Genomic DNA, 57671 nt, shown 5'->3' with positions numbered 1-57671 from the left:
AAATATAAAAAGCAATTAAAGCCGCACTATAAGGCAGCTTTAGTGTGTCTGCTTTTTATGATCTCAACCAAGTTAAAAACAAGTTCCAACCACAACAAGAGTAAGGAAATACAATAATGAAAAAAGTAATCACAACAACCGCACTGGCTGCGGCATTATGTGCAGCAAGTGTTGCGCAAGCAGAAACAATCGATATCGGTATTTTATATACCGACCAATCAGCTGCTGCAACTAGTAATATTGACACTAAAATAAATCAACTAATTGCTTTTAGTAATCAGGTATATAGCCAAAATGGCGTTGATATAACACTACGCTTAGTTGGCAAACAAAACTTAGGTGACTACGCAGTAACGCCGTCTGAGGATTGGTTAGATTCGGTTACAAATAGCAGCTACGTAGATGGCTTACGCAGCGATTGGAAGGCCGACATGATTGCCGTATTAGGTACTGGCCAAAGTGCTGGCAATGGGCTTATTTCATGTGGTTTAGCGTGGGTTGGCCAAGGCACTAATGGCAATCTATATAGCTCAATGAGCAGCCGTATGTACTCAATCACTGCAATTGATTGTGGTGCAACTACATTTGTACACGAACTTGGCCATAACCAAGGTTTAGCGCATTCACGCAAACAAGGTGACACGTCTGGCGGTGTATATGTAGATGGCATGGGTCATGGCGTACAAAATGAGTTTGCAAGTATTATGGCTTACCCGCACGTTTACGGTAGCGCAACTCAGTACGATTACTTCTCTAACCCTAACTGGAGCGTAAACGGTATTGCATTTGGTATTACAAACCAAGCGTATGCAATTCGTACGGTTACTGCTACAAAAACAAGTATTGCTAACTTTAAATAAGCTGCCCAATAAAAAAGTGGGCTAAATAGCCCACTTTAAAGTTTTAACATGTTCTTCCCTGCAGAGCGCTTACGCGCTCTTATAAATTAAGCTAATGCACAACCACTTTTTGCTTAATTGCTGGCATTAATGTTTTACCATTGCCATCTACTTTATTTAACAATTTAAGCCCCATCACTTTTGCAAGTACTGGGTAAATATCAAGGTTACTCACTTCTTTAAGGCTTACACCTTGTTTAAATGCAGGGCCTACAGCAATAAATGATGCTGCCATATCCTCGGTATATGCATAACCGTGAGTCCCTAAATAGGTTGGTTTTTTACCATTGGTAAATACCGCTGGCGCTGTAGTTTGCACCACAATATCGCCTACGCGAGTGCCTTTATTGTAATGATACGCTGCTAATTGTTCGTCAGTTAATACTGTATAACGACCGTTTGCTGCTTTTTGTAAACGAGCTTTATAGCCGGCTATATCTGCATTTATTGCATCGGGTTGAGTGTATATGAGTAAACGTGGACCGGTGTTTTTAACTAAAAAGTTTTCATCTTGAGGCAGTGTGGTTACATCAATGCTTTTATCTGGATCTATACTCGTCATACCATGATCCGAGACAATAACTAAGTTTACCTCCTGCTCTAATTTACTTAAGCGGGTTTGTAATTGTCCCATTAATTCATCAAGTTGTTTAACTGCATCTCGCGTTTGTGGTGCGTCTGGTCCAAACTCATGGCCCATGCTATCAACTAGCGAAAAGTAACTCGCAATAAAACGTGGGCGCTGTGCTTTTGGTAAACTTAACCACTGAATAATTTGATCAACACGGCTTTGGTAATCGCTGTATTTAGAATAGTGATAAAAGTAATCTGGTGTCATGCCGTTAAATAACGCATCTGACTCAGGCCAAAAATAAGTAGCCGATTTAAGTCCCTGCATTTTTGCTAAATTCCAAAGCGGAATCCCCTTCACCCAAGTGCTATCGCCCAATGCTTTGCCCATGCTGTAACAGTCGTTTTTACGCGCTTTATCACAAAAGCTATTATCAACAATGCCATGGTTTACCGGCAGTAAGCCCGTAATAATAGAAATATGGTTAGGAAACGTTTTAGTTGGATAAACAGGTATTAGTTTTTGTGCGCGAACACCGCGCTCGGCCATTGCTTTTAAATTTGGCGCACCGTGCTTTTCAATATAATCCCAACGCAGGCCATCAATTGATACAAGCACCACAGTCTGCTCTTTTGCAGCAAATGCGCTGTTCATTCCTAACATTAGGCAAATTGATACTGCCTTTAAAATCCACCGTTTCATTATAAACACCTATAAATGCACAACAATTACTCAAAAAATTATTTTAAAGCAAGTTGTTACTTTATGATACAAACTGATAGATTAAACCCTATATATTAAAGACAAATGACTATGTGCTAAAAACTATGCCAGTCATCAATTGTAAAAAAGGACAAGTATAAAGATGACCATAGATTTTAGTAAAAAAATAACGCCAGCACGAATGTATCGCACAACCTCTAACTTACAAATGGCGCTAGAAAGCGACCGTGGCCGGATTATTAACAGTGCCGCTATTCGCAGGCTTCAGCAAAAAACCCAAGTGTTTCCGCTTGAACGCAACGCAGCTGTTCGTTCGCGCTTAACTCACTCGCTTGAGGTACAACAGGTTGGTCGTTTTATAGTGCAACGTATTTTTGCAAATTTAAGCTACCAACAACAAAAAGATTACGGCTTAACCGATTTAGAGCGCCCCCTAGAAAGCTTAGTAGAAATGGCCTGCCTAATGCACGATATAGGCAACCCACCGTTTGGACATTTTGGTGAAGCGGCAATAAACCACTGGTTTAATAACAACCTAGCAAGCGTAACACCCGAGCGCTGCAAAGAGCCCAATACAGGTATAGGTGTTGTTTTTAAACACCTTGCGCTTGATATTTGTAACTTTGAAGGCAACGCTCAAGGCATACGTATAATTCATTCGTTGCAAACGCTTAATTTAACTTACAGCCAAAGTGCTGGTATTTTAAAATACACTCGACCTGCAGGTCTTGATACAAAAGATATACCGCAAAATAAAAACTACTTAATGAAGAAAGTGGGTTACTACTACAGCGAAAAAAACTTTGTTGAAGCGCTACAAAAAGAGCTCACTATTGAGCAATATTGCCGCCATCCAGCAAGTTATATAATGGAAGCCGCCGACGACATTTCGTATTGCCTAGCCGATATAGAGGATGCTGTTGAAAAAGGGATCATAAGCACCGAATTCTTATGTACACAGCTTAAAAGTCATTATAAAAAAGCACTCATAAACCTAACAATAGACGACACAGAGCACCAAACTTTTGTAGATAAAGCAGTTGACTACGCACATGAGCGCGCCAAAGCACAACCGTATAACTTTAACAGCGAATTTTTTATATACCTGCGCGTAGCACTTTTACATCCGCTAGTTGGACATGCTGCAAAACGCTTTATTGAGAACATAGAACCTATTTATCATGGCGATTTTAACCAAGCACTTTTAGAAGATAGGAGCCATCTACACGCTGTAACCAAAATGCTAAAGCAAGTTGCACTTGAGCATGTTTTTTCAAATAAAGAAGTCGAAAAATTAGAGCTGCAAGGTTATAGAATAATTAATGGCTTACTCGATTGCTACAAACCACTACTTCAATTGAACAGCGATGACTTTAGGCGCGCTCTAAATGGTGATTCGCGTTTATTAATTGAGTCGCGACTTGTTAAAAAGCTCTCTAAAAAGCACTTAAATAGTTACCAACACGCAATAGATGCAATGCAAGAAGAGCCCGATCACTTTGCAGCGTATGAATTTTATTATCGCTGTAGATTAATTCAAGATTATATAAGCGGTATGACCGACCAATTTGCTTACGATGAATATCGCAGCCTTATGGTTATTGATTAGTCGTATTACTCTGGATAATTTTCAATTTTGCGCTTAAAATCAAACTATTAATATTTAAGCGCGCATAACTTTATGATATCAAAACTAATTAGATTTAACCTTTGCTTTGCCCTATTTTATAGTGCGCAAAGTGCTGCATACAACGAAGCTATGTGCATTTTAATTAAACAAGAAATGCAGCAAAATAGTAATAATAAAGCGAGTCAAAAATATCGTAAGGCAGCGCGTGATTACAAAAACAACTGTAATAAGCCAAAAGAAATTCAAGAACAACCAAAGCCACAGATAATAGAGCCAGAGCCAGCCATTATTACTCAGCCACAACCTAAAATTGTTGAACCTGCCCCTGTAATTGAACCCACTGAAGAAGCTATTAAAAATAGCATCAACGAGCAAACACTTAATTTAACTGATGATCAAAAACAACAAATTAACGATCAGCTAAATACCAACAGTAACGAAATAGTAATTGATGCAGAGTCAACAACAGCAGTACCTGAGCAAGTAGTTACAGAACAAAAAAGCGAAGCCGCAATAGAGCAAGTACAACCGGCGACGCCAAAGCAAAGCGTGCAACCTACGCTTGAAAAGCCTGTACCTGTAAAACCTGCACCTGTGTTAAGTAAACCAGCGCCAGTTATTGCACCGCAAAGTGCAGCACAAAGCACAAGCTCATTACTTTTACCCACTTTAATACTTGTTATAGTGATACTTATTGGTGCTATGGTCGTCGTGCGCCTGCGCCGTGCAAAACAAAGTAAAGCGATGGCAGAACCTACTATGGCGGCTCCACCTGAAGTTAAATCAGAAAAAATTGCTACGCCAGTGAAACCTGAAACTAAAACAACAAAAGAGCCAGAGATTGAGCCTGTCGTCATCAACGAAGTAACACAAAATAATAAACCAGTTGAGAGCAGCGTAGAGGCAAATGAAGACCCTTTAGAGCCTACGAACACTACACAAAATGCTGATATTGAACATACACCACCGCAAATTTCAGATGAGCAAAACAACGTAGCTACACAAGTGCAAACAAGCGAAATTGAGCCTGCACAAATAGAGCCAACAAATACTTTAGAGCAAACAAGTACCGCTACGTTTAACGAAGTAAAACAAAAACCTGAGCCTAATACAGCCGAGTTTGAAGCTGCAGCAAAAACAACCTTAGAGCGTATTAAAAATGCCAGCAGCTTTAATGAGCCAGAAGTACGCGACTTTGACCCAGATGCAAAGCCTGAAAAAAAACAACGTAAGCACAATACAGCGCAAGTAACGGAGCCTGCGCCAATAGAAGCCGAACACAACACTGTAGAGCCGGTTATTAGTACTCCTGAGCCAGTAACAGCGAGTGAGCCGGTTGTAGATTTACACGCACCAGAGCAAATAGCTGACGCTCAATCGACTACATATACAACAGAGCAAGACTTTAAAGAACCAGAGGTACGTACATTTAACCCAGATGCACCATTACCTGGTGAAAAGCCGATGCCTAAAAAACAAAGCGCAACACCTGAGCAAACACAAACAACACCGCAAGTTGATGAGCCAGTAAGTGAGCCTAAAAAAGCAGACAGTAACAATCCATTTGCTAACTTGTCGTTAGACTCAAGCTGGGATCCTGACTCAACTGAAAAGCCCAAAATAGAAGAGAAAAAACGCGCGCCTAAATCACAAGCATTAATAGATGCAGAAGAACGCGCTAAAAACATGCAAACCAAATAGTAAGTTTTAAAGTAGCGCCTCATATTTGAGGCGCAGTTTTAGTAACCACATAATTAACTGTTTTTCACCGTATTACTTACACTCTTACCTTCCTCTAAAATGCGCCTTAGTAATTAGGAGCTTCGCTCCTTGCGCGAGCAAGCTCAGCGCCTGGTGCAATATTCAAGCTTGAGAGTGTTTTGTAAGCCTACAACTTGTTGGCGCGACGAGTGCAGTGCATACATTTAACAGGTGGTATTTTTAGACTGGAATTTAAGGCTACGTTATCTGCAGCCATAAATTAAAGTAACTTGGTCAACATGCCCTAATTAAAAGTCCTAGTTAACAGCCCTAGCGGTGCGTTTATTTTTAAGCTTTAACCCGCCAATTAATAGCAGTGGCCCTATAAACATGGCAAGGCCATACACGCCACCGGTAACTGCGTATTCTGGTTTATTTAAAAAGCTAATAGCAATTAAAATAGCTAACGATGCATTTTGAATTCCAACCTCAATTGAAAGCGTCAGCGAATCAGTTAAATTTAATTTTGAACACTTAGCAATTAACCAACCAACAACCATTGAACCAATATTAAGCGCTATGCACGCCCAAAATACGTCGTTAAATGAGTTAACTAATAAATCGCGCTCTTTTATTACTAGTGCGGCAATCATCATAAGCATAAAAAACAACGAGAAGCGTCTAAAAAACGGCTCTGCTTTAATGGCAAAATCACTATTAAAGTGACGCAACCAAATGCCTATAGCAACTGGCACTAAGGTAATAAAAAATAGCCCTAATGAAGTAGTTAAAATAGAAAAAGTAGCATCGTCTGCTGGGGCAAACTGACTCATAGCAAAGCTAATAATAAACGGTGTGGTTATTATACTAATTGCGGTAGAGGCAGCGGTTAAACTTACCGAAAGCGCTAAATTAGCTTTAGCAAGCTGACTTACTACATTTGACATAGTACCGCCGGGGCAAGCAGCTAATATCATTAATCCAATAGCGATAGGCGTTGATAGGTTAAGTAAATAACACAATCCTAATGCTAATAAAGGCATTGCTACAAGTTGGCCTATTAAACCCATGACAATGCCAAGCGGGTTTTTAAATAGACGAGTAAAATCGGTTGTTGTGAGCCCAAGACCCATACCAAACATAATAAGTGCAAGAGCGAGCGGCAGTATTACTTCGGTTAATATAGATGCATTCAAATTAGACAGCCTCGTTTGTTATTGTATTTAATTAGAGTGTTAATTTTTAAGTTAACTGTAACGCCCCTTTACAATAAATCCTAATGCTAGAAGCATTACTTATTTAAAATAGTAGCAATGCGTTTACCCAGTTCTGGAAGTACATCTTGTTCAAACCATGGGTTCTTTTTAAGCCATATATTATTACGCGGACTCGGATGTGGAAGCACTAAATAATTTGGCCAATACTCACGCCACGATTTTACTAACTCCGTAAGTGGCATTTTTTTAGTCTCTGGTAAATGATATGCCTGCGCGTATTTACCAAGCACTATTGTCAGCTCAATATTTGGTAGTGCAGCCAATAATTGCTCGCGCCATGCAGGGGCACATTCTTTTCTCGGTGGTAAATCACCCGACTTACCCCTACCCGGGTAGCAAAAGCCCATAGGTAAAATGGCTATATTATTAGCATCGTAAAATTCATCCCTTGTTAGCCCGAGCCATTCTCGTAGGCGGTTTCCGCTTGCATCATTAAACGGCACACCTGTTTCGTGAACTTTGATTCCAGGTGCTTGGCCTGCAATTAAAATGCGTGCGTTTGGGTTAAATTGTATAACAGGACGAGCCCCTAAAGGTAAATGAGGTTCACAGATCACGCATTTACTAACTTGGTCTATTAATTGGTGACTATTCATGTTTATTTGGCCTTAAATGCTTAATATTTATCCTAAATGGCCTTTTAGGATAAATGAGTTGGTAAAAAATCGGTTTATTTTATCTAAAATGGCGATTAGTTAGTAAAATCGTGATCTTTAAGCTCATTCGCGCTACAAGCCTTGTAAAACCTAGTGTTGCTCTGCCCATACAGCAAACTCATTGCCGCTCGGCTCTGCAAAATGAAACCGGCAACCACCCGGAAATTCAAAAATAGGTTTTAATATTGTGCCACCATGGAGTTGTACTTTTTTATACGTAGCGTGAATGTCGTTACTATAAAAAACCAATAACGCAGCACCATTTTGAGTTAGCGATTTAAGCGGCGCATTAAAAAAGCCACCATCAAGCCCTTGGCCACTAAACGCCGTGTATTCTGGGCCGTAGTCAGTAAACTGCCAATTAAATACACGACTAAAAAAGGCCTTAGTTGCGGGTAAGTCGCATGCAGGAAACTCAACGTAATTTAGTTTTTCGTGATCGCTCATCGTTATTCACTCTTTATTTTTACCCAGTTTATTAACCTTAAGCTTTACATAGAGCCTGTGCAATATCATTAAATAATATCAGATCAGTATTTTACTAAGTACGCATAACTTACTTGAAAATTAAATGTCACAAATGAGAATAACTATCTTTTGTATTTGTAACATATATAATAGCGCCTTTGTTTTATTCTCAGCTTTAAATAAAGGGATTAATTAACTATGCAGGCACCTTTGCACAGTGCGCCATTCGATAAGGTTAACGTGATTGCGCTTATAGTAAAAAGCGTAAGCAGTTATCGAGTTTTGGTATTTTTACGTTTTTTTATTGCCATAATTGGTGGCTATGCTTTTACCTCTGCAAGCACTGCGTTATTAAGCCTTGTGTTGCCAATAGCTAAACAAGACGCTGTGCTGTTTAGTGTTTCAATCAGCATTTTAATTTATGCCGTAGTATTTATTTATGCCTTTAGCGTTAAATCATTAAAAACAGTGTGGATCAGTATTTTACTAAGTACGGGAGCGTTCATTGGATTGCTTGCATTACTGAAGGGTTGGGTATGAAAGACAGCTTTTTCAGATCGATGACTTGGTTGCACACTTGGGTAGGGTTACTCGTTTGTTGGTTATTATATTTAATATTTTTTGCAGGGACTCTTAGCTTTTTTAGAGACGAAATAACCTTATGGAATCAACCAGCTATTCATAATGTGCAAGCCCAAACACAGCGTATAGAAGCGCAAAAACAACAAATAATTACCGGATTTGATTACTTAGCTAACCATGGAGCTCACTCATCAAGCTGGCGTATTACATTACCCGAGCCACGCATTCCTTATTTAATTTATGGTTATGCAAAACCAAAAGAGCCAGGTCAGCGCCGCAGCCGGTTTGAAAACACACAGCTAAACCCTAATACCATGCAAGAGCTTGAGCCCTTTGTAGATACTAAAGGCGGTAACTTTTTTTATCGGCTGCACTATGATTTACATTACATGGATGCAATAACCGCACGCTGGATTGTGTGCTTTGCTAGCTTTTTTATGCTGATTGCCATTATATCGGGGGTGGTTATTCATAAGCGTATTTTTAAAGATATGTTTAGCTTTAGGCGTAACAAAGGTAGCCGTACATGGTTAGATGCCCATAACTTAAGCTCAGTGCTTGCCCTTCCTTTTCATTTAATGATTACTTATTCGGGTATAATTACACTTATATTTATGTTGTTTCCCTACCCTGCGCAAACCTCTTATGATGACGGCATGCGTGGTTTTTTTAACGATGTAACCCCTCGCAACACCATGACCGATAAAGCTCAAGGCGAATCATCAATGGTGCCGATTCAACGTATTTTGGATCAGGTTTATACTAAGTGGCCTCATGCAGATATTACTCGCGTACAAGTTAATCAACCAAATATGGCAGCTTCAACAATTACCGTATTGGTAAGCGCAGGTAAAACACTACGTGACCAAGCACCACGCTTAATATTTAGTGGTGCTACAGGGCAAATGGTCGCTAAAACTGATGACGAGCTAACTAGCAGCAAAGCGCTTTACGAATCACTTAATTCAATGCATACAGGGCGTTTAGCTACGTGGTTGTTGCGCTGGTTATACGTATTAGGCGGTATTGCAGGCTGTGTAATGATTGGCTCTGGCTGTATTATGTGGGCTAAGCGAATTCGCGAGCGAACTAAAAATAACGTTAAACCTTCGTTTGGTTTAAAACTAGTTGAAGGGCTAAACCTAGCCACTATTATGGGACTTCCACTGGCAACGTGTGCATTTTTTATTGCTAACAGACTACTTAGCCCAACTACCGCAGAGCGCGCCGATAAAGAAATACTCGCGTTCTTTTTAACATGGCTAGCGGTTGCTCTTTTAGCACTTATAAAGCGCGACACACTGCAATGGCGAGTTATGGCAGCTATAAATGCTGTTGCATGTTTAAGCGTACCGGTTATTAATGCACTTACAACTAACGGTAATATAGTTAGCTATTTGATGCACAAACAGTGGGCTTTATTTACTTTTGATGCACTGTTTTTGTTATTTAGTATATTGTTTTTTATACAAACCGAAAAATTACGTACTGCTAAAAACAACTCAAAAATAATCAGCCCTAGTCAATCTAATAACCTTAAAAGGCAAAAACCATGATTGATTTACTTGAGTTTAGCCTATGCCTGCTCAGTTTTAACTGTTTTGCGCTGGCTAAGTATAATCATTTTAAAGATGTATTTAAAAAACGCCCTACAGAATCCCAACGTAAAAAGCTGCTATTAGCTTCTTGGATCAGTATTTTACTAAGCTTGGTGCTTTGTATAGTTACTCAAGGTGGATATGGAGCATTACTATTTTGTGGATTTATGAGCCTAAGTGTCTTAATTATAATGATTTTTTATAATTTTTTAGTAGACTACGTAAAGTGGTTTAGTGTTTTAAATAGCGTGTTAGTTGTACTAAGTGGGTTGTTTTTAGCATTAAACTAGCCTTAGTTAGTAAAAACATGATCCGTTACTTTCCCATATATTAGGCAAAAAAAATGGCAAGCTATATAGCTTGCCAACAATAGGGGATATTCAGTGTTTCTAATACTTGCTGTCTCACGGCAAGTACACACAATATAACCATAATATATTTAAGTTACTTTACAGTTAGATGACTCTTTTATTACTACTGTAAAGGGGCTTTACATTGTTTATTGCTCAACCCAAATTATTTCATCGGTAGCAAAGCCCAACTCTTTAGCTTTAGTTAAAAAGTGTTCTTTAAGCTCTTTGCTAACCGTTGGTGTACGCGACAAAAACCACAAGTAATCTTTGTTGTAACTGGTTATAAATGCATATTGATAATCAGGTTGGTCAAGTTCAAAAATCACATAAGCGCCATAAAATGGACCAAAAAACGAGACTTTAAAATGTCCGGTGTCAGTGCCTTCAACAAACTTGGCTAAGCCTTCGGCGTTATCCCATTTTTTATCATCCGTTAAATACCCTTTGTTAAGGACCTTTACTGTGCCGTCGTCGTTAATTGAATAAGTCGCGGTAACTTGCTCCATACCTTCTTCGAATGAGTGATTAAGACGCGCTATTTCAAACCACTTGCCTTTATATTTTTGTATATCAAAGTTTTTAACGGGTGTTATTCCCTCTGGAGGGCTGGTGCAGGCACTAAGAAAAAACAACCCCGTAATAAGTAAACCGTATTTAATAGCCTTCATGTAAGCTCCTTTTTAAATTACATAAATAGTACGTATTATCTAAATATAGATGAGTATAAAGTTTGCTAGCCGATTAAAAAAATTTGCTATAGGATCATATTAATTCTAAAGCAATAAAAATGACCATAGCATGAAAATTTGGGTAGATGCAGACGCGTGTCCTGTTGTTATAAAAGAAATACTTTTTAGAGCTGCAGAGCGTATGAAAATCGAGACTATTTTAGTGGCTAATCACGCAATGCGTATCCCGCCGTCAAAATACATAAGTCGCGTTCAAGTATCGTCAGGGTTTGATGTAGCCGACGACGAAATAGTAAAACGCGTTGAAAAAGGCGATTTAGTTATTACGGGCGATATTCCGCTAGCAAGTGAAGTAATTGATAACGGCGGGCAAGCACTAAACCCACGTGGCGAGCTTTATACCACCGAAAACATTCGCTCAATACTTAACGTGCGCGACTTTATGGATACCATGCGCTCAAGCGGCGTAGAAATGAGTGGTGGGCCGCCGCCACTTAGTCAAACCGATCGCCAAAACTTTGCAAATAACCTCGACCGCATTTTAGCGCAAAATAAGGCAAAGTAAGTGACAGAGCAAGTTGTTGGTTTAGGTGAGTATAATTTTAATGTAGCCGTGTATGTCGCAAAAGCACCGCCTATGCCCTACTTTGAAACCCTACAAAGTATAGAGCCGGTAATTAACGAGCAAATAAATACCATAAACCAGCACTGTGGTAATGGTTGGCGCAAAGTGTTTAACGTGTACGCAAAAGTGCTATTTGCCCTGCCAAGTGAGCATTATTCATTTGCCAAACAAGCCCCTACTTGGCAACAATATCGCGATGAGTTTTTACTGCAAAAAAACAGTAAAACCGCCCTGCTATTTAGCGCGCCTGACACTACTATTACTTGCCCAGATAAAGCTACTAGCAATAAAAACCAGCTACATATAATTGCTGGGCGTACGCACGCTAAAAACTTATTACAACAAGGTAAGTTACATGCACAATTTGATTGGCTCGACGACGAGTTTGCAATAGACACAACTAACAACATTATTGTTTGCCCGTATTTTGATTACAGACAGTTAAGTAATATAAAAATTGCGAGATTAAGCGAGCTAGTCGCGCAGCTAAAAGCCACTAAATAACACATTGTAAGGAACAACCATGGCCGGAATTTTAGAGTTAAACGAATTATTAAAATCAATGCAGCCTGTGCTTAAACAAGGCGAGTATATTTTTTGTTGCTTAGCAGGTAAATTGGCTGATTATGTTCATTTAGAGCCACTTGCCACTTATGTTGAAGAAGAAGGGCTAACCCTTATTTTAAAAGCTGAAACTGCCGATAAAGCAGGTATTACTTACGAGGGCAAATATAATTTAATTACCCTTAACGTACATTCAAGCTTAGAGGCCGTTGGGCTAACAGCTGCGGTATCTGCAAAGCTAACTGAGCATGGCATTAGCGCTAATGTGGTAGCTGCGTTTTATCACGACCATATTTTTGTACAAACGGATAAAGCACAAGCCGCGATGAAAGCACTTGGAGAGATTGGTTAGGATTTTTGCTAGTATGGTAGCAAGCTAAACATTTTAGTATTAATGTAATAAGCAGATACTAAAAACATATAACTTTATTCTTATTGCTAAAAGAAAACTCAATTAAGTAAGGAGACAATAAGTTGAGAAAACCAAGACTATTTATAGCTTCTTCAGTTGAAAGCTTACCCGTAGCTGAAGCTGTAAATGTTAATTTAGACCATGAATTTGAAGTAACGCTATGGAAAAATGGTACTTTTAAACTCTCATCAACAGTGATCGATGATCTTGTTGAAAAGTCGTCATTTGTAGATTTTGCACTATTTATATTTGCTCCAGAAGATATCGCTACGATCCGAAATAGACAAGAACATGTCGTAAGAGATAATGTAATTTTTGAAATGGGATTATTCGTTGGAGCTATAGGTAAATCTAGATCATTTATCCTGAAGCCTCGCGATATTGAAATGCATCTACCAACCGATTTATTAGGAGTAACTCCTGCTGATTATGATTCTGGACGTTCTGATTATGATTTGGTTTCAGCGACTAACCGTGCTTGTACATTAATTAAAGCTGAAGCAGAAAGGCTAGGAGTGATCAATAATCAAAATAGCTCTGGGATAAAAAGAAATATTGCGAATCCATCAGTTTATAACCTTAAGGCACAAGATTATAAATTTTTAGCAGCTTGTCTACAAAGTTATACGTCTGACCCTGATGGTCTCCCATTTTATAGAATTTCTAATAACTTTAGTTCTACAGATGACTCTATTTTGCAAATATCGTTGATCAAGTTAGAAAGAATGGGATATTTAAGTAAAGCTATTGAGACAGATCAACATAGTGAATGCGATTTTTATACTTATTCAATAACCGAGATGGGGATTGATATATTGCTGCAGAATGAAGACTTACTTCAACCTCAAGGCTATAAACCTGATATACAATTTTAAGTTTACATTACACTATGTGAGCTACCATTTAACTTCCCCGTCGAGTGGCGCTTCGCTTAACCGACCTACGTATAAAAACACCGAGTTTGTTCACTCGGTGTTTTTATTGGTGCTGAATAGCGGGTGCTTGTTCAGCTTGTAAAACTTAAACTACATATCCGCTAAAACCTAGGGCTTTAAAATACAGCTTCGGAATGCCAAATTTGCACTCATTTAGCAATTCGCTAAAGCGCATTCTATCAAGCGGGTAAAACTCATTTTCTAAGTCATGCCCTGTTTGTGTTTTACCGGTTTCGGTTAAACCCAATTGCGCGCACGTTGTAAGCTGGGCTTGGCGCTCAAATGAAGTTTCGGGGCGCATTAAATCTGCAATATAAAGGTTGGCGTCTTTTTTAAGGCTTCCTTTAATCGCTTTTAATAACTCTTTTTTATCGCCGTTATCTTCTAAAAAATGCATTACTAATAAACATAAAACGGCATCGGCTTTAACCGATAACTTATCAACTGGGCCATTATGTACATCTACGCGGCTTGTTATGCCTTGTTCATCAAATTGCTGCTGTGCGATAGCAAGCATATCGGCTGATGTATCTTGCGCAGTAAATTGCCATGTAGGGTTTAGTGCAGCCAGTGCAAGTACTTCTTTGCCTGTGCCTGCCCCTACTACCAAAATATGTGCATTATCGCTTAGCGTTGCTTGTAGTTGCGCATTAGTTAGCTGATGTAATAATTCATAACCAGGCACTAAACGGGTTATGCGGCTATCGTATTGTGTTGCTTGCTCGCCTGTAAACGTTGGCATTGTATCTCCTTGTTTTCAGTAATGTTGCTTATAAAACTTCAACTGTGGAATATCCACCTGGCTTTTTGGCTACATGCACTTGAGTGGCTACACGCTCGCTCATTTGTGTTACGTGCGATATAACGCCTACTTTTCTGCCTTGTGCTTGCAAAGAATCCAAAGCGTCCATTGCAATGCTTAGGGTTTCGCTGTCTAACGTACCAAACCCTTCGTCAATAAACAAAGAATTGATTTGTACTTTGTTAGACGAAAGCGATGCTAAACCAAGTGCAAGCGCTAGCGATACTAAAAATGATTCACCACCCGAGAGCGTATTAACAGAGCGTTGCTCGTCGGCCATGTCGCGGTCGATAATTGCAATGTCGAGCGTTTGCGCTATGGCGGTTAATTCGTAGCGTTTGTTGAGTGTTTTTAAATGACTGTTGGCATAGTGCAGTAATATTTTTAACGTTTGTGTTTGTGCTAAGTTACGCATGGTTTTACCCGTTGCATCGCCCAATACTTTATTAAGCAAATGCCACTGCTCTACCTGTGTTTTAAGCGTAGTTAACTCAGCTTGTTTGCCTTCAAGCGCCTTTGCGTTTTGATTGTGTTGCTCAATAGCGGTATTAGTTGCTAGTAATGAATTTTGCAGCTGCGTTTGTTGCTCATTTAAGCTGCTTAATTGCGTACTTAAAGCCTCTGCACTTTGTGTTGGCTTATCGCTACTGTTGTGTTTTTCAAGCGTAAGTTGCTGCTGTTTTAATGCGGCATTTGCATCTGTTAACGCTTGAGTTAACTGCTCGTGTTGATTTAAATGCGCCTTAATAGTCTCGCTACTTAGCGTTAGTAAAATTTTGACCTGTTCGTGCGTTACATCGCTGTATTGCGCTTTAAAGTCAGCAAACCACTGGTTATAACGTGCTTCAAGGGTTGCTAGTTCTTGGCTGTTTTCAAGTAAGCGTTGCTCTACATTTTTAAGCGTTATAGCGTGCTCATCTCGTTGTTTTATCGCGTCGTCATAGGCTTTTTGACTCGCTTGAACCTGCGATTGTTTTTGCTCTTGCTCACTTGTGAGTTTTGCTTGGTAGTCGTCTGCGCTTATTTGCTCGTTATTAAATAAAGCTAAGCGCTCACTTTGTACAGCGTCTAATAGCTCTTTTGCTTTTACAAACTCTTCATTAAGTACTTTTAGCGATTGCTCGCTTTTACTAACAAGCGGTGTGAGCTGCTTTATTTGCTCATTAGCTGTGTCTTGGCGCTTTTGGCTTTGCTCAAGTTGCGTTTGAGTTTGCTGATACTGCGTAACCTGCTCGTTCAGCTCGCTAAGTTCAAGCGTATTGGCTTGTAGTTGCTGCCAAAAATCACTGTTTTCAAATTGATTATTGAGCGTTGTACCCAGCTCGTTAATTTGCGCACTTAGCTCGCTATGCTTACTCGTTAACTGGTTTTGCTGATGTGTAAGCTCAAGGTGTTTATTACTCAGTTGCTGCTGTACTTGCTGCTCTGCTTTAAGTGCTGCTTGTAGCTCGTTTACTTTGGTTTGCAGTGTACGTTGGCGTTTTTGTTGCTCAAAGTATTGCGCTTTTTGCTGCGTTAATTGCTTATAAGTTACTTCAAGCTGATCAGGCGTTAAGTCGTTAAGCTCTGTGCGTGCGCCTTGCATGGTATTTTTAATGTCGAGCTGTTTAGCTTTTGCTGTTTGTATTATTTGCTCAAGTTGTCCGTGTTCAGCAGTTAATACAGCATGTTGAGTTTGGTGCTTATGCAGCTCGCTTTGTACATGGTCAAATTGCTTTTTAGCGGCATTAAAAGCATTTTCAAAATCAGTAATTAAGTTATTTAATTGCTGATTTTGATTTACCGCATACGGGTGCTCAGTTGCGCCGCACACTAAACAAGGCTCATTAGGGCGTAGCTCAGTCCGCAAATGCTCTACGTTTTCGCTGGCTCTTAAGCGCGCTTGGTTAAGTGCGTACTCGCTACCTTTAAGCGCTTGCTCGCTGGTTATTAAATTTTGGATAAGTAAAACATGAGCTTGCTGACTTTCATTTAACTGCTGATTGAGTACTTGCTGGCGTTGAGTGCTTTGTTTTAGTTCTGCGTTAAATTGCTTATAGCGCTCTCGCTGCTCTTTTAAGTAATCAATACTTTTTAACTGCGCGTCGCAGTGCTCTGCATTAAATTCATTAAGCTGAGTATTTAATGCCTGTAAAGTTGATTGCTCACTACTAAGTGCCGCCTCGCACTGCTGCACTTTATTATTTTGTGTATTTAAAAGCTCACTCTGACCCGCAAGCTCGGTATTAAGAGTTTGGCTTTGCGCAGCGTTTGCGTTTAATTGCTGCTGTGCATTTAAGTAGGTATTAAAGCTTTGCTGATAGTAGCTCCAGTCTTTTGCTAAAACATGCAGCTGTGCATGCTCATTAAGCCATTGCTGGCTTTTAGTTGAGTCGGCTTTAACAATTTCCAGCTCGTTATTACTTTGTTTAAGCTGCAAATTAAGCTCATCAAACTGAGATTGCTCTTTGGTTATTTGCGACTCAGTACCTTTTACAGCTTGAGTTTGCAAGGCAATGTTACTATCGAGCTCTCTCGCTTTAGCTATAATAGGCGCTGCATTTTGTTTTTGCTCATTGGCGTTATTAAGTAGCTCAGTATGCTTAGCTAGCGCGGTATTACGCTCGTTAATTACCGCTAAATGATCAACACTTTTAAGTGATGTTATTTGCTGATCCAACGCCGTATTTTGATCGGTTAATTGAGCAAAACGGCTGCGGTTATCTTTTATTTCAAGCGCTTGTTTAGCTTGTTTTGCCTGCTCGCTTTGCTCAACGATACTTTCAAGCGCTGAGCTTGCTTGTTGCTGGGTTTGCTGTGCTTGCAGTAAATTTTGCTCAAGCACTGTAGCTTGCTGATACCAGTTAAGTGCTTTTTCGGTTTTGGATAACTCTTTTTTAGTGTGTTCGGTTTGCGCTTTTAAATCGGTTAACTTGGTTTGTTGTAGCTCAAGTTCATCGCTCGTTAGCAAAGTATAGCTTTCAAGGCCAGCTTTAAGCGCTTCAAGCTTTGCTACTTGCTCTTTATGGCGCTCAAAAATACGCACGCCAATACGGCTAAATTTATCGGTGCCTGTTAAACACTCTAAAAGCTGCGCTCGCTCATCGCCAGTGGCTTTTAAAAATGCAGCAAACTCATGTTGTGCTAAAAGTACGGCGCGTGAGAACTGCTCAAAGTTAAGCCCTATTTTACTCTCGACTTCTTTTATTGTGTGGCTTTTGTCAGCTATAAGGGTTTCGTCTGGCAGGGTTACTAATGTGTGCTCTGCTACTTTAAGTTTGCCTGTTACTTTTTTATGAGTGCGTGAAACTGTATAACGTGCACGATAAAGCTGTTTATCTTGCCCTAAAAAGTCAACCTCGGCGTGGCCTTCCCATGTACCTCTGCGTAGTAGGTTTCGCGCATCATTAAGCTTAATGCTGTCGCCATTAAACTCAATTAAGTTACCTTTATCGCCGCGTAGCCTCGCTGTTTTTGTATAAAGGGCTAAACAAATCGCATCTAAAAAGGTACTTTTACCAGCGCCGGTATCGCCTGTTATTGCAAATAAGCCTGCATCTTTTAATGGGGCTTGAGTAAAGTCTATTTCAGCATCAACTATTGAAGCTAAATTATGAATACGAACTGCGGTTATTTTCATAGTTGCTCTTGCTCCGTAAGCTCGTTTATCACGTCACTTAAAAGTGCTTTTAGCTCATCGGGTACGCTTTGCCCTGTCATATCTTTATCGTTTGCGAACGCTTGTTCTAATAAGTTAAGCGGGTTGAGCATTTCAACCTCGCTTAAATCTTCAAATACGGTGTTGTCGTCATTTTGCGCTGATTGCTCGCGTACGCGTTCAATACCACAAAATTTAATATGCTTACCTTCAAGCGCTTGTTCTATTTGTTCTCTGAAGGTGGTGTCGGTATCGCTTGATTTAAGCTTTACACGTAAATAAGGCGCTACTGTATTTTGTGATGTGTCGAGTGCTTTAATTTGCTCACATAGTTCATTTAATGGCACGCATTCCCCTTTTGGTAAAACAATTACATCGGCAGAGCGCGGAATGTAAAGGGGGTTTACAGTAGTGCTAATATGTTGTTTTTCATCAGTAATAAACTCAATAACATTTACTTGGTGCGTGTAGTTACGTTCTGAAAACGACATAGGTATGGGTGTGCCACTGTAGCGAATAACATCGCTTTTAACGACTTGTTGCGCTTTGTGTAAGTGCCCAAGGGCAACATAGTTGGCTTGTTTACCAAATACATTGGCTGAAATAGACTCCTCACCACCTATTACTAAGTTACGCTCAGAATCACTTGAGATATCCCCGCCTTTTGCGTGTAAATGCCCCATAACTATTAGTGGTGAGTTTTGCTCGTTTATATTAGTAGCTTGCTCTAGTGCAAGTTCATAAGCTTTCGCAACGCCTTGAGCGTAACTAGGACCGCTTTCGGTTTGGCTAAGTAAACTTACATCGCTTGCACGTAAAAATGGCATAGCGACGATTACAGCGCGTTTACCATTGGTATCTATGGTAATAACAGTTTCATCGGGTGTCGCGACATCAAAGCGCCCTACTACGTGTGTATCAAATTGCGCTAGTAATGGCTGAGCTGCCAAAATACGATTTGCAGAGTCGTGATTACCCGCAATAATTACTATGTGTAATTGTGGGCATGCCTTTTTGGCGTCTTTAATAAATTGATAAAGCTGATTTTCGGCGCTAGCGCTTGGAGTCGCTGTATGATAAATGTCGCCAGCAACTAAAAGTAAGTCTATTTGTTGTTCAACAAGAGTGGCTAATAACCATGTAAAAAAAGCTTGATGTTCAACACGGCGATCGTGTTCGTAAAATTGTTGGCCAAGGTGCCAATCTGAGGTGTGGAGGACTTTCATGTCGCGCTCTTAATTAAACCGTAAGAGCGCCAATATACCCAAGGCAGTTAAAGATGCAAGCCTAAGCCGTGCATTACCTTAGGTTAAACTGTACCAAGCTGAAAAAACAACCGGTAATGCTAAAAGTGCCATTAATAATGGAATTTTTAACGTTTTAGTTTGTTTTGCGTGTAGCGCCTTTAATGCATTAGTTTCGTTGCACGCAGCTACTTTATCGATATAAAAATAACCCGAATCGAGATACTGCTTACAGTTATTCTCACTTGCTGGCACCGCAATTAGTTCTTGTTGTTTTTTTAGGATGTAAAAATCCATAAGCCCACCGCATTTCTTGCTAGTAATCGATATTAATTTGAGGATAAATGTGACGAATTTATTTGCCTCAAATAAAAAGGTTGGCGATTTTAAATATAAACTACACTAAAGATCAACCTAAAATTACACTATTTATCATTTATCGTAAAAATAGCGCATATTAAGGAAGTTCGGCAATATTTGAGCCAATAATTCAGCTGTTTTCACTGTGTTTTTGTTCAGTAGAGTGGGCTTTTAGCCCATTTTTCTTGTTGCAAATTAGAAATATTTATACGTAGTATTATTGGTTTACCTGATAATGCTAAAGCAATACTTTTTTAGCAAAGTAACTAAAGTTAATGTTCTTTTTTCAAGCTCTATAGCTTTGTATCTATTTGCTCAAAACCATTATTAAAACCCACTTTTGTAAACCCCCTTTACAGTTTTTATTTATTCGTATTTTGTTACAAAATAATTGTACTTTTCAATCTAATAAACTAAGTGAACATCACCCTAAAAATACGGTACTTGGTCGCTAATTTATTGAAGCTAACTGGTATATTTGTCAAAGTATGCTCACAAAATTATATTAGGACTAACAATGAAAAAAATAGGTCTTACGCTAAGTGCTTTTGTATTGCCTTTGGCAATATCTAGTGCGGCTATGGCGTCTTCAGTTGAGCAAACAAAAGGTACTTTTGTTGATAAATTTCGTCAATTAGACGAAGCGCTTCCTACACCCAATGTTTATCGTAGTGCCGCTGGCGAACCAGGTGAAAAATACTGGCAGCAACGTGTAAACTACGATATTGATGTAAAGCTAGATGAAAAAAAGCACCGTATTACCGGTAGCCAAAGCATTGAATATAAAAATAACTCTCCGCATACACTTAAATATTTATGGTTACAGTTAGATCAAAATATTTTTAAAAGTGATTCTATTGCCGAAACAACTAAAACGTTTAAAAGCACTTTAGAAAGCCTACCAGCTCAAAAGCCTGCTAAATTAAGTTTAGGTGACTTACGCCGTCAGCAATTTATGAGCGACAACGAACTGGGTTATACAATCAGTGGCGTAAAGGATGACGATGGTAAAGAGCTACGCGTAACTGTAGTTGATACTTTAATGCGCATTGATTTAAACGAGCCATTAAAACCAGGTAAAGAAGTAGAATTTAGCATGAACTTTGCCTTCAACATTGTTGAAGAAGATGCTGTAGGTGCACGTTCTGGTTACGAGCACTTTGAAGAAGATGGCAACGACATATTCTTAATTGCTCAGTGGTTCCCTCGCTTAGCGGCTTATACCGATTACGAAGCATGGACAAACAAGCCATTTTTAGGCTCTGGTGAGTTTACGCTTGAGTTTGGTGATTACGATGTTGAGATTACTGTTCCGGCAGATCACATTGTATCGGCAACAGGTAAGCTTGATAACGCGAGTAAAGTACTTACAAGTACTCAGCGCAAACGTTTAAAGCAAGCTGAAACATCTAAGCGTCCTGTGTTTATTGTTAACGCAGAAGAAGCGCTAGAAAACGAAAAAGAAGGCACCGACAAAACTAAAACGTGGCACTTTAAAGCACAGAATGTTCGTGACTTTGCTTGGGCGTCGTCTCGTAAGTTTATGTGGGATGCAAAAGGTTATCAACAAGGTGGTGACGTTCAGCCTTTAGTTATGGCAATGTCGTTCTTCCCTAAAGAAGGTGGTGACTTATGGAAAAAGTACTCAACTGAAGCGGTAGTACACACAATGGAAGTGTACTCTAAGTATTCTTTTGATTACCCGTACCCAACTGCACAGTCGGTTAACGGCCCAGTTGGTGGTATGGAATACCCAATGATTACCTTTAACGGTCCGCGTACTAAGTTACAAGATGATGGTACTCGTACTTATTCTCAGGCTGAAAAGCGCTTTTTACTTGGCGTAGTTATTCATGAAGTGGGTCATATTTACTTTCCGATGATTGTGAACTCAGATGAGCGCCAATGGACGTGGATGGATGAAGGCTTAAACAGCTTTTTAGATGGTGTTGCTGGTCGTGAATGGGATCCTACTATTCCTTGGGGTGTTGAGCCTCGCGATATAGTGAGCTACATGAAGTCAGAAGTCCAAGTACCAATTATGACTCAGTCAGACAGCGTATTACGTTTAGGCCCTAATGCTTATACTAAACCTGCCGCAGCCCTTAATATTTTACGTGAAGTGATTTTAGGTCGTGATTTATTCGACTTTGCATTTAAAGAGTATGCTCAGCGCTGGAAATACAAGCGCCCTACTCCAGCTGATTTTTTTCGTACAATGGAAGAAGCCTCTGGTGTTGATTTAGATTGGTTTTGGCGTGGCTGGTTTTACACCACAGACCATGTTGATATCTCTTTAGATAAAGTATATCAACTACGTTTAGACACTAAAAACCCTGATATTGATTACAGCCGTTTACGTGATATTGAAGCAGATAAGCCTACGTCATTATTTGTTGAGCGTAACCGCGCCGAAGGTAAAAAAACATGGGTTGAGCAAAACCCTGATGTTACCGACTTTTATGACGAAAACGACCGCTTTACTGTAACCAATAAAGAACGTAACTCGTACAATAAGTTTTTAAAAGGCTTAGAGCCTTGGGAGCGTAAAACGCTTGAACGTGCTTTAGATGAAGATAAAAACTACTACGTTATGGAATTTTCAAACCTTGGTGGTTTGGTAATGCCTATATTGCTTGAGCTAACATATGAAGATGGCACAACCGAAGAGCGTTATATCCCTGCTGAAATTTGGCGTCGTAATTATAAAAATGTTCAAAAGCTAATTGTTACCGATAAAAACAAACCACTTGTATCAGTTACTGTAGATCCAGGCTGGGAAACAGCTGACGTAGATGTTGAAAACAATAACTACCCTCGTCGTATTATTCCTTCACGTATTGAAGTGTTTAAAAAGGAAAAGAGTAAAGCTAAAGTAAGTCGCGATATCATGCAAGATATTAAAACTGAGCTTAAAACTGATGAGAAGAAAGACGAAAAAGATGACGGTGGGGAGCCGCAATAATGCGCTTTTTGCTTATTATTGTTTGCCTTTTAGTTGCTGCGCCAAGTATGGCGCATCAACTAAAGTCGTCAGTTACAACCGTGCTTTTTAATAAACGAACGCATAATGTTGAATTAATGCATCGCTTTTATTTACATGATACCGAACACGCCGTAGGAACATTATTTGAAGGCAAGATCGATATTATTAGTAATAAAGCCGACCAACAGCGTTTTGCTAAATATGTTGAATCGCACGTTGCTCTACAAACGTTAAGTGGTGAGCCTTTACCACTTAGCTTTGTAGGGGCGCAAGTAGATGGTAAGTTTTTTTGGGTTTACCAAGAAGCACCAATTCCTGAAAACATTGAAGGAATCAAAATGAGCAATGGCGCGCTTCGTGATTTATGGCCATCTCAGGTAAATATGGTAAACGTTGAGGGCAAAGGTAAGATTAAAACCTTAAACTTTGCACAAGATGATACTTGGCTCGAAGCCCGCTTTGAGCCAAATTAGTAGTTAAAACTTCCCCAACCAACGCGCACTGCAGTTAATGTGCGCGTTTTCTTCAAACGTTTAAACTGCGTTCATTTTAGATCTGGTATATGTAAATTTACGTAAAAATTGGTAGTTCAATTTGTATATTTACCATTTTTTGCGCATGCTACAATTACCAATTATATTTACTGTATTATCAATAGATTGATAGCAGTGCAAATAAATAATTTAAATATAGTTAGTTTCATTTATCCCTTTAGCTGTAACTAGCTAGGGCATAAGCAGTAGAGAATTTTATGTTTAAATTTTATTTAGTAATAACTAAATTCAGGGAATGATATGACGACTCAGATTGAGGCTATTTTTGGAGTGATTTTTGATTTGGATGGAACATTGGTTTCATCAGAATTAGACTTTGCATTAATAAAGGCCCAAATAGGTTGCCCTTGTGAGCAAGACTTACTTGATTACATTGCTAAGTTGCCCTCACCGTATATGCGTGAAGAGGCAATGAATATAGTTCACCAACACGAATTAATAGACGCACAACATGCCAGTATATTACCTGGGGTGAGTGAAGCTATTAATGCTTTAAAGTCTAAAAATATACCGATGGCAATTGTTACTCGCAATTTTGATAAAGCGGCTGCAATTAAATTACAAAATAACCCACTTCCTATTAGTACAGTTTTAACGCGAAGCGATGCTCCTGCAAAACCAGATCCTAGTGCTTTGAATGCTATTGCTACACTTTGGAACATTAATGCTAGAAATTTACTTTATGTAGGCGATTACCTTTACGATATTCAAGCTGCGCATAATGCAAATATGCGCGCATGTTTATACGCTCCAGAGTTGACGCCAGCCTACGCCGATCAGGCCGATTACGTTTTACATGACTTTGCTGACTTAGTGACATTAGTTGAGAGTTATTCTGAAAAAATAGAGTTATGTTAAATAGCGTGCCATTTGATTTATTCTGACATAAGTTTGTAGTTATAAAAGTTTTTATTAATCAAGTTTTGCCCATTGCGGAGCTAGCCCAATACGTTTTGAATTGGTAAAATACCGCAAAACGTAACGTATTCATTAGGGGCACAAAATGGGCAGAGCATTTGTAGTTCGTCAAAGTTCTATGATCAAAACAGCCAATGCAAAAACAAAAGTAAACTCAAAGTACGGCAAAGAGATTTACGTTGCAGCAAAAAGTGGTGATCCCGATCCCGAAGTAAACCAAACACTTCGCCGTCTAATCGAAAAAGCTAAAAAAGACCAAGTACCCGCACACGTTATCGAAAAAGCAATTGAAAAAGCAGCCGGTGGCGCAGGAGAAGATTACTCTGTTGCCCGTTATGAAGGCTATGGCCCTGGTAACTGCATGGTTATTGTTGACTGTTTAACAGACAATCCAAACCGTACTATCAAAGATGTACGTTTGCCATTTACTAAAACAGACTCAAAAATTGGTACTCCTGGCTGTGTAGCGCATATGTTTGATCATTATGCGGTACTTGGCTTTGCAGGCGATGACGATGAAGTCGTATTAGAAGCACTAATGATGGCTGATGTTGATGTAAGCGATGTTGAAGCCGAGGACGGTAAAATATCAGTATTTGCACCGCCAACAGAATACTTTAAAGCTAAAACTGCCCTTGAAGACGCATTTGAAGGCATTAACTTTGAAGTAGATGAAATTACGTTTATTCCTCAAGTTAATATTGAAATTGAAGACGAAGAAGTTATTGCTAACTTTGATAAGTTTATAAATATGCTTGAAGATTGTGACGATGTACAAAATATTTATCACAATGCCATTGTAAAAAATTAAATGTAAACGGTTAAAAGCTTTAAAAAGCGTGTTTTGTGTATGCAAAACACGCTTTTTTACGTTTGAATAAATGTTAGATATTCATGTGTATTATGCTTATTTGAATATATATTTTTAAAATGCCTTAAAAGTGCTGTTATTCTAATTTTAGGCGATAAAAAACCAGCTTAAAAGCTGGTTTAGTACTTAATTTTAACTTTGATTAAGCGGTTAAAGCGTATTCGTTTTTTGTGCTTTATATTTTATACGGTAGCTATGTAGTAGTGGTTCAGTGTAACCACTAGGTTGCGTTACGCCCTCTAAAACCAGTGCAGTAGCGGCTTGAAACGCAATGCTGTTTTTAAGGGTTTCTTCGCTTGTTGCCATGGGTGTATACGCAGTGTCGTGCTCGTTTTGACCATCAACTACTTTGGCCATTTTAGCCATTGTTGATTTTATTTGCGCCTGTGAGCACACGCCATTTAGTAACCAATTAGCCATATGCTGGCTTGAAATACGCAGTGTTGCTCTGTCTTCCATTAGCCCGATATGGTTAATGTCGGGTACTTTTGAGCAGCCTACGCCTTGATCAATCCAGCGTACAACGTAACCTAAAATACCTTGTGCGTTGTTTTCAAGTTCGCTTTGAATATCTTCTTTTGAAAGCGTTTTAGGGTCTGTCATTAGCGGCGGAGTAAGCAAGTCATTAAGGCTCGCAATAGTACGTTTAGCTATACTTTGCTGCTCAGTAAATACGTTTATATCGTGATAATGCATTGCATGCAGGGTAGCGGCTGTAGGGGAGGGCACCCATGCTGTATTAGCGCCTGATTTAGGATGAGCTTGTTTTTGCTCCATCATTAATGCCATTTTATCTGGCATTGGCCACATGCCTTTACCTATTTGTGCTTTATGACTTAAGCCACAAGCAAGGCCAATATCGACGTTGCGATCCTCATAAGCTTGTATCCATGGTTGCTGCTTAATTTTTGCTTTTGGAAGCACAATACCCGCTTGCATAGAGGTATGGATTTCATCGCCTGTTCTATCTAAAAATCCAGTATTTATGAATACAACACGCTCCTTAGCTGCATAAATACAGGCTTTTAGGTTTACAGATGTACGGCGTTCTTCATCCATAATCCCCATTTTAAGCGTGTTTTTAGGTAAGCTTAACGCTTCCTCTACTAAGCTAAATAAAGTGTTAGTAAACGCCACCTCTTCAGGGCCATGCATCTTTGGTTTTACTATATTAATACTTTGCGCGCTTGAATTTTTGATACCTGTTTTTTTATTTAGGTCGTGCAGAGCAGCTGTGGCTGTAAACATTGCATCCATAATGCCTTCATATACCGGTTGCTTGTACACATCGGTAATAGCAGGGTTCGTCATTAAATGGCCAACGTTTCTAACAAACATCATGCTGCGGCCTTTTAAAGTAACTGTGCCACCATCAAGTGCGGTGTATGTTTTATCACTTTGCAGAGTGCGCTCTACTGTTTTATCGCCTTTTTTAAACGATTCAACTAAGTTACCTTGCATCAACCCAAGCCAATTTTTATAAACTTGTACTTTATCTTCTGCATCTACTGCAGCCACTGAATCTTCACAATCCATAATAGTGGTAAGAGCGGCCTCAAGCACTACATCTTTTAAGCCAGCTTTATCAGCTTGGCCAATCATGTGGTGGTGATCGATATGTAGCTCTATGTGTAAATCATTGTTTTTTAATAACACTACGGTTGGGTTTTGTGCTTCACCTTGATAGCCAATAAGCTGAGATGGGTTAGCTAATGTGGTTTGAGAGCTATCACGCAACGTAATTAAAAGTGCGCCATCTACTACTGAATAATTAGTGCTTTCTATATGCGAGCCATTGGTCAGCGGCAATGCTTTATCTAAAAACTGGCGAGCGTAGGCCATTACCTTAAAACCACGAACAGGGTTGTAGGTATTACCTTTTTCAGCCCCGTCATCTTCGCTTAACACATCAGTACCATATAAGGCGTCGTATAACGAGCCCCAGCGAGCGTTAGCGGCATTAAGTGCAAAGCGTGCATTACTTACAGGCACAACCAACTGAGGGCCTGCTGTAAGGGCCACTTCGGGCTCTACATTTTGGGTTTCAATTTCAAAGTTGGCAGGCTCTTTAACTAAATAGCCAATATCTTGCAAAAAGGCTTGGTATTTAGCGCTATCCCAGGTTTTATTAGCTAGATGATAGTCATCTATTTGCTGTTGAAGCAGCTCTCGCTTTTCAAGCAGTGCCTTATTAGTAGGGGTAAGTGTTTGAACGATATGTGCAAAACTTTGCCAAAATTGTGACTCACTTAAGTGAGTGCCTGGTAGTAATTGATTTTTAACGAAATCAGCGAGTTGTGTGTCTACACTGAGTCCTGAATGTGTGAGAGTGTGGGACATAGTTGCCTTCCTTTAAACGGTCGCGATGTTGTTGTGTGCTTGTGCGTAAGGAAACAATAACTCAAAAAGGCAATGTTGAGTGCTTTTTAGCCATTCACAAAATGTATAGCCACAATAACAACTATAAATTTACTAAATCTAGAAAAGGAGCCTAATGTTGAATTAAGCGCTACGGAACACACTCCTAGCCACTCTCACAACATTAAAATAATTTATACCAATCTGCTTATGTATGGGGTCTATTTAACGTTAAGAAAATTACGCTAGAGCTAGGCAAAAATTTTTGTATCTAGTTATTCTAAATAAAAAATTTTTAACGACGTTATAGTGCAATTTAATTCGTTAAATTGATCAAAGATTTATGCAGGTTGGTATTACACACTCGTTCGAAGGATTTTATTATGACAACATATCAACGCGAAACAGACACACTTTCTACTCTTTGCCAAACACAAGGCAGCGCATGGAAAGCTATTAACCCTGAATACGCAAGTCGCATGCGTTTACAAAACCGTTTTCGCACAGGGATTGAAATTGCGCAATACACAGCAGACGTAATGCGTGAAGATATGGCTGCATATGACGCCGACACAAGCCAGTACACGCAATCTTTAGGCTGTTGGCATGGCTTTACTGCCCAACAAATGATGATGGCTATTAAGCGCCATCAAAAAACAACTAAACGCAGCTATGTATACTTAAGTGGCTGGATGGTTGCAGCGCTTCGCTCTGCATTTGGTCCGCTGCCAGATCAAAGCATGCATGAAAAAACATCGGTACCTGCGCTAATTGAAGAAATTTACACGTTTTTAAAGCAAGCTGATGCACGTGAACTAGATCACTTGTTTAACGACCTAGATGAAGCAAAAGCGAACGGCGGCGATGTTCAAGCTGTTATTGATAAAATAGACAACTTTGAAACCCATGTGGTGCCAATTATTGCTGATATTGATGCCGGTTTTGGTAACGAAGAAGCAACTTACTTACTGGCTAAAAAAATGATTGAAGCCGGTGCGTGTGCCATTCAAATAGAAAACCAAGTATCTGACGCCAAACAATGTGGTCACCAAGCGGGTAAAGTGACCGTTCCACACGAAGACTTTTTAGCAAAAATTAACGCAGTACGTTACGCCTTTTTAGAGCTAGGTATTGATAACGGCATTATTGTGGCACGTACAGATTCATTAGGCGCCAGCCTTACTCAAAAAGTACCTGTGTCGCAAACACCAGGCGACTTAGCAAGCCAATACAATGCATTTTTAGAAACTACGCCAATTTACGGTGTTGATGATTTAAATGAAGGCGATACGGCAATGAAAATTAATGGCCAGTTATGTAAACCAACTCGCCTAGATAACGGTTTATACCAGTTCCGCGAAGGCACTGAAAAAGACCGCGTAGTATTAGATTGTATTACTAGCTTGCAGTCGGGCGCTGATTTACTGTGGATTGAAACAGAAAAACCACATGTTAAACAAATTGCAGAACTGGTAAATCGTGTAAAAGAACACGTGCCAAATGCAAAACTGGTATACAACAACTCGCCTTCGTTTAACTGGACGCTTAAGTTTCGTGAGCAAGTGTACCAAGAGTGGGAAGAAGCAGGCCGTGACCTTAGTGCTTACCCAAGCCTTGGCGATAATAAAGGCCTTATGGCACCAGAAATGGATGCAACAGAACTTGCACAAGCAGCCGATTTACTAGTGCAAAACTTCCAGCGCGATGGCGCACGTGAAGCAGGTATTTTCCATCACTTAATTACTCTGCCTACGTACCATACAGCTGCGCTAAGCACTGATATTTTATCAGAAGGTTACTTTGGCGATATGGGTATGCTGGCTTATGTACGTGATGTACAACGCCAAGAAATTCGCCGCGAGCAAGCTTCTGTTAAACACCAAGACCTAGCAGGGTCTAATATGGGCGATACGCACAAAGAATACTTCTCTGGTGATAACGCGCTAAAAGCCGGTGGTGAAGACAACACCATGAACCAGTTTTAATTCCTAACTAGATAGTGTTACTCAAGGGCCAATAGGCCCTTTTTTATTGTTTTAAATAAAGTTAGAACATTTAAGCACAATTACAGATCAGACTTTAACTAGGGCGTGTTGATCTTTGTGGATTGAAATTTGTTCAAACTAGGGGCGATTAAATCGCGGCGCGAGGTTTGTAACCTAGTGGGCAAAGTAAAAAACCGAGCAAAGCTTCCGCGTCCTGCTCACGCCCCTTACCTACATCCATGTAGGCAACAAAGAGTTTATCGTCCCTAGAAAGAACCCAGAGGGCAGCGCATGTTTGGTATTTATGCTACGTTATCGCCTATTCATGGGGAATAACCACACTACATAAGCTTCGCCTTGCCTAAAAACCAAACATACTGCTGCAAATTAACCAACCAAAGTTCAACACGCCCTTGCCAAATCATGTTGGATCACTATTTAACTACCTGAGTGAATTTACAGATCAGAGTTTAACTAACCTTTCATAAAGCGGCATATTTGGGATGATTTTGCTGTAAAAAGCGTTTACAACAACTTTAAAAGGCAGGTAAGTGACTGATTTTTGCTTTAATAGACAAACTTAGCGAATTTATAAACCGATTTTTTACTAACTTCTCCGTACGATAAAACAAAATTTTACTAACTGATAGGCTATAAACAGTGACTCAAACCGATTTTTTACCAACTCAAGTTGCAAAAAATGCTATAAACCGAAATTTTACTAACTGAAGTTTTAGCTAAGTCCGATATTTAACTGTCACAGAAGTGTAAAGGGGGTTTACAGTTTGAATACTACGGCGATAAATACAAAAGCCACTTATTTAAAGTGGCTTTTATTTGAGCTATAAATATTATACTAATTTTAGGTTATTTAGTGTGTTTATCAAACCACCATTGAATATAAGCAACTTTGGTCATTAAGTTTGATGGGCGAGCTGTAATACCATGCGATGCATTAGGAATGCGCACCATTGCAGTATCAACGCCTTGTAGTTTTAATGCCTGATAAAACTGTTCAGTTTCTGAAATTGGTGTACGGTAGTCAGATTCCCCAGTGAGCAACATAGTAGGAGTTTTAACGTTTCCAACATAACTAATAGGCGAGCGCTTCATGTAATGCTCGATGTGATCCCACGGTTTACCCGGAAACCAGTAATCAGCAAAAAACGGGTAAAAATCTGCTGTTAGTACAAAACTGATCCAATTGATAACAGGCTTAGCAACTACAGCTGCAGCAAAGCGATCTGTATGACCCACAATCCATGCAGTTAATACACCGCCACCAGAGCCACCGGTTACAAACAATTTAGACTCGTCAATAAAGCCTTTCGCTATTAGCGCATCAACACCTGTCATTAAGTCATCAAAATCGTTACTTGGGTAATTATGATGAATAGTTTGTGCAAACTCTTTACCATAGGAATCACTACCACGTGGGTTCATGTATAAAACGACATTACCTTTGGCTGCAAACAGTTGAATTTCAGCGCTAAAGTGCGGGCCATAATTAGCGACAGGACCGCCGTGTATTTCTAGTATTAGCGGATATTTTTTGCTGCTATCAAATTCTGGTGGGTAAGCAACCCAACCTTGGATTGGTAGCTCATCGTGACTTGATTTAATCCAAATTTCTTCCACTTTAGCCAAAGCTTTGTCGCCCAATGCATCTGCATTAAGGGTAGTTAAACGCTGCACTTTACCGCGTTTAATTGTTGCTATATCAGCAGGGCGCTGGGTATCGGCAAGGGTAAAGGCTACCTCGCCATCTTCGCTTACATCAAAGTCGCCACCAGAATAAGGGCGTCCAAAGGCAACGCTGCCAATTTGAGTTGTTATTATTTTACGCTTGCCACTGCGTGGTTGGTAGGCGAGGGCGGTTTGACCTTTATCGGCGTAACTAAAGTACACACCTTTTGAATTGGCACTCCATTTTATTTGACCTACGCTTCTATCAAAATTTGGCGTTAAGCTAGTTGTGTTACCTGTTTTTAAATCACGAATGTAAAGTTGAGCATTTTCGTAGTTGGTGCGTTTATCGTCATAACCTGTGTACGCTAAGTAACGACCATCGGGCGATACTTTAGGCTGCTCATCAGGACCATTTCGATCAGTAATTTCAGTTATATTTTGCGAGGCCAAATCGAGTTTATAAATTTCACTATTTGTGGGTTTTAGCTGGTTGTTTGTGTGCCTGTTCGCAGAAAAATAAAGTGATTTACCGTCTTTACTAAAACTTACATCGCCCGCGTTATCAAACTCATCATGAGTGAGTTGTTTAGCATTACCTCCGTTAGCATCTATGGAAAATAATTGGCTAAAACCTTTTTGTGTGTAACCGCCACCATCTGAACGGTAATACACATCATCAATAAATTTGGCGGGCTTTGCCCAGGTTGCGCCTTTTGGTTTACCTGGTAAGCTCACTGGCGCTGAATTAGCGCTTGGGACAAACATGCTAAATATTAATTGGTTAGAATCAGGGCTCCATGTAATCGAACGTGGACTACTCGTTAAGTTACTAATTTTTGCCATAGCACCTGTTTTAAGCCATTTAATATATATTTGGCTGCTGCCATCGCGGGTTGATATAAACGCAAGGCGTTGACCATCAGGAGAGAGTACTGGCGAATAATCCATATGCACGCCAGAGGTTAGCGGCTGCATTTGTTTGGTTTTGTAATCAACAGACCAAATATTACCAACTTTGCGATCTGTTTTTATATCCATGCGGTTACGCACAAAATAAACAGTTTTACCGTCTTCGGTTATATCTATTTGATTAGCATATTCTAAATTAAACACGTCTTGCAGTTGTAGTGTATTTGTTTCAGCGTAGGCTAAATTGCTACAGCCTAAGATGAGGCTAAGTGTTAAAAGCTTTTTCATTTTTATCCCTGTTGTTACTTTTTTTAATTTGCTAAGTAGTTATATGTTAGGGATTATTAAATTAACAGTAGGATGCGATGAAGCTCTTATTTAAATCTATGAGTTAAAGCTGTAAAGGGGGTTTACAGCTTCTATTTGTGGTTGTGTAAAAGTGTTTAGTTAGCTGAGTTACACAGGGCTTTTATGTCTTTTATAAGCGCTATGCCATCAGCGTTGTCGCCATGTACGCATAAGCTATGGGCGTTGAGCGTTAGTTTTTTTCCAGTTCGTGTTGTCACGCTGCCATCGGATAAAAGCTGAGTTACTTGTTTTAGTAATGCAGCTTTATTGTGAACGCTACCCTCAAGTGTTCGTGACACTAAATGCCCGTCGTCGGTGTACTGCCTATCGGCGAATGCCTCAAGTATTAGATCAACTCCTGAATCTTTAGCTATTTGAATGTGCTTATTGGCATTTTTAGTCGCTAAAATCATTAGCTTTAAATCTATTGGGTAGCTGGCAATTGCATTTATAACGGTTTGTAATATTTTATCATTTGCAATCATGTCGTTATAAAGTGCGCCATGGGGTTTTACATAGCAAAGTGTTAAACCTTGTACTTTTGCCATCCCCTCAATAGCGGCTATTTGATAATGCAGGCAATTTGTAAGCTCTTTTTCGCTAAGTACCATTGAGCGCCTACCAAAGCCCTGCTTGTCTGGGTAGCTTGGGTGAGCACCAATTTGTACGTTATGTTGCTTGGCAAGTACAAGAGTGTTTGCCATTACGTCGGCATCACCTGCATGAAACCCACACGCAATATTTGCCATATCAATATGTGGCATAACGTCATCGTCTAGCCCCATTTTCCATGCGCCAAAGCTTTCGCCTAAATCACAATTGAGCTTCATATTAGTGCGCCTTTTGCGGTTTTATTGTGACAGGTAATACACCGTTAGCCGTTGCTTCTCCTAGTAACACTTTTGCAAGTGCGGTAAAAGCAGGACCAGACACAATATCGTTTTTATCTACATCAATATTATATGCATACGATGCAAGTACGGCATTTGCATAATCGCCAAATTTAGCAATGTCATAAGGTGCTCTTAGGCTTATAAATACAGTGCTTTTATTACTCTGCTTTGCCACTTTTAATAATGACTCAAGTGCTTTTGGCTGCTCTGCATTATTAAGTGCAAAATTTGAATCATCTATTAAATCATCCATACCGCCAATTTCGACCGCACTTTGATTAGGCGTTGCATTACCGGCGATAACTACATCAGCAGCCTGTATTTGTGCTTTTGCATGTGCTGGATTAAACCCTTGTAAACTACTACAGCTATAGTTAAGTTTTTGCTGGCTGATAGCTTCAATTGCTTGCTGCATTGCCATACATTTACGCGTGTCGGGCATAATAATATGAATATTACTTCCTGCTTTTAAATTAAGCGGCAAAGTACTGTTATTATTTTTAACCTGCGTTATTGCCTCTACAGCAAGCTGCGCTTCTATTTCGCGATGTGCTGCACTGCCAATTGTTTGCTTTGCATTTATGAGCGCGGTAATAGGGTCAAAATTAGTGCTTAATCTAAATTTATTTTTAAGTGTAATTATACGCTGTGCCGATTGTGCTATTTCTTGCTCATCAAGTTGATTTGATTTAACCGCTGCAACAAGATCTTTAATAAGATCATCGAGTTTATTTAAATCATCTGGTGTTCTAATTTCAATAGGCATTAGGGCAATGTCAGCTCCAGCGGCAAATGTATTTATTACCGCTTGAGTTGGCGTGAAGAAGTTACTAATACCAGCCATATCAAGCGCATCAGTTACTACAACTCCTTGGTAATTAAGCTCGCCACGTAAAATGTCAGTAATGATTGCGCGCGACATTGTTGCCGGTTTTATCATCGTTTTGCCATTAACACTTATAAACGTTGTGCTATCAAGCGCTGGGTATTGAATATGCGCCGTCATTATCATACCTGGGTTTTGCTTGGCGATAATGTGTTTAAACGGTGCTAGGTCTTGCTCGTAAATAACTTCTTTTGCATGGTTTACTTTAGGCAAACCTGTATGGCTATCTACGTTTGTATCGCCGTGACCCGGAAAGTGCTTTAACGAGGTAATCACGCCATTGCTTTCAAATCCTGCAACCTGTGCGGCGCCCAATTTACTCACTAATGCTGGGTTTTCACCAAACGAGCGTACGTTAATAACTGGGTTGTCGGGGTTCATGTTTACATCAACCGTGGGCGCGTAGTTTACATTTATACCCAGCGAGTTTAGTTCTTTAGCTATAACTGTTGCTGTTTTTGTCGCAAAGCTTATACCGTGTTTTTTGTAGGTTGCGCCAATCGACATATTACCGGTAAATGAGGTGGCAACATCGCGTGGCAAACGCGCTACACGTCCGCCTTCTTGATCTATTGATATAAATAGCGGCAGCTTACTACTAGACTTACTTGCTGCCGACTGCAATTGGCTATTAAGCGTAATTGTTTGCTCTATCGATTGAGTGTTTTCAGAAAATAAAATTACCCCACCAATATCGTATTTTGCAATAGCGGTAGCGAGTTCATTAGGTAACTCGGTCATTGGAGTTCGGCATTTATTACTTACTCCTTGCTGGCAGAAGTAACGAAAGTCGAGTATTAGCTTTTGCCCAAGTTGTTGTTCAAGAGAAAGCACGGGTTTAGCAAGCGAGGATTGTAATGGCATTAAGCACCCAGATAAAAAAACGATAGACGATACAATACACTTATTTAGCAAAACACACTCCAAAGCTAAAAAGTAGATAAGTGTAAGCAGCTTAACTACTTTTTGAGGTAACTGCAAAAGAAGGATTTTTTGCAGAGGAACCAATAACGTATTGTAAAAGTTAAAGAAAATTTATAATTTTGCTATTAGCGAAAAGTTATATTTAGTTATATTTTTTGTGGCTTTGTTAATATTAGATAATAAATTTTCAAGAGGGTATAATTGCGGGCTTTATATACAATTATAGGTTCGGGTACTGAATACCTGTACTTAGGATGGCATACGTTTGCGAAAAAAATTATTAACGGCTTTAAATCTTCGATTTCTGATTTTGCTTTTAGCTATTACGGCTTCTATTAGTACTTTAGTAAGTAGCTTTTATTCTACCTACCAAGTACAAAAGGAGCAGTTAACGGCTTACACGCTAAAAAGTAACTATGCTTATGCCAATAAACTGGCATCAGCAACAGATAATTTTTTAGAATCCGCAATGCAACAACTGGCCTATTCAGCTAAAAAAATAGAGCAAAGAGTTGATGATGAAGATTTATTAAACCAAGAAGCGACCCGCTTACACTTACAAACGAATAGCTTTAACTCGGTTGTAATTAATAAGCATAGTGTTGTTGTCGCAACCTCTCCTAAATTTCCGCAACTTATTGGTGAATCAATCCACTCACCTGGCGCTGTACAAGCGCTACAAGAAAAAAGACCATTAATCAGCGCGCCTTATATGTCAGCTGCTGGGAACTTTATTGTTTTTATTTCTCATCCTTTGTTTGATCAAAGTGGAGATTACCTTGGTTATATTGGTGGCTCCCTTTATCTAAAGGAGCGTAATATTTTAAATAGCTTGTTAGAGCAGCATTATTATGAGGGTGGAACATATATTTATGTGGTCGATGCCAGTAGGCGAATTCTCTATCACCCAGATCAGGCACTAATAGGGACAGTCGTCACAAATAATTCAATCACTAATAATATGATTACAGGCCAAAGCGGTACTTCTATTGTTAAAAATAGCCAAGAGATAGAAATGCTAGCAGGCTTTTCCTCCGTGCCTAAAGCAAAATGGGTAATTGTCGCTCAGCGCCCTGTAAGAGCAACGCTTTCGTCACTTGATTTACTCATAACTGAAGTAATAAAACGTACATTACCGATGGCTGTTATTACGTTTCTTTTAATCGGTTTTTTTGCTCACTTTATTTCCAGGCCTTTAAAACAACTAGCAGACAAAGCAAATACACTTGACGATCCAACAAGTATTGAAGAGCTAAAAAGTGTTAAATCTTGGTACTTTGAAAGCCAAAGACTAAAAATTGCAATGCTCAATGGAGTTAATACTTTGCAAATGCAGATAGGTCAGCTTCGTCATGATGCGCAAACAGATCCCCTAACTGATACTCATAACCGTAGGAGTTTAAACGGTTTATTAAACCAATTGATGTTTAAGCAAACTCCATTTGCTATTTTAGAGATAGACATCGATTTCTTTAAGCGAGTTAACGATACCTTTGGCCATGATAAAGGAGATGAAGCTCTTAAATCGCTTACTGATATTATCAAAAAATTATCTCGAAAAGACGATATCGTAGCACGTATAGGTGGTGAAGAATTTGTACTTGTCTTGCCTAATGAAAACAGCCAAAGTGCGCTCAAAATAGCAGAGCGACTACGTAAAACTGTTGAGTCTACAAATATGGAAACTATCGGCTTTATAACAATTTCAATTGGGATTGCAACTTGGCCTGAGCACAGTAACGACATAGACCAAGTTTACAAGTGTGCTGACAAAGCACTTTACCATGCAAAAGAACATGGCCGTAATCAGTGCATTGTTGCTGATTAAAAGTGTGTTTCGATAGGTGAATAGTTAATTGCAATTTCTACATTGGTCACTGATTTATAGCTGTTTAGAGCACTAGACAATTGTGCAATATCAACATCCTTTTCAACAAGTAATGTGTAATTGTGAGCTGTTGACTTGACTAACTCATAATTATTTTTTAACTCATCAGGCACAGAATCGGTATTTAATGTAATTGTAAGAGTACCTGTTACTACCCCTTTTTGTTTTAAGTTCTGATTATAAATAACGTCGCCTTTAAATAACTGCTCAGAGTTAAAGATAAGTTTATCACCCGATGAATTTATGCTTTTAGATGCATTTTTAATAACACCTTGACTACTTTCTTTTTTAGGGAAAATAGTGTCACTTTTCTGGTTCTTAGATGATTCTTTTATAATGATTTCTGCTGTTTTAGGTTGTGCCTGAGAGTTGTTAACCTCTGTTTTTTCACTGTTATTACATGCAGATAGTAATAAAACTGCAATTATTGGCACTGCACTTGTAAAAATTATTTTTTGCATTCGTTTACCTTTGTTTACTTTTCTTTAAATTTAAAGCTATTCAGCCTTATTCAAGTCTGTATATTAACAACTTAACTAGATGTTTACATAAAACAATCAATTTAAAAACATTAAGTGTTTAAACATAATAAATACAAACAGGTGGATACATGTCTCAATTCAAATTAACAACTATTGCCATGGTTGTAGCATCAACATTAGCAGCAGGTGAACTAACGGCCGCTGAACAAACTCGATTTTATGATGTAAGTGCAACAAATTCAGTTACTCAGGGCGCTTCTTTAGCTGCCGTTCAGCAGAAAACCTTAGCCGAACGCGCCACTGTATCGGGTCAAAAATCTATTTACGATGCACAAATGGGTAAAGCAACATTTTTATGGCAAGCAATAGGTCAGCGTAAGCCTGACATGGCTTTAATCGCAGCTGATAACCGTAATCAATATGCTGCTGACTTTTATATTGAAACTTTAACAGGTATTAGTAATCGTAAAGCAACAGCATCTTCTGCTGTTATGGTTGATTTATCAGAGCAAAAACGCGGTTCTATTAGTGCAAAATACAAACAACAAGTAAACGGTGTTGAAGTTTTTAACCGCGAATACAACTTGTTAATGGATAAAGAGTACAACCTAGTAGCAAGCTCGGGATATTTTGCTGATACATCGTCATCTAAAAATAAACTTGCTGCGTTAACTGGTTTTGTAAGCTCTGAGCAAAGTATAAAAAAAGCATTTAGTGAATTAGCAAATATTGATGTCTCACTTCGTAAAATTGGTAACGAAGGTGGATATGCAAAATATGAGGCTAAATCATTAGATGATTCTAAGATTGTTTTAGGTACACCACGTGCAAAAGAAGTGTTTTTTGAAGTTGCAGGCGAGCTTAAATCAGCTTACTACATTGAAGTAGAAGTAGCAGAAGCAGGCTCTTTAGAAAGTGACTACTTTAGCTACGTAGTAGATTCAAATAACAGCAAAGTATATTTTGCGAAAGATTTGAAATCTCATGCAGCTGACTTCAATTACCGTGTTTACGCTAACCAAGATGGCTACCCAATGGAAAGCCCGCACGGTGATGTAATTCCTGCAGATGGCCCAGGACAAGTAGACGAGACTGAGATTTTAGACGCGCCAATGGTATCTCTATCTTACTACAGCAAACTAAGCACAATGGACCCATGGTTAGCTGATGACGCAACAACAACATCAGGTAATAACGTATTTGCTTACGCAGATGTGGTTGCACCTCAAGACTTTAGTGAAGGTGACTTTACTGCTGAAACAACAGCAGATTTCACATTTGACTACCCTTATCGAGTAGATGAAGTCGCAAATAGCTACGCAAACCGTAAAGCGGCTATTGTTAACTTGTTTTACATGAATAACTTTTTACATGATTTTTTCTATGACCATGGCTTTGATGAAACGTCAAATGTAGCGCAGGTATCTAACTTTGGTCGTGGCGGCGTAGAAGGTGACCCGATTGAAGCACAGGCTCAAGATAACTCAGGTCGTAATAACGCAAATATGTCTACGCCAGCTGATGGTGCTAGTCCACGTATGCAAATGTACTTGTACAACAGTAAAGATGCCGTTGTTGGTGTAGATTTTGGTATTACAGTAACTTCACATGACTCTTTAGGCCTTTTAGCTTCAACAAAAGAATCTGGCTTTGGTAAATACCAATTCAGTGATGTGGCTGCAGAAGTTGTTCGTTTAGATGATGGAAATACAGTAGATTCAACAAGTATTAATGATGGTTGTGAGCCTGCTATAAATGCTGCTGAACTAGCAGGGAAAATTGCAATTGTAGACCGTGGTTCATGTGCTTTTACGATTAAAGTAAAAAATGCACAAGATGCAGGTGCAATAGCAACTATCGTTGTTAATAATGACCCAGATACGGCAGAACCGGCACCAATGGGCGGTGAAGACGATACCGTAACCATTCCAAATATGGGTTTAAATTACGCTGATGGTCATGCAATGTATGACCTAATTGATGCTGGTGAAGTTGTTACTGTAGACATGTTTACCAAAGCAACATTAAAAGATGGTACGTTTGATAATGGTATTATTGCTCATGAATGGGGTCACTACATTAGTAACCGCTTAGTCGGTAATTCATCAGGCCTTATTAACTTCCAAGGCCGCGCAATGGGCGAAGGCTGGGGCGATTTCCACTCATTAATGTTTATCGCTAAAGAAAGCGATATAAATATTACAGGTAACGATAAGTTCCAAAAAGCATATGGTAGCGGCACATTTGTAGAAGACTTCTACTTCGGTATTCGTCGTCTTCCTTATTCAACTGATACAGATGTAAATGCATTGTCGTTCCGCCATATTACTGAAAATGCTGGTGCTGATATTGGTATATCACCAACAAGCGTGGCTTCTCCTCATGCTGCCGGCGAAATTTGGGCAACTGTATTATGGGAAAACTACGTAGCGCTTATCAACGAGCATGGCTTTAATGAAGCACAAACTCGAATGGCAGATTACTTAGTTGCAGGTTACAAATTAACACCTATAGCACCAACCTACACTGAAGCCCGTGATGCTATTTTAGCTGCTGCCTATGCAGTAGACCCTGCTGATTACAAGTTAATGGTAGGTGCATTTGCTAAACGTGGTATGGGTCTTGGCGCAGTATCGCCAGATCGTTTCAGTAATGACCTTACTGGTGTGGTTGAATCAGATAAAACACAGCTTTCTAGCTATGCATTTGCAAGTGCTGACTTAAACAACATGTACAATGGTACAGAGCTTGGTTTTTGTACTAACGACAATATTTTAGATAAAGGCGAAACGAGTACGGTTAGCGTAACAATTACTAACCGTGGTAGTGAAGTACTTAGTGGTACAACAGCGCAACTGACAGTTATAAGCGATCATGATGTAACATTTGAAAATGATGGTTTACTTACTTTTGGTGAAGTTCAACCGTACGAAGCAATAACTAGTAACGATATTAAAGTTACTTTGAACGAAGCGGGTACAGCTGAAACACTAGAAATTGAAGTCACATTCCCTGAAATTGAAACGGACGATGATATCGTTGAAGCACTTGATCAAACACTTACGTTTGAAGTAAATATGGGCTTTAAGTCAGAAATGCCTGTTGGAGCTGTAGTTTCAGATGATATGGAAGTAGCAAGTTCATCACTATTAGATTTAAAAGAAAACGTAATGTTTGGCGGTGACTTAGCTGTTGGCACTCAGGTTATGGATAATAGTGGTAATATTGCCTTCTTTGAACAAGGTGGGTTTGAGCTAGGCACACAGGCAATGCGCCTTGTAAATAATGGCTTTCAATCAGATGTAGCAATAGAGAGTAAGCCATTCGAAGTTGGTTACTCAGGCGACTTTGAAATCTCGTTTTGGCATTTCTATAGTATTGAGCAAAACTGGGATGGTGGTGTTGTAGAAGTTAGTGTTAATGGCGGTGACTGGGTTGATGCCACTGAAATTGGCGGCACATTTGATGTTGGCTATGACGCTGTTCTAATCGAAAACGATTCTCAAGAGCTTCAAGAACGTGAAACATACACAGGTAATAACGTACAAGATAGTGGCGCGTATGGTAATTATGAAACTATCAATTTTGGTGATGCTCTAAACGGCAACTTAGTAAAAGTACGCTTTAGAATCTCATCAGATGGCGCAGTTGATGATTTAGGTTGGTGGATTGATAACCTAACTATGTCTAACGTTTTATCTCCTGTATTTTCTGAGCTTGTCGCGGGTGATTCACTAGCATGTGATAACGCAGCTCCACTTGTTTTAATCGAAAGTGTATCTGCGGAAATTACTGAATCGGCTACAGGAACAATTACAGCAACAGCGTCAGATCGCAATGGTCAAACACTAACTTATGCTTGGACTCAGGTTAGCGGTAGTGCTGCTACGCTCACAGGTACTGATACAGCAACTTTGAGCTTCACACCTGCAGCTATTACTGCAGATGAAGAGCTTGTTTTTGAAGTTGCCGTAAGTGATGGTGTAACAACTGTGACTCAACAAAGTACTGTAATGGTAAAAAATGAAGCGGTAGCAACTGTGCCTGTAACAGAATCAAAATCTAGCGGTGGTGGTAGTTTTGGCTTTATAGCTTTATTACTTACTCCATTAGTATGGTTTAATAGACGTCGCAAAAACGTTAGTAAATAAGTTTAAATAACATCCGTCAACTCTAAGCACATGACGGTTTTAATGAAAGGCCAGTAGCGTTCGCATCTGGCCTTTTTTATACACTTAGTTTGATGTTTTTAGTCCTGAGTACAGTAAATACATAGACCAAGTTTACAAATGTGCTGACAAAGCACTTTCCCACGCAAAAGAACATGGCCGTAATCAGTGCATTGTTGCTGCTGATATTAGCTAACCACTGCTTAGCTAAGTAATACTTTGCATTGAACTTAAATTGATAAATTCTCTACAAAGAGTGCATGAGTTTATTAAGCCAGCCATCAGCTTTTGATGGTTTGTAAATCATTACTATGTCTTCGCTGTAGCGACTGTTAACCCCCTTTACAGTTAATTTTTTAAGCCCTAAATCATCAATCACGAAATTTGGTAAATATGCCAACGTCTAGCTACTTTGTACCACCTCTATTAATGCACTTCCAATTAGAATCTAGGCAACTCGCTTTACTAAAAAATTAATATGGGTGTCATTTATAAATATCAAAAAATAAACTCAACAAACGCTGCAGCTTCATGCAGCGTTTGTTGCTATTTAATTTTCTAGGAGCTAATTAAAACTCATAGCTTATTTTGGCTGAAAAGTTACGCCCAGGTTGGGTGTATTGGCTAAAATCAGCACCTTGTGATTGACCTGCAATCAACTCAAAAGGTACATATTCTTTATCAAGCAAGTTAAGTACACCTACATTTAGCTGCCACGCTTGCCACTCGTAATTTGCGTATAAATCAACAATGCCATAGCCATGCCCTTGTGTTGTTTTATCGCCGTTTGCATCAAGCACCACATCCGATTGCGATTTAGCTAAACGCCATGCAGCGGTCCAGTTAATATTACCGAGTTCTGTACTTAACAATATTGAGCCGTTTAACGGGCTAATGCTGGTAAGTGGCTGATCGGTTTCTTTGTTTTCACCATCAACGTAAGCCACGTTTGCCTCTAGTAGTATATTTTCAGCGACATACATAGCAATTCCTGCTTCAATACCGCTTATTTGTGTTTCGCTAATATTTTGATATTGGTACAGCGTTTTGTTTACGCTAGGAATAAACGTTGGCTCAACACCCACTACGGCGGTTTCTATAAAGTCATCGTAGGCTGCATAAAAAGCACTTAAATTTACGCTAATATCGCTGCTGGCGTATCTTAGCCCAAGCTCAAACGAATCACTGCTTTCAGGGTCTAAACCGGCGTTTGGTAATATTTGATAAAACGGTTCAACGCCGTGGCTTTGATAGGCTTGGTCGTGTGGTGGTATTTTAAAGCCTCGTACGTATTGCCCGTACAACGACAAGTTATCATCCACTTGGTATATAGCACCTAGCTTAGGCGAAAAAGCAGATTCGGTAATATCACCAAGCTGCGCATCGGCGTATAGCTCATCATTTTTAGCCTCTAGGGTGTAGTAATCATATCGCATACCTGCAATAACCGACCACGCGCTGTTATTAAACGAAATACTGTCTTGTACATAAGCGCCAATTAAAGAGGTATCAGCCCCTGGGAATGCTTTTTGTTTTTGATCGGTAAAATCAACGGTGCCATCGGCTAAAATACGTGTTTTAAAACGTGGGCGGGTGGTGTCGTATAAGTCTATATCAATCCCGTATACCACTTCATGATCGGCACTTTCTGCGTTAAACCCTTTATTAAATACCGCTTTTAAACCTAAAATATTTTGCTCAAAACGATAGTCGTTATAATCGGTGTAGGTGCTTGCGCCACTAATTTGATCGCTTTGTTGCTCGTAACTACTGTAAGACACTTGCCCATACCATTTATCAAACGCGGCGGTTGCTACTTCTGAATGGTAATCGAGCGCCAGTGACCAACTCGTGTCATCTTCTTCGGTTTCTTGAACAGCGGGGGTTATTACTTGCTCAGTTGTTTGATTAAAGTAATCAAGGGTGTATTTAAGTGTGCGTTTTTCATCAAGCTGTTGCTCAAATTTAACTAATAAAGCATCCGACTTAGCATCATAACCGGGTAGGTTTTCGTCATAGTTTTGTACTTCTTCGCTATCACGGTGGCTATACACGGCGCTTACTGCAAAGTCGCCTAAGTCTTTTGCCGCAGTAATATCGGCGGCAACTTGATTACTTTGACCTTGATACCCAAGCGCCATTTTTACAAAGCTGCTGTTATTTTTTAAATAATCACTAGGATCTTTAGTGGTTATAACCACAATGCCACCAAGTGCATCAGAGCCATATAATGACGATGCAGCACCTTTGGCTACTTCTACTTGTTTTACACCTGCTACGTCAAAATAATTACGGCCAACTAAATAGCCCCCTCCACCTGCATAACCATCGTTGGTGCGTCGGCCATCTTTTATAAATACAACCCGGTTACCACCAACACCACGTACTGTAAGTGTTTGCGCGCCTGCGCCACTGCCTGTCGTTGCAATGCTTGGGTCGTACTTAAACATGGTTTGTAAATCTACAGCTAGCTGACGCTCTATGTCTTGCTCGGTAATAACAGTGACTGAGCCTGTTACATCTTTAAGTTTTTGCTCAAAGCGCGAGCCACTTACAACAATATGATCGTCAATTATGTTTTCGGCAATGGCAGTGCCCGAGCCGAGTAGTAAGGTTGCTATAGCAGTAACTCTAAACGCAGAGGGATTCATTTTAACTCCAAATGATAATAGTTATTATTTATGGCGAAGATGTTACAACTAAGTCAAAACAAGATCAATTAATTATGATAATCATTTTCATTTAGATTTAACTGGTTATAATAGCCAAAAAATAAAACCGGAGTGTGTAATGAAATACCTATTTATATTGTTTGCTTTAATGGCCCAATCTGCACTTGCACAAGAGCGCGTTATTAGCGCTGGCGGCACCCTTACTGAAATAATTTATGCGCTAGGCAAACAAAATACCCTTGTAGCTGTTGATCAATCGAGCATGTACCCGCACCAAGCCACGCAATTACCGCAAGTGGGCTATTATCGCGATTTAGCTGCAGAAGGCGTACTTTCAATGCGTCCAACCAGCTTGTTAGCGCTTGAAGGCGCAGGGCGAAGCCAAGCACTTAAGCAAATTGAGGCAACAGGAGTTAAGCTAATTCATTATAAAAAGCCGACCTCAGTTAACGAGCTACTTGAGCTAATAAAACGCTTAGGTGACGATTTAAACGCTAAGCAAAAAGCACAAACACTTATTACGCACATTACAAAATCGTTACCTGAAAAAGCAAAAGCGCAAACACACAGCGCGCTATTTTTACTCTCAGCTAATGAGCGCGGGCTTGTTGCCGCAGGGCAAGAAACCGTCCCTAATTTATTATTTAGCTATGCAGGCATTACTAATATAGGCGCTACGCATTCAGGCTTTAAAGCAATAAATAGTGAAGTACTGGCTATAAATCAGCCCGACTTTTTAGTAGCCCCAGCCCACGTTGTACAAAGCCTTGGCGGTAAGCAGGCTTTTTGTGAGCAACCTACACTACACTTATTAAAAGCGGCGCAAACCTGTAACTTACTTGTAATGGATAGCCTACTTTCGCTTGGCATGTCGCCGCGTATAGCCACAGCAATTAATGAGCTTAACGAGTATAAAACCCGCTTATGAACACCCTAACATTGAGCCGTTTTAACCCTGTAACACTTAGCCAAACCCATAAATGGATGCTATTAGCCTCTGTGTGTATTTTTGCTTTGGCGCTACTTAGCATGGGGTACGGGCCAGCAGGGTGGGATTGGCGTTTAGCCATTGCTTGGCTTGCGCCCGAGCGATTTAATCAGTTTGATGCGCTGCAAATAAATGTCGTAATGCAAATACGTTTGCCACGCTTTGTCCTTGCAGTGCTTGTAGGGTTGGTGCTTGCCCAAACAGGCGCGTCAACGCAAGCGCTGTGCCGCAACCCATTGGCCGACCCATCTATTATTGGCATTAGTGCAGGTGCGGCTATGGTTGCTGTGGCGTTTATAGCACTTAGCGCGCAGTTTAATTTTAACGCGCAGTTGTATTTACCTTATGCGTCGTTTTTAGGGGCGCTTGGTGTTACCTCGCTGGTATATTTTATTGCCAAGCAGCAAGGGCAAATTAATATCACCACACTTATATTGGTGGGGGTTGCTATTAACGCATTAGCCTTTGCGGTTATTGGGCTACTGAGCTTTTTTGCCGATGACAGTGCATTACGATTAATAAATTACTGGACCATGGGCTCATTAGGCGGAGCAAGCTGGAGCACGATTATTCAAGCTGCGCCGTTACTGTTTATCAGCCTAATTGGCCTGTGGCGGTTAAAAGAGCCCATGAACTTACTCCTTATTGGCGAGTCACAAGCTCAGTACCTAGGGGTAGACACCAACAAGCTCAAACTATATGTAATTATACTTGTTGCACTAGGAGTAGGGGCGGTTGTGGCACTTACCGGCTTAATAGGGTTTGTTGGATTGGTAGTCCCGCATATTGCCCGCTTAATGGTGGGGCCGCATTTACGTAATATGCTGCCGCTTTGTATGCTAATTGGCGTAGTGGTATTGCTACTTTCTGACTGGCTAGCACGCATTGTGATCATGCCATCAGAGCTACCCATTGGCATTATTACTGCATTATTGGGTGCGCCATTGTTTATTTATTTAATAGTGAAAAATAAGCGAGGTTGGTCATGATCACGTTTAACAATCTAAGCGTTGGCTTTGATAATCACAGCGTTTTAAACGCTATTAATGGCAGCGCTAAACAAGGGCAACTTGTAGCACTACTTGGTGAAAATGGCGCAGGTAAATCTACCTTGCTGCATACCTTAGCTGGTATGCATGCCTTTACTGGCAGTGTACTTTTTAATGCTAAGCCGCTGGCTGCTCACGCTAAAAAAAGCCTAGCCACACAGCGCGCAGTTATGATGCAAGCTAACCACGTAGGGTTTGATTTTACTGTATTTGAGCTTATTGCAATGGGCCGCTACCCATATCTAGAGTCATTAAAAATGCAAAGCGAAAAAGTACATAAATACGCCGCTATTATGGATTTAAACCAGTATTTAAATCGCCGCGTAAGTGCGCTTTCGGGCGGAGAGCAACAACGAGTGCATATGGCGCGTACTTTAGCGCAGCTAAACGCTTTTACACAATCGGCCGAGCCAAAACTAATGCTGCTCGACGAACCTACATCAGCACTTGATATGCGCCATCAACATGCTTTGCTCAGCTGCGTTAAAGCGTTTGTAGGGCAGGGTAACAGCGCCATTATTGCAATACACGATCTAAATTTGGCCAGCCTTTATGCAACCGACGCTATTTTACTGCACAACAAAAAAGTGCTGCAAAGTGGGCCTATAAACACCGTATTAACTGAACAAAATTTACAACAAATGTACGCCATGAAACTGCACGTAAATCCTCATCCTTATAACGATGCACCCATGGTTTTTTCTCAACGTCAGGAGTTTTTATGAGAGAGCAAGCATTAAACGATGCACGCACCTTGGTTTACAAAACCAATGCCGGTGTTATGTCGACTATTTCTAATAATTTACGCGGCTACCCGTTTGGCTCAGTAACCCCCTATATGTGCGACGAACAAGGCCGTGTTTACTTTTTTATTAGCGATATAGCCCAGCACACTAAAAATCTAAAGCACGACTCTCGTATGAGCCTAACTGTATATGATGCCGCCGACTACGGCGATCAAAACGAGCACGGCCGCGTAACACTCGTAGGCGATGGCTCTATTGTGCCAAGTGAGCAAGCACACACTTTACTTGATAACTATATTGCCCTATACCCCGAAGCCGCTAGCTATCGCAATGCGCACGACTTTCAGTTATGGCAATTAGACGTAGTGCGAGTGCGTTACATTGGCGGCTTTGGCAAAATATTTTGGCTTGAACAAATCGATTGGCAGGGCGAGGCAAAAAACTGGGATGAAAGCCAACAGCAAAGCATGATTAACCATATGAATGAAGATCACCAAGATGCTATGTCGCTCATATTAATGCAGCACTACGGCGTAGCCGATAACACCCCAATAATGAGCGGCCTATTACCCACTGGTTTTTATATACAAAACCAAAAGCGTAATTACTTTATTAACTTTAAAACCCAGTGCAACAGCCCGTTAGAGGTACGTAAAGCGCTGGTTGAGCTAACCAACCAAGCCCGAAATAACTAAACTAAATACATGACGACATAGTTAACCTGAGCCCTGGTTAAGAGGTTCAGCAACTATGTCTTATTTTATAAGCAAGCTGTTTGCTCGCCTCGCTTGCCTAACGCTTTAAAAGCGGCTTGCTGATGTTCTTTTTGTACATAACGGGTTGGCAAAGGGTTAACCTGCAACTGATACCCACTTTGATTAGCTTGCACATTCGTTACCGGCGATATCCACACAACATTTAGCTCTGGCGCTAAACGCTTAATAACGCGCGCTATACCTTCGCCATTTTTTACATGAAAATCGCCCGCTATATGCATTACTTGCGCATCTTTATGATTATTTAAATAGTTAACAATAGATTCTGCCATGGTTTCATCCCACGTAACTTGCGCTGCATAATAGTTTTCGTTTTGACTCGGCGAGCCGTGGTGCATTGAGGTCATAAAGCGTTGTTTATAATCACTGGGGGACGTATCAATAGCGGCTGCAATATAGCTCTGCTGTGTTTCATCAAGTTTATTTAGGTAACTTATGCCTTGCCTGCCAATACAGGTGACTATATTTTTAGGGGCATTGGCAGCGATTACATCGCTATTGTTCGTTTTTGCCAGCTCTACCAGCGCACGGTAATCACTTTTGTAGTTAGGCCACGCTTGGGTGTTGTCAATTAAGTATTGCTCACCAATTTCACCTTTAACATACTGGTTTAAAATAGGCTGATCCGCGCGGCTAAATTGTTCAAGCGACAGGGCAGTGCGTTTATTACTTTTGCTTAATTGCTCAAATAACTCAGCCTGAAATAAATGCACACCCGGGTGCGTATGCCATTCACCTACTAAAACCACATCGGCATTTAATAGCGTGGGCTCTAATAATACAGAGCTAACAGGCTTTGCTTGTGCATTATAAAGCGCAGTGTAATAAAGCGATGAGCTTTTATCAGGCGGCACAGTTGTTGTGCTACAACCACTCAAACTCGTAACTAACGCCAGAGTTAACATAGACTTTTTCATACACACCTTTCAAAACTCGTTAATACAAATAATTATCAATATCATATACTTGTAATACCTATTAAGCCAGCCAACCTGCTGCTTACTTACATAATCAAGGAAATGAGCGAAGTACGCATTTATATGCCTTAACTTTGCTTGTAGATATTAAATAGCTTTTGATAGCAATATCTTAGGTAATTTGTTAAAACTGTGTAAAGTAGAAAATGAGCGTGACAACCGCAGGAATATACGCAAAATTGTTGTGCTTTTAAGTTCTAGATTGAATTATAGGAGATCTAATTGAGTATTGAATTTTTAGAAACGGATTTCGATAAGGTTAGCTACCTTTTGAATTTGCTCACTGCAAGAGCAACTGGACTTGCATCTGACTCAGGTGAATTTGAAGCATTACGCTCTGAATTGCTGAGTAGTTCTAATCTAGCACCAATGCTTCCTCAGTGGTTACGACAGCACCGTAATTTAGATTCATTTTGGGGGTTTATTCAGCCAAAATTTAGTAGTTACGCCGAAAGACGTACGTATTTATCTGGTGAGTTCACACCAATATTAGATCAATTGGAGTTCGGGCAACCAACTCAGGGAATAATGCCAACTACTACAAATACACCAGTGCCTCCAGCTAAAGAAGTTCCTCGTAACAAACGGAAAGTGTTTATTGTTCATGGACATAACAACGAAGTAAAACAAGAAGTAAGTCGCTTTGTCGAGCAACTTGGTTTAGAAGCTATTATCCTGCATGAGCAAGCTAACGCAGGAATGACAATTATTGAAAAAATTGAACATTATTCAAATGATGCTGATTTTGCTCTTGTTTTATATACTCCATGTGATTTAGGGAGAGCTATAACAGAGCCAAACCCTCCAAAAAATAGAGCACGACAAAATGTAGTGTTTGAACATGGTTACCTTATTGCGAAGCTTGGTCGAGAAAATGTCTGCCCTTTAGTTAAAGGGGCTCTTGAAACTCCAAATGATATAAGTGGTGTTTTGTATGTCACTATTGATGATCCTGGTGCATGGAAAAACCAAGTAGCAAAAGAGTTAGTTCAATGTGGCTACACTTTAAAATCATTTTTCTAATAAGTATCAAAGACTAACGCTTACACAGCCGCTAGGCACTGGAGAAGGTTTAATAGATGGAACCAAATTATTCAGAATATTCTATTACTGAATTGCAAGAAGCTATCAAGTCTATTGATAGGGCTTTGTACCCTGAACGCTTTGAGCTATTAAAAGCCGAACTATTAAATAGAGAAGAGGAAGAGCATAATGCTTCTCAATTAGTAAGTCTTTCATCAAAGGACTTACTTATTAAGCTCAGCAATGCATTTTTTGTAATTCCGTTGATGATCTATATAGGAATAGATGCACTTAATAGCGGTGAAATACTCCTTAAAGGAGGAGCTATATCAAAAAATGAAAACTTTATATTATTTACATTAAGCGTAATATTTTGTTTTTAAATCTCAGCGGTACTGACATTTAGCCTGTTTGTGGATAAGAGAAAAATTTCCTGATATATGTGTTATGTCGTTCATAAATTCACTAGGACACAGTTCGATTGGTAGTGCTTTTCTGGAGGTTGATAATATTTTCAACTCAGGGCAAAACATGCTGCACAAGCTAAGCAAAAACAAGTTATAGAGAATAAGAAGATGGTGAAGTGTATTTAAAAACTCTTTAACTGAAACAACAAGGCCGTAGTAATAAATACTGCGGCCTTTGTTTTTAGCTAAATGCTTTTTTAAGCTAAGTGCTTTTAGTAAGCCCCTGCGCTGTAAATAAGCTCGTAGCTGTGGCTGTAAATCTCAAGGATGTTACCAAACGGGTCTTCCATGTAGATCATGCGGTACGGCTTTTCACCCGGGTAGTAATAACGAGGGGCTTCCATACGTTTTTTACCGCCAGCTTCTACAATACGCTCAGCTAAACCTTCTACATCAGGGTCTTGAACACAAAAATGAAATATACCTGTTTTCCAGTATTCAAAATTGTCTTTTGGGTTTTCTTGGTTTTTAAATTCGAAAATTTCGACACCAATACGATCCCCTGTAGATAGGTGCGCTATTTTGAATTTTTCCCACTTTTCGCCAAATACTTCTGTGCACATTTCGCCAATTGGGCTTTTGTCTTCGGTAATTAAAGTGGGTTCCATTATGGTGTACCAGCCCATCACCTTAGTGTAAAACTCGACTGCTTTTTCAACGTCGGGAACCGAAATACCAATGTGCGAAAAACTACGTGGATATGTATGACTCATAATGCTTCCTCTTTAACTTGTGACTTATCTTGTGGCTAGTTGATGGAGTTAGTTTACGAATTGAACAATATTAAGTAAAATTATCATTAATCATCATTTTGAGTACGTTTTGTAATGATAAATCCAACATGGTTAAACACGTTTTGTACTTTGGTTGAGGTAAATCATTTTACTCAAACCGCCGAGCGCCTTTTTATGACCCAATCTGGTGTAAGCCAGCACATTAAAAAGCTAGAGCAGCAAGTAAACTGTGCGCTATTGGAGCGCCACGGCAAACAATTTACCCTTACCGTACATGGGCAAAATTTGTATCAACAAGGCAGCTTGTTATTAAAGGAATGGCAATTTTTAGAACAACAATTAAAAGATGACTCACCATACAGCGGCTTGGTAAAAATACAATCGCCTGGTAGTTGTGGGTTACAATTTTATAGCCAATTATTAGCGCTGCAGGCAAAGCATATCGAGCTTAATATTGATTATCGCTTTGCACCCAATACAAGTGTAGAGCAAGCTGTGGCAAACCACAGTGCCGACATAGGCTTTTTAACTCAAGCTCCGACGCTTAGCGAAGTTACCAGCCATAAAATTGGTAAAGAAGCGCTTTTACTTGTTACCCCTGCACATATTAAAAAACCAACGTGGGAGGTTTTATGTGAGCTTGGCTTTATTGGCCACCCCGATGCAAAACACCACGCGCAGCTATTACTGAGCGAAAACTACAATGAGTTTGAACATGTTGATCAAATTAAACGCACGGGGTTTTCTAACCAGATAAGTTTAATACTGGAGCCGGTAAGTTTAGGGCTAGGTTTTACGGTTTTACCTGCGCATGCTGTTAGCGCATTTAATAAACCTGCGCTTATTAAAACGCACCACTTAGCTAATCCGATTAGCGAAAATATTTATGTGTGCCATCACCGAAATAGGCCAATGGCAAAGCGCATGAATACCGTAATTGAAGCAATAAAAGCAGGCTAGGGCGCGTGTAACTGCGCCCGTAAAGCCCCTTTACAGTTTACGCTGCACGTTTAGGTTTTTGCTTAAAACCATGTAGGGTGAGCTTTATTTGCAAATACATTTTGTGTACTGCAAAAGTGAGTAAACTCATAAGCGCCATTAGGCACAACGTTGGTAAAAGCGACTGCGTATGATAACCAAACACACCCATAAGCCAGCAAATTAGCACCCATTGAATAACATACAAAGCAGTTACATGTTTGCTCGCATACAAAAGAGCGCGGGTAATAGGGCCATTAAATTTATTAGCGATGGTGTATTCTATAAAAGCTAAAGCACATAAATTTATACCAACTAAATAAATAATACCGCCGCCATTTAAATGGAAAAAATTACCAAACTGCCCCTTAAAATCAGCAATAAGCCACGCTGTACCAATAATCAATAATGCAGCACCTAACTTTGCACACACACTAAATAAGTATGCTGCATTATGCTGGCTATTTATATACAAACGACCAAGCACGTAGCCGGTTAATATAGCGCTTATCCACGGAAATACCGGAAAATAAACTTGGTAGTTATTAGCAAAAAACAAATCACTAATATACGGCGAAAGCGCAAACTGTTGCCCCCTTACAAACTGGCTTATAAGTGCAATAGCAACGGCTAAAAAAGCAATCCATTCGGTTTTCCAACGGGCAATATTAAGCGCCCCAAATAGCAATAAGCTAACCCCGGCAAGTTGTAAAATATCACCTGTAAGCACCATAAATTGTAATTGCCCCGCACTGAGCGGACTTTGCCAGCCGTACGCATTTATAAATGCCTCGGGCATGGTGTAAAATACCTCAATGGGTAGCCAAAACTTTGCCGCATTCATTAGATACGCAAGTAGTAAAAGCTGTATGCCACGCTTAATTAATAACATGGGTGTTTGCCTACGCGAAAGTGCCATAGATAGCCCCATTGCCACCAAAAACGAGGCTGTGCCTTTGCCAAGTATATGAATAACAGCACCAAATAGGCTCTCACTTTGAAGCTCCTTGCTCGAGTACATCCATAAAGTGTGTACTAAAATCATAATAAAAACGCTCGCACCTCGGGCAAGGTCAATCGTTTTAAGGCGTGTGTTCATTGGTATTAATATCCTTTTTTGGGCAGGTTTTGCATTTTTTGTAACCTGCTAAATAATAACGACAGCACGTTAAGCGCTCGGCCGTTAATTTAAATGGAGTGTTTAAATTAAAGTGATTGCTGATTAAATTGTGTAGCTGTTGATGGCAATGTGTAGTGTGATCAGCGCTTGCTAAATTTAAGCTATGAGCACGCTCAAATGCACTGTTAATGGTGTCGATTAACAACCGGCCTTGCTCTTTTTTACCCAGCGCATAATCGGTATTTATCCACTTACCTACACTGCTTACAAATTCAATTAGTGCATTATTTTGCTCAGCTTGACTTAATAAAGGCGCGCCTCTAAGGGTAAACCCTCGGCTATACGCGCCGCTCATTTTGAGCTGTAACTGCATTGGATGGTGCGCATTGCGTTTGCACGTATGCCAATAACAATAGGCATAAATAGTTTGCCAACAAAGCTGCAAATATAAATGCCGGCTAATAAATTGCGTAGGCGCATGGGGGTAATGCGCCTTGCAATGATAAGCCAATACATACATCAAATTTAAGCTTGGATGAGCCGCAGCAACCGGCTCATTTGGGCAAAACAAAAAGTGCGAAAGGGTGTGAGGCTTAGCCATACAGCTTTGCCGATACCGGGTTATCTAAACTTCCGGCAAACTGTAAGCTGCCTGCTGGGTCGGTTAAATCAACCATTTGCTTATTATTGCTAAGCTGTAAGCGGTTTAAGCAAGAGTGTGCAAATTCATCACTAAAAAAGTCATACTCTTTAAAGCGCTCATTTAAGGCCGGGTTTGCTTGTTGATACGCGTTTACACTTTGCGCAACGCCGTGCCAAAAATCGTGCTCGGTAATACGCTCTTCTCTTACTAAAATAGCGACTAGGTATCTAAAAAAGCAGTCAAATACATCGGTAAATATGCTCAATAGCTCAAGCTCTTTAGGCATAGTAATATGAATACGCGAAACCTCATCAGGTAGAGGTTCAGTGCTATTAAGCAGTGCAACTTCTTCGCCTATGTCTTTCATGTAAGCGCCCACAGGTACTGAATTTTTAAGCTTTAAAATGAGGTTTTCGCCGTGGGGCATAAACACTAATTTGTGGGCATAAAAACAATGCACTAAAGGAATAAGGTAGGCATTAAAATAGCTTTGTAGCCAAGCGTGTGTACTTAAACCACTTTGATCTATTAATGCACCTGCCATACTTTTACCGCTGTTATCTAGGTGCAGCAATGCGGCCATGGTGGTGAGCTGCTCATTATTTTGTAAATTATGGTTTGGGTTTTCGCGCCATAAACACGCAAACATTTTACGGTACGGCGTATAGCCCAATGCGCTTTGCTCAAAGGTGTGATGCGCATATCCTAAAGTGGCGTACTCTCTAAGTGCTGTAAAGTTACACGCGCTAAGTGTTGGGTCGTGGTTTACTTTATTAAACACCCAATCATTTATAGCCGGGGTTACCGCCATATAAGCGCGTGAAAGCCCACGCATAAAGCCCATATTTAAAATAGACAGCGCCACTTTTAAATAAGGTTTATTCGGGTGTGAGCAGTTATATAACGTGCGAATGGATTGTTGCGCTTGATATAAATCGTCGCCTTCTCCTAAATACACTAAGCGGTTATTGGCAAACTCGTTGGCAAAGACCACACTTAATTTATGTTGGTACTGCCACGGATGGGCCGGCATAAATAGGTAGTCGTCGGGGTTTAGGTTTTGCGCTTTTAGCGCTTTGTTAAATGCATCAAGGGTAGTTAAATCAAGCTCGCCACTAATATGGCTTGGGTAGTCACTAAAGTATTCACTATAAGCAAAATCACATACTGTTTTGTGCGCCGCTAACCACAGCACTTTAAACGGTTTACCCACTTCTGGCGCATAGCGTAAAAAGTCGCTTTTGCTAAAACCGATTCGGCCATTATTAGCCACAAATGCAGGGTGGCCTTCGCTCATTGCAGCCTCTATTTGTTGCAGCCCTAATTTCGCAAGTTCGGCTGCGCTAAGCGTGTTGTTTTCGCGTTTATAACAGGCGCTGGCAAGTGTGGCATTAAGCTCTTCAAGGTAGGTGGCTAAACGCTCGCCAGTTAAACCCAGCGCAGGGCCTTGCACACTAAAAAAGTGCAGTACATCAAGCGCTACTTGCTCATTGTTAAGGTTATAAAAACATAAGCTTGGCTCGTTTATATCTATGTGGTTAAGCGCCATAGCGCGGCCATTAAATATAAAGTAACCCCCTTCAATATTGACTTTAAAACCGTGTGGGGTTTGCTCAGCAACCAATAAGCGCTCGTGTACAAACTCGCTAATGGCTTTACTTTGTAAGTGCCTGTTTGCCCACTGCCAGTGATCAAACTTTACATAGTCAGAATTTATATGCGATTGGGTTTTGTGATGTAAATTTACATGCGTTTCAAACGCGGCTTTATTACAAAACCCAAGATATGCGTTTTTATCACCAAGGGTTATTTGCTTAGTATGCACAAAGCCTAAACGCTTATTTAAGGTATGAATTTTACTGTTGGCAATATCGGGCTCTACCACTACCCGCGCATTATCGTTATGGATAAAAATACTGTGCAATACGCACTGCATTATTTCAAAACTAAAATGGCGTTTAGGCTGTGTATTTGGGGCAAGTAAAATATGCATGCCCGTATCGTTTGGCATTACCTCATATGCAGCTGCGAGTAGTTTGTCGTGCATTGGGCTGTAAAGCTCAACAAGGGCAAGTAGCTCATTATTTTGCTCAATAACATACGCATGATGATGCGGGTTGTTTATTATATCTTGGTAGGCGCTACACATTTGCTCAGGGGCTTGTTTACTCATACCCCAAAAATGCGCATAAGGAAGAGTAAGCCACTGGCAAATAATAGGCATGTCGCTTTGCTGCAGTAACCGCATAGTTACATTACCTGTGTGCTGTAGTGTGGTTACAAAAGATGAAAAATTCATAAAAACTCCTAAAACGTTTAATTATTAAGTGGCTGTGTGTGCAGTGTGGCCAACAAATTTAACGCGCCATAGCAAAATAGCGCCAAGGCTTGCAAAGCCAATGGCTGCAAAGTAAAAAGGCACGGTGGTATTAAAATATTCCACACTCATACCCACTAATAACGACGCTAAAATAACGCCAATATTTTGCGCAATATGCACTTTGGCAAAGTCACTGCCGTATTGAGCAGGCTCGCTTTTAGCAAATAACATCACTTCTAATAAAACCATGACTTGAAACAGCGCTATACCGTATAAAACGCGAGAGCCGACAACTAGCCACACCGACTCTTGCGCCTGTAAATAAAGCCCAATAGCGCCAAAAATAAGCGCGCACGCAAACGTACTAGTTCGGCTAAGCGTAGGAACAGGTAAGTGCTGCCTAAAGTGGTTAAACAACAGCATTAGTAGGGCTGAAAAAGCAGGAATGGCGTACACAAGCGCACTTACAAACGCACTGCTTTGCACGCTCATTCCTTGCCAATGGGTCGTAAAAAATGGCCTAATTAAAAACGCGCTAAAATAAACCACCACGCTTATAAAGCAAAATTGCCATATAAAGTACGGTGTGCGAGTACGCGGTTTTTCGCTTTCAATAGCGTGCTGATAAATACCTAGCTTTAAGCTCACCATTAAATAGGCACATAGCAACACTTGTATTACATCGCCCGCAGCACTTAATAACAGTGCATAACGCGGTTCGTTTAGACTAAAAAAGTAACCACCCACTAACGCGCCACCAATAGCCCCAAAGTGCATAAGTACCGAAAACAAGCCAATAATAGAAAGGTGCTTACTTTGCTGCTCTAAACGCAGTGCAAACGGGTAGATAAGCAGGTAGCTGGCTTTAAGCACCAACATAAACTGGTAATAAAACCAAAATTCCCACACGTTAGTTGCAAAATAACAAAGCAAACCAAAGCATGCGGCAATTACTTGGGTTACAAGCCAAAGAGCCAGTTCGTGATATTTTTTGGCAACCTTTGCCCACAGCGGCAGTGCGAGCATAACGGTAATACAACAATTAGCTACAAACACCCCGATAAGCGTGGGGTTATTTACAGAAAATTCGCTGGCAAAAAATTGCGGATAAAACGGTAGTAATAAGGTATCGCACACCACCGAAATAACCGTAAGCAAAATAAGCGCTAAACGTAAACTCATGCGGCATTACTCTTTTGCTGTGAATGAGTTTCTACATCGCTTAAATCAAAGCACTGAAATGCAATTTTTTGCTCAACCTGATACGGCGCATAACCAAGTATTTCGCGCAAAATTATACTGTTGCGATAACACGCCATGCCTAAATCGGGGGTTACAAAACCATGGGTGTGCTGCTCTGCATTTTGTACAAATATACGTTTTTGGTCGGTATCTATTGCGTATTCACGGCTTACTATATAGCGGCCTTGTTCATCTTCTGGGAGCTGCTGTGCAATGGGGTTTAAAAAAGTGGGGCGCTTGTATTTAAAGCCCGTGGCACAAATTAAGTAATCGGTTTTTATTTCAAAGGCTTCATTTAGCTCTTGATGGTAAAACTCAGTCACTAAACGCCCAGCACTCTTACGCGTATT

Annotated in this window: 46 protein-coding genes (1 of these 46 running past the window's edge); 24 read left to right on the top strand and 22 right to left on the bottom strand. The window is 40.0% G+C overall.

The window, feature by feature from the left end; genetic code table 11:
• The first annotated feature begins 116 nt into the window (after positions 1-116).
• Complete coding sequence (locus H5115_RS01145) at positions 117-860, top strand: zinc-dependent metalloprotease family protein (protein WP_182672736.1); 744 nt, start codon at positions 117-119, stop codon at positions 858-860.
• A gap of 91 nt (positions 861-951) precedes the next feature.
• Here H5115_RS01145 and H5115_RS01140 read toward each other — a convergent pair whose 3' ends face one another.
• Entirely contained in the window at positions 952-2172 is a 1221-nt protein-coding gene (locus tag H5115_RS01140) for an alkaline phosphatase family protein (RefSeq protein ID WP_182753194.1), read from the bottom strand.
• Between the two features lie 163 nt (positions 2173-2335).
• Between H5115_RS01140 and dgt the strand changes: the two genes are divergently transcribed.
• Positions 2336-3802, top strand: coding sequence for a dGTPase (gene dgt, locus H5115_RS01135; protein ID WP_165743992.1), 1467 nt, complete (start codon positions 2336-2338; stop codon positions 3800-3802).
• A gap of 72 nt (positions 3803-3874) precedes the next feature.
• A complete protein-coding gene (locus H5115_RS01130; RefSeq protein WP_182753192.1) occupies positions 3875-5524 on the top strand; it encodes a cell surface protein in 1650 nt (549 codons plus the stop codon).
• 317 nt (positions 5525-5841) lie between these two features.
• On the opposite strand, the gene H5115_RS01125 is transcribed toward H5115_RS01130, so the two are convergent.
• The 3 genes from H5115_RS01125 to H5115_RS01115 all read right to left on the bottom strand — a co-directional run bounded on the left by H5115_RS01125 (position 5842) and on the right by H5115_RS01115 (position 7904).
• Positions 5842-6720 (bottom strand): bile acid:sodium symporter family protein, encoded by an 879-nt coding sequence (locus H5115_RS01125; RefSeq protein ID WP_182753190.1) that lies wholly within the window; start codon positions 6718-6720, stop codon positions 5842-5844.
• A gap of 95 nt (positions 6721-6815) precedes the next feature.
• Positions 6816-7397, bottom strand: coding sequence for a uracil-DNA glycosylase family protein (locus H5115_RS01120; RefSeq protein WP_182674566.1), 582 nt, complete (start codon positions 7395-7397; stop codon positions 6816-6818).
• A gap of 150 nt (positions 7398-7547) precedes the next feature.
• Positions 7548-7904: a VOC family protein gene (locus H5115_RS01115; protein ID WP_039488837.1), complete on the bottom strand. Its 357-nt coding sequence runs from the start codon at positions 7902-7904 to the stop codon at positions 7548-7550.
• Between the two features lie 219 nt (positions 7905-8123).
• Between H5115_RS01115 and H5115_RS01110 the strand changes: the two genes are divergently transcribed.
• From H5115_RS01110 to H5115_RS01100, 3 genes are read left to right on the top strand one after another with little or no spacing between them, the layout of a single operon-like run.
• Positions 8124-8465, top strand: a complete 342-nt coding sequence (locus tag H5115_RS01110) for a hypothetical protein (RefSeq protein WP_182753188.1) — start codon at positions 8124-8126, stop codon at positions 8463-8465.
• Positions 8462-10063, top strand: a complete 1602-nt coding sequence (locus H5115_RS01105; RefSeq protein WP_182753186.1) for a PepSY domain-containing protein — start codon at positions 8462-8464, stop codon at positions 10061-10063. Before H5115_RS01110 ends, H5115_RS01105 begins: the two co-directional genes overlap by 4 nt.
• Positions 10060-10395 carry a DUF3325 domain-containing protein gene (locus H5115_RS01100; protein ID WP_182753184.1) on the top strand — a complete coding sequence of 112 codons (336 nt, stop codon included), beginning with the start codon at positions 10060-10062 and terminating at the stop codon, positions 10393-10395. Before H5115_RS01105 ends, H5115_RS01100 begins: the two co-directional genes overlap by 4 nt.
• 209 nt (positions 10396-10604) lie before the next feature.
• Here the strand turns inward: H5115_RS01100 and H5115_RS01095 are convergent, their stop codons facing one another.
• Entirely contained in the window at positions 10605-11126 is a 522-nt protein-coding gene (locus H5115_RS01095) for a lipocalin family protein (RefSeq protein WP_182753183.1), read from the bottom strand.
• A gap of 130 nt (positions 11127-11256) precedes the next feature.
• On the opposite strand from H5115_RS01095, the gene H5115_RS01090 reads away from it, so the two are divergent.
• The 4 genes from H5115_RS01090 to H5115_RS01075 all read left to right on the top strand — a co-directional run bounded on the left by H5115_RS01090 (position 11257) and on the right by H5115_RS01075 (position 13623).
• Complete coding sequence (locus tag H5115_RS01090) at positions 11257-11712, top strand: YaiI/YqxD family protein (RefSeq protein WP_165743999.1); 456 nt, start codon at positions 11257-11259, stop codon at positions 11710-11712.
• Complete coding sequence (locus H5115_RS01085) at positions 11713-12276, top strand: DUF6942 family protein (RefSeq protein WP_182753181.1); 564 nt, start codon at positions 11713-11715, stop codon at positions 12274-12276.
• 19 nt (positions 12277-12295) lie between these two features.
• Positions 12296-12688 (top strand): ACT domain-containing protein, encoded by a 393-nt coding sequence (locus tag H5115_RS01080; RefSeq protein WP_024596052.1) that lies wholly within the window; start codon positions 12296-12298, stop codon positions 12686-12688.
• A gap of 122 nt (positions 12689-12810) precedes the next feature.
• Complete coding sequence (locus H5115_RS01075; protein ID WP_039488845.1) at positions 12811-13623, top strand: TIR domain-containing protein; 813 nt, start codon at positions 12811-12813, stop codon at positions 13621-13623.
• A 145-nt stretch (positions 13624-13768) separates the two neighbouring features.
• Here the strand turns inward: H5115_RS01075 and H5115_RS01070 are convergent, their stop codons facing one another.
• The 4 genes from H5115_RS01070 to H5115_RS01055 all read right to left on the bottom strand — a co-directional run bounded on the left by H5115_RS01070 (position 13769) and on the right by H5115_RS01055 (position 19663).
• Positions 13769-14425 (bottom strand): class I SAM-dependent methyltransferase, encoded by a 657-nt coding sequence (locus H5115_RS01070; RefSeq protein ID WP_182753179.1) that lies wholly within the window; start codon positions 14423-14425, stop codon positions 13769-13771.
• A 28-nt stretch (positions 14426-14453) separates the two neighbouring features.
• Positions 14454-18104 carry an SbcC/MukB-like Walker B domain-containing protein gene (locus tag H5115_RS01065; RefSeq protein WP_182753177.1) on the bottom strand — a complete coding sequence of 1217 codons (3651 nt, stop codon included), beginning with the start codon at positions 18102-18104 and terminating at the stop codon, positions 14454-14456.
• A complete protein-coding gene (locus tag H5115_RS01060; protein ID WP_182753176.1) occupies positions 18101-19348 on the bottom strand; it encodes an exonuclease SbcCD subunit D C-terminal domain-containing protein in 1248 nt (415 codons plus the stop codon). Before H5115_RS01060 ends, H5115_RS01065 begins: the two co-directional genes overlap by 4 nt.
• 78 nt (positions 19349-19426) lie before the next feature.
• On the bottom strand, positions 19427-19663 hold the full coding sequence (locus H5115_RS01055) for a hypothetical protein (RefSeq protein WP_024600378.1): 237 nt from the start codon (positions 19661-19663) through the stop codon (positions 19427-19429).
• A gap of 580 nt (positions 19664-20243) precedes the next feature.
• On the opposite strand from H5115_RS01055, the gene H5115_RS01050 reads away from it, so the two are divergent.
• The 4 genes from H5115_RS01050 (at position 20244) to H5115_RS01035 (ending at position 24995) form a co-directional block, all read left to right on the top strand.
• The gene (locus H5115_RS01050) at positions 20244-22691 is read left to right on the top strand and encodes a M1 family metallopeptidase (RefSeq protein ID WP_182753174.1); all 2448 of its coding nucleotides are present in this window, start codon (positions 20244-20246) and stop codon (positions 22689-22691) included.
• Positions 22691-23185, top strand: coding sequence for a DUF6702 family protein (locus tag H5115_RS01045; protein ID WP_165744006.1), 495 nt, complete (start codon positions 22691-22693; stop codon positions 23183-23185). The genes H5115_RS01050 and H5115_RS01045 overlap by 1 nt, the downstream gene beginning before the upstream one ends.
• A 321-nt stretch (positions 23186-23506) precedes the next feature.
• A complete protein-coding gene (locus H5115_RS01040) occupies positions 23507-24124 on the top strand; it encodes an HAD family hydrolase (RefSeq protein WP_182753172.1) in 618 nt (205 codons plus the stop codon).
• A 145-nt stretch (positions 24125-24269) separates the two neighbouring features.
• Positions 24270-24995: a YebC/PmpR family DNA-binding transcriptional regulator gene (locus tag H5115_RS01035; protein WP_002959197.1), complete on the top strand. Its 726-nt coding sequence runs from the start codon at positions 24270-24272 to the stop codon at positions 24993-24995.
• 210 nt (positions 24996-25205) lie between these two features.
• Here H5115_RS01035 and H5115_RS01030 read toward each other — a convergent pair whose 3' ends face one another.
• The gene (locus H5115_RS01030) at positions 25206-27395 is read right to left on the bottom strand and encodes a malate synthase G (RefSeq protein WP_182753170.1); all 2190 of its coding nucleotides are present in this window, start codon (positions 27393-27395) and stop codon (positions 25206-25208) included.
• 401 nt (positions 27396-27796) lie between these two features.
• On the opposite strand from H5115_RS01030, the gene H5115_RS01025 reads away from it, so the two are divergent.
• Complete coding sequence (locus H5115_RS01025) at positions 27797-29398, top strand: isocitrate lyase (protein WP_182753168.1); 1602 nt, start codon at positions 27797-27799, stop codon at positions 29396-29398.
• 867 nt (positions 29399-30265) lie between these two features.
• Here the strand turns inward: H5115_RS01025 and H5115_RS01020 are convergent.
• The 3 genes from H5115_RS01020 to H5115_RS01010 form a co-directional block, all read right to left on the bottom strand.
• Positions 30266-32284 (bottom strand): S9 family peptidase, encoded by a 2019-nt coding sequence (locus tag H5115_RS01020; protein WP_182753166.1) that lies wholly within the window; start codon positions 32282-32284, stop codon positions 30266-30268.
• A 155-nt stretch (positions 32285-32439) separates the two neighbouring features.
• Entirely contained in the window at positions 32440-33174 is a 735-nt protein-coding gene (locus tag H5115_RS01015) for a 5-oxoprolinase subunit PxpA (RefSeq protein WP_182753164.1), read from the bottom strand.
• 1 nt (position 33175) lies between these two features.
• Positions 33176-34987 carry a glycoside hydrolase family 3 protein gene (locus tag H5115_RS01010; RefSeq protein WP_182753162.1) on the bottom strand — a complete coding sequence of 604 codons (1812 nt, stop codon included), beginning with the start codon at positions 34985-34987 and terminating at the stop codon, positions 33176-33178.
• Between the two features lie 370 nt (positions 34988-35357).
• Here H5115_RS01010 and H5115_RS01005 point away from each other — a divergent pair, with 370 nt between their 5' ends.
• Entirely contained in the window at positions 35358-36875 is a 1518-nt protein-coding gene (locus H5115_RS01005) for a sensor domain-containing diguanylate cyclase (protein WP_154902983.1), read from the top strand.
• On the opposite strand, the gene H5115_RS01000 is transcribed toward H5115_RS01005, so the two are convergent.
• Entirely contained in the window at positions 36872-37396 is a 525-nt protein-coding gene (locus tag H5115_RS01000; RefSeq protein ID WP_182753160.1) for a hypothetical protein, read from the bottom strand. The genes H5115_RS01005 and H5115_RS01000 overlap by 4 nt on opposite strands.
• A gap of 149 nt (positions 37397-37545) precedes the next feature.
• Here H5115_RS01000 and H5115_RS00995 point away from each other — a divergent pair, with 149 nt between their 5' ends.
• Positions 37546-41568: a rhombosortase-dependent M36 family metallopeptidase gene (locus H5115_RS00995; protein WP_182753158.1), complete on the top strand. Its 4023-nt coding sequence runs from the start codon at positions 37546-37548 to the stop codon at positions 41566-41568.
• 587 nt (positions 41569-42155) lie between these two features.
• Here the strand turns inward: H5115_RS00995 and H5115_RS00990 are convergent.
• A complete protein-coding gene (locus H5115_RS00990) occupies positions 42156-44237 on the bottom strand; it encodes a TonB-dependent hemoglobin/transferrin/lactoferrin family receptor (protein ID WP_182753156.1) in 2082 nt (693 codons plus the stop codon).
• A 139-nt stretch (positions 44238-44376) separates the two neighbouring features.
• Here H5115_RS00990 and H5115_RS00985 point away from each other — a divergent pair, with 139 nt between their 5' ends.
• The 4 genes from H5115_RS00985 to H5115_RS00970 are packed head-to-tail and all read left to right on the top strand — an operon-like array spanning position 44377 to position 47736.
• Entirely contained in the window at positions 44377-45186 is an 810-nt protein-coding gene (locus H5115_RS00985) for a hemin ABC transporter substrate-binding protein (RefSeq protein ID WP_182681908.1), read from the top strand.
• Complete coding sequence (locus H5115_RS00980; protein ID WP_182753154.1) at positions 45183-46235, top strand: iron ABC transporter permease; 1053 nt, start codon at positions 45183-45185, stop codon at positions 46233-46235. The genes H5115_RS00985 and H5115_RS00980 overlap by 4 nt, the downstream gene beginning before the upstream one ends.
• Positions 46232-47020: a heme ABC transporter ATP-binding protein gene (locus H5115_RS00975; RefSeq protein ID WP_182753152.1), complete on the top strand. Its 789-nt coding sequence runs from the start codon at positions 46232-46234 to the stop codon at positions 47018-47020. The genes H5115_RS00980 and H5115_RS00975 overlap by 4 nt, the downstream gene beginning before the upstream one ends.
• Positions 47017-47736 (top strand): HugZ family protein, encoded by a 720-nt coding sequence (locus H5115_RS00970; protein ID WP_182753150.1) that lies wholly within the window; start codon positions 47017-47019, stop codon positions 47734-47736. The genes H5115_RS00975 and H5115_RS00970 overlap by 4 nt, the downstream gene beginning before the upstream one ends.
• 65 nt (positions 47737-47801) lie before the next feature.
• Here H5115_RS00970 and H5115_RS00965 read toward each other — a convergent pair whose 3' ends face one another.
• A complete protein-coding gene (locus H5115_RS00965) occupies positions 47802-48734 on the bottom strand; it encodes a ChaN family lipoprotein (protein ID WP_182753148.1) in 933 nt (310 codons plus the stop codon).
• Between the two features lie 282 nt (positions 48735-49016).
• Between H5115_RS00965 and H5115_RS00960 the strand changes: the two genes are divergently transcribed.
• Complete coding sequence (locus H5115_RS00960) at positions 49017-49817, top strand: TIR domain-containing protein (protein WP_182753146.1); 801 nt, start codon at positions 49017-49019, stop codon at positions 49815-49817.
• Positions 49818-49873: 56 nt separating this feature from the next.
• A complete protein-coding gene (locus H5115_RS00955; protein WP_182753144.1) occupies positions 49874-50200 on the top strand; it encodes a hypothetical protein in 327 nt (108 codons plus the stop codon).
• A gap of 296 nt (positions 50201-50496) precedes the next feature.
• On the opposite strand, the gene H5115_RS00950 is transcribed toward H5115_RS00955, so the two are convergent.
• Positions 50497-50997 (bottom strand): lactoylglutathione lyase family protein, encoded by a 501-nt coding sequence (locus H5115_RS00950; protein WP_002959229.1) that lies wholly within the window; start codon positions 50995-50997, stop codon positions 50497-50499.
• 114 nt (positions 50998-51111) lie between these two features.
• Between H5115_RS00950 and H5115_RS00945 the strand changes: the two genes are divergently transcribed.
• Positions 51112-51978, top strand: a complete 867-nt coding sequence (locus tag H5115_RS00945) for a LysR family transcriptional regulator (RefSeq protein ID WP_182753142.1) — start codon at positions 51112-51114, stop codon at positions 51976-51978.
• Positions 51979-52015: 37 nt separating this feature from the next.
• Here H5115_RS00945 and H5115_RS00940 read toward each other — a convergent pair whose 3' ends face one another.
• The 5 genes in view from H5115_RS00940 to H5115_RS00920 are tightly spaced (at most 24 nt apart) and all read right to left on the bottom strand, a layout consistent with a single transcriptional unit that may run on beyond the window.
• On the bottom strand, positions 52016-53095 hold the full coding sequence (locus H5115_RS00940; protein WP_182753140.1) for a heparan-alpha-glucosaminide N-acetyltransferase domain-containing protein: 1080 nt from the start codon (positions 53093-53095) through the stop codon (positions 52016-52018).
• Complete coding sequence (locus H5115_RS00935; protein ID WP_182753138.1) at positions 53079-53717, bottom strand: hypothetical protein; 639 nt, start codon at positions 53715-53717, stop codon at positions 53079-53081. Before H5115_RS00935 ends, H5115_RS00940 begins: the two co-directional genes overlap by 17 nt.
• A complete protein-coding gene (locus H5115_RS00930; RefSeq protein WP_182753137.1) occupies positions 53710-56058 on the bottom strand; it encodes a GNAT family N-acetyltransferase in 2349 nt (782 codons plus the stop codon). Before H5115_RS00930 ends, H5115_RS00935 begins: the two co-directional genes overlap by 8 nt.
• Before the next feature lie 24 nt (positions 56059-56082).
• Positions 56083-57261 carry an MFS transporter gene (locus H5115_RS00925; RefSeq protein WP_182753135.1) on the bottom strand — a complete coding sequence of 393 codons (1179 nt, stop codon included), beginning with the start codon at positions 57259-57261 and terminating at the stop codon, positions 56083-56085.
• On the bottom strand, positions 57258-57671 hold the final stretch of the coding sequence (locus H5115_RS00920) for a lysine N(6)-hydroxylase/L-ornithine N(5)-oxygenase family protein (protein WP_182753133.1). Its footprint extends 906 nt past the window's final position; the window shows 414 of its 1320 coding nt (coding positions 907-1320); its start codon lies beyond the right edge, outside the window; the stop codon is at positions 57258-57260. Before H5115_RS00920 ends, H5115_RS00925 begins: the two co-directional genes overlap by 4 nt.

The sequence above is a fragment of the Pseudoalteromonas sp. SR44-2 genome (genome assembly GCF_014163745.1).
GTDB classification, from domain to species: Bacteria; Pseudomonadota; Gammaproteobacteria; order Enterobacterales; family Alteromonadaceae; genus Pseudoalteromonas; species Pseudoalteromonas distincta.
The sequence above is the reverse complement of the archived record's forward strand: the minus strand, read 5'-3'. Positions and strand labels throughout refer to the sequence as shown.

Coding starts and splice junctions, on each gene's coding strand:
- H5115_RS01095 (WP_182753183.1), bottom strand. CDS start 11,126: ATGAAGGCTATTAAATACGGTTTACTTATTACGGGGTTGTTTTTTCTT.
- H5115_RS00985 (WP_182681908.1), top strand. CDS start 44,377: ATGAAATACCTATTTATATTGTTTGCTTTAATGGCCCAATCTGCACTT.
- H5115_RS01000 (WP_182753160.1), bottom strand. CDS start 37,396: ATGCAAAAAATAATTTTTACAAGTGCAGTGCCAATAATTGCAGTTTTA.
- H5115_RS01070 (WP_182753179.1), bottom strand. CDS start 14,425: ATGCCAACGTTTACAGGCGAGCAAGCAACACAATACGATAGCCGCATA.
- H5115_RS00995 (WP_182753158.1), top strand. CDS start 37,546: ATGTCTCAATTCAAATTAACAACTATTGCCATGGTTGTAGCATCAACA.
- H5115_RS00925 (WP_182753135.1), bottom strand. CDS start 57,261: ATGAGTTTACGTTTAGCGCTTATTTTGCTTACGGTTATTTCGGTGGTG.
- H5115_RS01080 (WP_024596052.1), top strand. CDS start 12,296: ATGGCCGGAATTTTAGAGTTAAACGAATTATTAAAATCAATGCAGCCT.
- H5115_RS01130 (WP_182753192.1), top strand. CDS start 3,875: ATGATATCAAAACTAATTAGATTTAACCTTTGCTTTGCCCTATTTTAT.
- H5115_RS01045 (WP_165744006.1), top strand. CDS start 22,691: ATGCGCTTTTTGCTTATTATTGTTTGCCTTTTAGTTGCTGCGCCAAGT.
- H5115_RS01120 (WP_182674566.1), bottom strand. CDS start 7,397: ATGAATAGTCACCAATTAATAGACCAAGTTAGTAAATGCGTGATCTGT.
- H5115_RS00990 (WP_182753156.1), bottom strand. CDS start 44,237: ATGAATCCCTCTGCGTTTAGAGTTACTGCTATAGCAACCTTACTACTC.
- H5115_RS01010 (WP_182753162.1), bottom strand. CDS start 34,987: ATGCCATTACAATCCTCGCTTGCTAAACCCGTGCTTTCTCTTGAACAA.
- H5115_RS00975 (WP_182753152.1), top strand. CDS start 46,232: ATGATCACGTTTAACAATCTAAGCGTTGGCTTTGATAATCACAGCGTT.
- H5115_RS01025 (WP_182753168.1), top strand. CDS start 27,797: ATGACAACATATCAACGCGAAACAGACACACTTTCTACTCTTTGCCAA.
- H5115_RS00935 (WP_182753138.1), bottom strand. CDS start 53,717: ATGGCTAAGCCTCACACCCTTTCGCACTTTTTGTTTTGCCCAAATGAG.
- H5115_RS01110 (WP_182753188.1), top strand. CDS start 8,124: ATGCAGGCACCTTTGCACAGTGCGCCATTCGATAAGGTTAACGTGATT.
- H5115_RS00940 (WP_182753140.1), bottom strand. CDS start 53,095: ATGAACACACGCCTTAAAACGATTGACCTTGCCCGAGGTGCGAGCGTT.
- H5115_RS01100 (WP_182753184.1), top strand. CDS start 10,060: ATGATTGATTTACTTGAGTTTAGCCTATGCCTGCTCAGTTTTAACTGT.
- H5115_RS01040 (WP_182753172.1), top strand. CDS start 23,507: ATGACGACTCAGATTGAGGCTATTTTTGGAGTGATTTTTGATTTGGAT.
- H5115_RS00965 (WP_182753148.1), bottom strand. CDS start 48,734: ATGAAAAAGTCTATGTTAACTCTGGCGTTAGTTACGAGTTTGAGTGGT.
- H5115_RS01105 (WP_182753186.1), top strand. CDS start 8,462: ATGAAAGACAGCTTTTTCAGATCGATGACTTGGTTGCACACTTGGGTA.
- H5115_RS01030 (WP_182753170.1), bottom strand. CDS start 27,395: ATGTCCCACACTCTCACACATTCAGGACTCAGTGTAGACACACAACTC.
- H5115_RS01035 (WP_002959197.1), top strand. CDS start 24,270: ATGGGCAGAGCATTTGTAGTTCGTCAAAGTTCTATGATCAAAACAGCC.
- H5115_RS01140 (WP_182753194.1), bottom strand. CDS start 2,172: ATGAAACGGTGGATTTTAAAGGCAGTATCAATTTGCCTAATGTTAGGA.
- H5115_RS00950 (WP_002959229.1), bottom strand. CDS start 50,997: ATGAGTCATACATATCCACGTAGTTTTTCGCACATTGGTATTTCGGTT.
- H5115_RS01050 (WP_182753174.1), top strand. CDS start 20,244: ATGAAAAAAATAGGTCTTACGCTAAGTGCTTTTGTATTGCCTTTGGCA.
- H5115_RS01090 (WP_165743999.1), top strand. CDS start 11,257: ATGAAAATTTGGGTAGATGCAGACGCGTGTCCTGTTGTTATAAAAGAA.
- H5115_RS01055 (WP_024600378.1), bottom strand. CDS start 19,663: ATGGATTTTTACATCCTAAAAAAACAACAAGAACTAATTGCGGTGCCA.
- H5115_RS00955 (WP_182753144.1), top strand. CDS start 49,874: ATGGAACCAAATTATTCAGAATATTCTATTACTGAATTGCAAGAAGCT.
- H5115_RS00945 (WP_182753142.1), top strand. CDS start 51,112: ATGATAAATCCAACATGGTTAAACACGTTTTGTACTTTGGTTGAGGTA.
- H5115_RS00930 (WP_182753137.1), bottom strand. CDS start 56,058: ATGAATTTTTCATCTTTTGTAACCACACTACAGCACACAGGTAATGTA.
- dgt (WP_165743992.1), top strand. CDS start 2,336: ATGACCATAGATTTTAGTAAAAAAATAACGCCAGCACGAATGTATCGC.
- H5115_RS01065 (WP_182753177.1), bottom strand. CDS start 18,104: ATGAAAATAACCGCAGTTCGTATTCATAATTTAGCTTCAATAGTTGAT.
- H5115_RS01060 (WP_182753176.1), bottom strand. CDS start 19,348: ATGAAAGTCCTCCACACCTCAGATTGGCACCTTGGCCAACAATTTTAC.
- H5115_RS00970 (WP_182753150.1), top strand. CDS start 47,017: ATGAGAGAGCAAGCATTAAACGATGCACGCACCTTGGTTTACAAAACC.
- H5115_RS01015 (WP_182753164.1), bottom strand. CDS start 33,174: ATGAAGCTCAATTGTGATTTAGGCGAAAGCTTTGGCGCATGGAAAATG.
- H5115_RS01020 (WP_182753166.1), bottom strand. CDS start 32,284: ATGAAAAAGCTTTTAACACTTAGCCTCATCTTAGGCTGTAGCAATTTA.
- H5115_RS00980 (WP_182753154.1), top strand. CDS start 45,183: ATGAACACCCTAACATTGAGCCGTTTTAACCCTGTAACACTTAGCCAA.
- H5115_RS01145 (WP_182672736.1), top strand. CDS start 117: ATGAAAAAAGTAATCACAACAACCGCACTGGCTGCGGCATTATGTGCA.
- H5115_RS01115 (WP_039488837.1), bottom strand. CDS start 7,904: ATGAGCGATCACGAAAAACTAAATTACGTTGAGTTTCCTGCATGCGAC.